Origin of the sequence: Alcanivorax sp. REN37 (genome assembly GCF_041102775.1) — a bacterium.
GTDB classification, from domain to species: domain Bacteria; phylum Pseudomonadota; class Gammaproteobacteria; order Pseudomonadales; family Alcanivoracaceae; genus Isoalcanivorax; species Isoalcanivorax beigongshangi.
Genome location: NZ_JBGCUO010000001.1, coordinates 1,891,938 through 1,947,296, shown reverse-complemented (window position 1 = coordinate 1,947,296; position 55,359 = coordinate 1,891,938). Strand labels below are relative to the sequence as shown.

Annotated in this window: 55 protein-coding genes, 1 tRNA gene and 1 other RNA gene (2 of these 57 running past the window's edge); 33 read left to right on the top strand and 24 right to left on the bottom strand. The window is 63.6% G+C overall.

Features of this window, described 5'->3' with window-relative positions; all coding sequences use genetic code 11:
- Nucleotides 1-273, bottom strand: partial view of a TetR/AcrR family transcriptional regulator gene (locus tag AB5I84_RS08840; RefSeq protein WP_369455487.1) — the 5' end (the start) only. 339 nt of this gene lie to the left of the window's left edge; only the first 273 of its 612 coding nucleotides appear in the window; the start codon lies at nt 271-273; the stop codon falls past the left edge of the window.
- 141 nt (nt 274-414) lie between these two features.
- Here AB5I84_RS08840 and AB5I84_RS08835 point away from each other — a divergent pair, with 141 nt between their 5' ends.
- From AB5I84_RS08835 to AB5I84_RS08790, 10 genes are all read left to right on the top strand, one after another.
- Complete coding sequence (locus AB5I84_RS08835; protein ID WP_369455486.1) at nt 415-1,242, top strand: SDR family NAD(P)-dependent oxidoreductase; 828 nt, start codon at nt 415-417, stop codon at nt 1,240-1,242.
- 34 nt (nt 1,243-1,276) lie between these two features.
- Nucleotides 1,277-2,206 (top strand): ferritin-like domain-containing protein, encoded by a 930-nt coding sequence (locus AB5I84_RS08830; protein ID WP_369455485.1) that lies wholly within the window; start codon nt 1,277-1,279, stop codon nt 2,204-2,206.
- Between the two features lie 8 nt (nt 2,207-2,214).
- Nucleotides 2,215-3,720 (top strand): flavin-containing monooxygenase, encoded by a 1,506-nt coding sequence (locus AB5I84_RS08825; RefSeq protein ID WP_369455484.1) that lies wholly within the window; start codon nt 2,215-2,217, stop codon nt 3,718-3,720.
- 154 nt (nt 3,721-3,874) lie between these two features.
- Nucleotides 3,875-4,354 carry a YbjN domain-containing protein gene (locus AB5I84_RS08820; RefSeq protein WP_369455483.1) on the top strand — a complete coding sequence of 160 codons (480 nt, stop codon included), beginning with the start codon at nt 3,875-3,877 and terminating at the stop codon, nt 4,352-4,354.
- 177 nt (nt 4,355-4,531) lie between these two features.
- Nucleotides 4,532-4,963: an Hsp20 family protein gene (locus AB5I84_RS08815; protein WP_439650199.1), complete on the top strand. Its 432-nt coding sequence runs from the start codon at nt 4,532-4,534 to the stop codon at nt 4,961-4,963.
- Between the two features lie 104 nt (nt 4,964-5,067).
- Nucleotides 5,068-5,164: signal recognition particle sRNA small type (ffs, locus tag AB5I84_RS08810), an RNA gene on the top strand.
- A 95-nt stretch (nt 5,165-5,259) separates the two neighbouring features.
- Nucleotides 5,260-7,725, top strand: a complete 2,466-nt coding sequence (dnaX, locus tag AB5I84_RS08805) for a DNA polymerase III subunit gamma/tau (protein ID WP_369455482.1) — start codon at nt 5,260-5,262, stop codon at nt 7,723-7,725.
- An 18-nt stretch (nt 7,726-7,743) separates the two neighbouring features.
- Nucleotides 7,744-8,064, top strand: coding sequence for a YbaB/EbfC family nucleoid-associated protein (locus tag AB5I84_RS08800; RefSeq protein WP_369455481.1), 321 nt, complete (start codon nt 7,744-7,746; stop codon nt 8,062-8,064).
- A gap of 6 nt (nt 8,065-8,070) precedes the next feature.
- Nucleotides 8,071-8,667, top strand: a complete 597-nt coding sequence (gene recR / locus AB5I84_RS08795; RefSeq protein WP_369455480.1) for a recombination mediator RecR — start codon at nt 8,071-8,073, stop codon at nt 8,665-8,667.
- A 655-nt stretch (nt 8,668-9,322) separates the two neighbouring features.
- The gene (locus AB5I84_RS08790; RefSeq protein WP_369456078.1) at nt 9,323-10,432 is read left to right on the top strand and encodes an acyl-CoA dehydrogenase family protein; all 1,110 of its coding nucleotides are present in this window, start codon (nt 9,323-9,325) and stop codon (nt 10,430-10,432) included.
- Here AB5I84_RS08790 and AB5I84_RS08785 read toward each other — a convergent pair.
- Nucleotides 10,429-11,808: an MATE family efflux transporter gene (locus tag AB5I84_RS08785; RefSeq protein WP_369455479.1), complete on the bottom strand. Its 1,380-nt coding sequence runs from the start codon at nt 11,806-11,808 to the stop codon at nt 10,429-10,431. The genes AB5I84_RS08790 and AB5I84_RS08785 overlap by 4 nt on opposite strands.
- Before the next feature lie 80 nt (nt 11,809-11,888).
- On the opposite strand from AB5I84_RS08785, the gene AB5I84_RS08780 reads away from it, so the two are divergent.
- From AB5I84_RS08780 to AB5I84_RS08770, 3 genes are read left to right on the top strand one after another with little or no spacing between them, the layout of a single operon-like run.
- Nucleotides 11,889-12,446 carry an elongation factor P hydroxylase gene (locus AB5I84_RS08780; protein WP_369455478.1) on the top strand — a complete coding sequence of 186 codons (558 nt, stop codon included), beginning with the start codon at nt 11,889-11,891 and terminating at the stop codon, nt 12,444-12,446.
- A 54-nt stretch (nt 12,447-12,500) separates the two neighbouring features.
- Nucleotides 12,501-13,121, top strand: coding sequence for a glutathione S-transferase family protein (locus AB5I84_RS08775; protein WP_369455477.1), 621 nt, complete (start codon nt 12,501-12,503; stop codon nt 13,119-13,121).
- Nucleotides 13,122-13,146: 25 nt separating this feature from the next.
- Complete coding sequence (locus AB5I84_RS08770; protein WP_369455476.1) at nt 13,147-14,301, top strand: 4-phosphoerythronate dehydrogenase; 1,155 nt, start codon at nt 13,147-13,149, stop codon at nt 14,299-14,301.
- Here the strand turns inward: AB5I84_RS08770 and AB5I84_RS08765 are convergent.
- Both AB5I84_RS08765 and htpX read right to left on the bottom strand, forming a co-directional pair.
- Nucleotides 14,276-14,452 (bottom strand): PA1571 family protein, encoded by a 177-nt coding sequence (locus AB5I84_RS08765; protein WP_369455475.1) that lies wholly within the window; start codon nt 14,450-14,452, stop codon nt 14,276-14,278. The genes AB5I84_RS08770 and AB5I84_RS08765 overlap by 26 nt on opposite strands.
- 270 nt (nt 14,453-14,722) lie before the next feature.
- Nucleotides 14,723-15,610 carry a protease HtpX gene (gene htpX / locus AB5I84_RS08760; protein WP_369455474.1) on the bottom strand — a complete coding sequence of 296 codons (888 nt, stop codon included), beginning with the start codon at nt 15,608-15,610 and terminating at the stop codon, nt 14,723-14,725.
- Between the two features lie 229 nt (nt 15,611-15,839).
- On the opposite strand from htpX, the gene AB5I84_RS08755 reads away from it, so the two are divergent.
- Complete coding sequence (locus AB5I84_RS08755) at nt 15,840-17,924, top strand: site-specific recombinase (protein WP_369455473.1); 2,085 nt, start codon at nt 15,840-15,842, stop codon at nt 17,922-17,924.
- Nucleotides 17,925-17,992: 68 nt separating this feature from the next.
- On the opposite strand, the gene AB5I84_RS08750 is transcribed toward AB5I84_RS08755, so the two are convergent.
- A complete protein-coding gene (locus AB5I84_RS08750) occupies nt 17,993-18,433 on the bottom strand; it encodes a hypothetical protein (RefSeq protein WP_369455472.1) in 441 nt (146 codons plus the stop codon).
- A 17-nt stretch (nt 18,434-18,450) separates the two neighbouring features.
- Nucleotides 18,451-19,677, bottom strand: a complete 1,227-nt coding sequence (locus AB5I84_RS08745; protein ID WP_369455471.1) for a pyridoxal phosphate-dependent aminotransferase — start codon at nt 19,675-19,677, stop codon at nt 18,451-18,453.
- A 113-nt stretch (nt 19,678-19,790) separates the two neighbouring features.
- Here AB5I84_RS08745 and msrB point away from each other — a divergent pair, with 113 nt between their 5' ends.
- From msrB to AB5I84_RS08725, 4 genes are all read left to right on the top strand, one after another.
- Nucleotides 19,791-20,186, top strand: coding sequence for a peptide-methionine (R)-S-oxide reductase MsrB (gene msrB, locus AB5I84_RS08740; RefSeq protein WP_369455470.1), 396 nt, complete (start codon nt 19,791-19,793; stop codon nt 20,184-20,186).
- Nucleotides 20,183-20,845 carry a DNA-3-methyladenine glycosylase I gene (locus AB5I84_RS08735; RefSeq protein WP_369455469.1) on the top strand — a complete coding sequence of 221 codons (663 nt, stop codon included), beginning with the start codon at nt 20,183-20,185 and terminating at the stop codon, nt 20,843-20,845. Before msrB ends, AB5I84_RS08735 begins: the two co-directional genes overlap by 4 nt.
- A gap of 301 nt (nt 20,846-21,146) precedes the next feature.
- Complete coding sequence (locus AB5I84_RS08730; RefSeq protein ID WP_369455468.1) at nt 21,147-22,214, top strand: hypothetical protein; 1,068 nt, start codon at nt 21,147-21,149, stop codon at nt 22,212-22,214.
- A gap of 61 nt (nt 22,215-22,275) precedes the next feature.
- Nucleotides 22,276-23,301, top strand: a complete 1,026-nt coding sequence (locus AB5I84_RS08725; protein ID WP_369455467.1) for a putative solute-binding protein — start codon at nt 22,276-22,278, stop codon at nt 23,299-23,301.
- Nucleotides 23,302-23,387: 86 nt separating this feature from the next.
- On the opposite strand, the gene AB5I84_RS08720 is transcribed toward AB5I84_RS08725, so the two are convergent.
- Nucleotides 23,388-24,044 (bottom strand): TetR/AcrR family transcriptional regulator, encoded by a 657-nt coding sequence (locus tag AB5I84_RS08720; RefSeq protein ID WP_369455466.1) that lies wholly within the window; start codon nt 24,042-24,044, stop codon nt 23,388-23,390.
- 72 nt (nt 24,045-24,116) lie between these two features.
- Between AB5I84_RS08720 and AB5I84_RS08715 the strand changes: the two genes are divergently transcribed.
- The 4 genes from AB5I84_RS08715 to AB5I84_RS08700 all read left to right on the top strand — a co-directional run bounded on the left by AB5I84_RS08715 (nt 24,117) and on the right by AB5I84_RS08700 (nt 27,671).
- Nucleotides 24,117-24,863, top strand: a complete 747-nt coding sequence (locus AB5I84_RS08715; protein ID WP_369455465.1) for an SDR family oxidoreductase — start codon at nt 24,117-24,119, stop codon at nt 24,861-24,863.
- Nucleotides 24,864-24,877: 14 nt separating this feature from the next.
- Nucleotides 24,878-25,489, top strand: a complete 612-nt coding sequence (locus AB5I84_RS08710; RefSeq protein ID WP_369455464.1) for a 2-hydroxychromene-2-carboxylate isomerase — start codon at nt 24,878-24,880, stop codon at nt 25,487-25,489.
- Nucleotides 25,486-26,298, top strand: coding sequence for an acyl-CoA thioesterase (locus AB5I84_RS08705; protein WP_369455463.1), 813 nt, complete (start codon nt 25,486-25,488; stop codon nt 26,296-26,298). Before AB5I84_RS08710 ends, AB5I84_RS08705 begins: the two co-directional genes overlap by 4 nt.
- A 668-nt stretch (nt 26,299-26,966) precedes the next feature.
- Entirely contained in the window at nt 26,967-27,671 is a 705-nt protein-coding gene (locus tag AB5I84_RS08700) for a pentapeptide repeat-containing protein (protein WP_369455462.1), read from the top strand.
- Between the two features lie 208 nt (nt 27,672-27,879).
- Here the strand turns inward: AB5I84_RS08700 and AB5I84_RS08695 are convergent, their stop codons facing one another.
- From AB5I84_RS08695 to AB5I84_RS08665, 7 genes are all read right to left on the bottom strand, one after another.
- Nucleotides 27,880-29,190, bottom strand: coding sequence for an arsenic transporter (locus AB5I84_RS08695; RefSeq protein WP_369455461.1), 1,311 nt, complete (start codon nt 29,188-29,190; stop codon nt 27,880-27,882).
- Nucleotides 29,191-29,202: 12 nt separating this feature from the next.
- Nucleotides 29,203-29,928 (bottom strand): arsenical resistance protein ArsH, encoded by a 726-nt coding sequence (gene arsH, locus AB5I84_RS08690; protein ID WP_369455460.1) that lies wholly within the window; start codon nt 29,926-29,928, stop codon nt 29,203-29,205.
- Complete coding sequence (gene arsC / locus AB5I84_RS08685) at nt 29,925-30,338, bottom strand: arsenate reductase (glutaredoxin) (protein WP_369455459.1); 414 nt, start codon at nt 30,336-30,338, stop codon at nt 29,925-29,927. Before arsC ends, arsH begins: the two co-directional genes overlap by 4 nt.
- Nucleotides 30,338-30,730, bottom strand: a complete 393-nt coding sequence (locus AB5I84_RS08680; RefSeq protein ID WP_439650198.1) for an ArsR/SmtB family transcription factor — start codon at nt 30,728-30,730, stop codon at nt 30,338-30,340. Before AB5I84_RS08680 ends, arsC begins: the two co-directional genes overlap by 1 nt.
- A gap of 49 nt (nt 30,731-30,779) precedes the next feature.
- Entirely contained in the window at nt 30,780-30,965 is a 186-nt protein-coding gene (locus tag AB5I84_RS08675; protein WP_369455458.1) for an aminoglycoside phosphotransferase family protein, read from the bottom strand.
- Nucleotides 30,966-31,128: 163 nt separating this feature from the next.
- Nucleotides 31,129-31,383, bottom strand: coding sequence for a helix-turn-helix domain-containing protein (locus AB5I84_RS08670; protein ID WP_369455457.1), 255 nt, complete (start codon nt 31,381-31,383; stop codon nt 31,129-31,131).
- A 211-nt stretch (nt 31,384-31,594) separates the two neighbouring features.
- Nucleotides 31,595-31,670: transfer RNA gene (locus AB5I84_RS08665), tRNA-Thr, on the bottom strand.
- 565 nt (nt 31,671-32,235) lie between these two features.
- On the opposite strand from AB5I84_RS08665, the gene AB5I84_RS08660 reads away from it, so the two are divergent.
- Nucleotides 32,236-32,928: a hypothetical protein gene (locus tag AB5I84_RS08660; RefSeq protein WP_369455456.1), complete on the top strand. Its 693-nt coding sequence runs from the start codon at nt 32,236-32,238 to the stop codon at nt 32,926-32,928.
- On the top strand, nt 32,928-33,581 hold the full coding sequence (locus AB5I84_RS08655; RefSeq protein ID WP_369455455.1) for a hypothetical protein: 654 nt from the start codon (nt 32,928-32,930) through the stop codon (nt 33,579-33,581). Before AB5I84_RS08660 ends, AB5I84_RS08655 begins: the two co-directional genes overlap by 1 nt.
- A gap of 696 nt (nt 33,582-34,277) precedes the next feature.
- On the opposite strand, the gene cydC is transcribed toward AB5I84_RS08655, so the two are convergent.
- Nucleotides 34,278-35,954, bottom strand: a complete 1,677-nt coding sequence (cydC, locus tag AB5I84_RS08650) for a thiol reductant ABC exporter subunit CydC (RefSeq protein WP_369455454.1) — start codon at nt 35,952-35,954, stop codon at nt 34,278-34,280.
- Nucleotides 35,947-37,566: a thiol reductant ABC exporter subunit CydD gene (gene cydD / locus AB5I84_RS08645; protein ID WP_369455453.1), complete on the bottom strand. Its 1,620-nt coding sequence runs from the start codon at nt 37,564-37,566 to the stop codon at nt 35,947-35,949. Before cydD ends, cydC begins: the two co-directional genes overlap by 8 nt.
- Before the next feature lie 431 nt (nt 37,567-37,997).
- Between cydD and AB5I84_RS08640 the strand changes: the two genes are divergently transcribed.
- From AB5I84_RS08640 to cydX, 3 genes are read left to right on the top strand one after another with little or no spacing between them, the layout of a single operon-like run.
- Entirely contained in the window at nt 37,998-39,563 is a 1,566-nt protein-coding gene (locus AB5I84_RS08640) for a cytochrome ubiquinol oxidase subunit I (RefSeq protein ID WP_369455452.1), read from the top strand.
- Nucleotides 39,564-39,574: 11 nt separating this feature from the next.
- Nucleotides 39,575-40,705 carry a cytochrome d ubiquinol oxidase subunit II gene (cydB, locus tag AB5I84_RS08635; protein ID WP_369455451.1) on the top strand — a complete coding sequence of 377 codons (1,131 nt, stop codon included), beginning with the start codon at nt 39,575-39,577 and terminating at the stop codon, nt 40,703-40,705.
- A gap of 13 nt (nt 40,706-40,718) precedes the next feature.
- Nucleotides 40,719-40,841 (top strand): cytochrome bd-I oxidase subunit CydX, encoded by a 123-nt coding sequence (gene cydX, locus AB5I84_RS08630; protein WP_369455450.1) that lies wholly within the window; start codon nt 40,719-40,721, stop codon nt 40,839-40,841.
- Nucleotides 40,842-40,895: 54 nt separating this feature from the next.
- Here the strand turns inward: cydX and AB5I84_RS08625 are convergent, their stop codons facing one another.
- The 3 genes from AB5I84_RS08625 to AB5I84_RS08615 form a co-directional block, all read right to left on the bottom strand.
- On the bottom strand, nt 40,896-42,038 hold the full coding sequence (locus AB5I84_RS08625) for a CaiB/BaiF CoA transferase family protein (RefSeq protein ID WP_369455449.1): 1,143 nt from the start codon (nt 42,036-42,038) through the stop codon (nt 40,896-40,898).
- A gap of 18 nt (nt 42,039-42,056) precedes the next feature.
- Nucleotides 42,057-42,635 carry a hypothetical protein gene (locus AB5I84_RS08620; protein WP_369455448.1) on the bottom strand — a complete coding sequence of 193 codons (579 nt, stop codon included), beginning with the start codon at nt 42,633-42,635 and terminating at the stop codon, nt 42,057-42,059.
- Between the two features lie 65 nt (nt 42,636-42,700).
- Nucleotides 42,701-44,734 (bottom strand): neutral/alkaline non-lysosomal ceramidase N-terminal domain-containing protein, encoded by a 2,034-nt coding sequence (locus AB5I84_RS08615; RefSeq protein WP_369455447.1) that lies wholly within the window; start codon nt 44,732-44,734, stop codon nt 42,701-42,703.
- A 179-nt stretch (nt 44,735-44,913) separates the two neighbouring features.
- Here AB5I84_RS08615 and AB5I84_RS08610 point away from each other — a divergent pair, with 179 nt between their 5' ends.
- Entirely contained in the window at nt 44,914-45,531 is a 618-nt protein-coding gene (locus AB5I84_RS08610) for a DUF924 family protein (RefSeq protein WP_369455446.1), read from the top strand.
- Between the two features lie 36 nt (nt 45,532-45,567).
- Here AB5I84_RS08610 and AB5I84_RS08605 read toward each other — a convergent pair whose 3' ends face one another.
- Complete coding sequence (locus tag AB5I84_RS08605; RefSeq protein ID WP_369455445.1) at nt 45,568-48,207, bottom strand: DUF349 domain-containing protein; 2,640 nt, start codon at nt 48,205-48,207, stop codon at nt 45,568-45,570.
- A gap of 133 nt (nt 48,208-48,340) precedes the next feature.
- Nucleotides 48,341-49,237 carry a 1-acylglycerol-3-phosphate O-acyltransferase, YihG family gene (gene yihG / locus AB5I84_RS08600; RefSeq protein WP_369455444.1) on the bottom strand — a complete coding sequence of 299 codons (897 nt, stop codon included), beginning with the start codon at nt 49,235-49,237 and terminating at the stop codon, nt 48,341-48,343.
- Between the two features lie 178 nt (nt 49,238-49,415).
- On the opposite strand from yihG, the gene AB5I84_RS08595 reads away from it, so the two are divergent.
- Nucleotides 49,416-50,594, top strand: a complete 1,179-nt coding sequence (locus AB5I84_RS08595) for a CaiB/BaiF CoA transferase family protein (protein ID WP_369455443.1) — start codon at nt 49,416-49,418, stop codon at nt 50,592-50,594.
- 149 nt (nt 50,595-50,743) lie between these two features.
- Complete coding sequence (locus AB5I84_RS08590) at nt 50,744-51,799, top strand: hypothetical protein (RefSeq protein WP_369455442.1); 1,056 nt, start codon at nt 50,744-50,746, stop codon at nt 51,797-51,799.
- Between the two features lie 3 nt (nt 51,800-51,802).
- Here AB5I84_RS08590 and AB5I84_RS08585 read toward each other — a convergent pair whose 3' ends face one another.
- The 3 genes from AB5I84_RS08585 to AB5I84_RS08575 form a co-directional block, all read right to left on the bottom strand.
- Nucleotides 51,803-52,483: a TIGR04211 family SH3 domain-containing protein gene (locus AB5I84_RS08585; RefSeq protein WP_369455441.1), complete on the bottom strand. Its 681-nt coding sequence runs from the start codon at nt 52,481-52,483 to the stop codon at nt 51,803-51,805.
- A gap of 70 nt (nt 52,484-52,553) precedes the next feature.
- Complete coding sequence (locus AB5I84_RS08580) at nt 52,554-52,853, bottom strand: YciI family protein (RefSeq protein WP_369455440.1); 300 nt, start codon at nt 52,851-52,853, stop codon at nt 52,554-52,556.
- A gap of 12 nt (nt 52,854-52,865) precedes the next feature.
- Nucleotides 52,866-53,468, bottom strand: a complete 603-nt coding sequence (locus AB5I84_RS08575) for an inner membrane-spanning protein YciB (protein ID WP_369455439.1) — start codon at nt 53,466-53,468, stop codon at nt 52,866-52,868.
- Between the two features lie 103 nt (nt 53,469-53,571).
- Between AB5I84_RS08575 and AB5I84_RS08570 the strand changes: the two genes are divergently transcribed.
- The 3 genes from AB5I84_RS08570 to AB5I84_RS08560 form a co-directional block, all read left to right on the top strand.
- Nucleotides 53,572-54,456 carry a PHP domain-containing protein gene (locus tag AB5I84_RS08570; protein ID WP_369455438.1) on the top strand — a complete coding sequence of 295 codons (885 nt, stop codon included), beginning with the start codon at nt 53,572-53,574 and terminating at the stop codon, nt 54,454-54,456.
- 58 nt (nt 54,457-54,514) lie between these two features.
- Nucleotides 54,515-55,138, top strand: coding sequence for an L-threonylcarbamoyladenylate synthase (locus AB5I84_RS08565; RefSeq protein ID WP_369455437.1), 624 nt, complete (start codon nt 54,515-54,517; stop codon nt 55,136-55,138).
- 114 nt (nt 55,139-55,252) lie between these two features.
- A protein-coding gene (locus AB5I84_RS08560) for a tryptophan--tRNA ligase (protein ID WP_369455436.1) crosses the window boundary here: on the top strand, nt 55,253-55,359 show its 5' portion. The gene runs 1,108 nt beyond the window's last position; 107 of the gene's 1,215 nt are visible here — the first part of the coding sequence; the start codon lies at nt 55,253-55,255; the stop codon falls past the right edge of the window.

Genomic DNA, 55,359 nt, shown 5'->3' with positions numbered 1-55,359 from the left:
CACCGCCTGATCAATCGGGCGCCGCGCGATGTCCTGGGTGAGCGGCTGCAGCATCTCCACCACCTCGCGCGAAAAGCGCTCGGTCATGGCCTGGAACACGGCTTCTTTATTGGTGAAATATTCGTACACCGAACCGACGCTGAGCCCGGCAGTATCAGCAATGTGGCGGGTGGTGGTGTGTTCCAGACCGCGTTCGGCGACGCAGATGAAACCGGCCTGAACGATGGCGTCCACCGTCAGTCGAGAGCGTTCTTGCTTGGGGTGACGTGCCATCGAGGGCGACTCCCTGGAATCCGAGTTGAATCCGAATAATTGCTCGGATTACCTTACCATCCGTCACTGTGACAATAAAAGAGGTGGGATTCGATCCCGTCCGTCTGCCGCCTGCGGGTGGCGTAGCCCAGGAACCCCGAAATGGCCAAGAAATCCCGCAGTCACGGCGCGCGCGCTGTGGTGACCGGCGCCGGCAGCGGCATCGGTCGTGCGTTCGCATTGGAATTGGCGCGCCGCGGCGGCGCAGTAGTCTGTGCGGACATCAATCTTGAGACCGCTGCCGACACTGTCAGCTGCATTGAAGCCGCCGGCGGCCGTGCGCTGGCCGTGCGTTGCGATGTGACAGTGTTGGAGCAGGTGGAGGCACTGGCCGATCGTGCCGAGCAGTGGTTTGGCGCGCCCACCAGTCTGCTGGTGAACAACGCCGGGGTTGGTATTGGTGGTCAGCGCATCGGTGAATTCTCGATTGAGGATTGGCGCTGGACGGTGGACATCAACCAGTGGGGCATGGTCTACGGCTGTCACGTGTTCGTGCCGCGGCTGCGCGAGTTGGGTGAGGGCGGGGTGATCAACGTTTGTTCCACCGCCAGTTTTGCCGCGGCGCCGCTGATGGGTCCCTACAACATGACCAAGGCGGCGGTGCTGGCGTTGTCGGAAACCCTCGCCGCCGAACTGTCGGAGACCCGCATCGGCGTCACCGCGCTGTGCCCGACCTTCGTCAAGACCAACATCATCAAGGACGGCCGCTTGCCGGCGGACGCTTCGAAGCTGTCCGCGCGTCTGATGGCCGCCACCGGCATGTCGCCGGAGCGGGTGGTGCGCGACACCCTCAAGGCGCTCGACCGTGGCCGTCTGTATGTGCTGCCGCAAATCGACGCTCGCATGATCTGGCGCGCCAAGCGCCTGGCGCCGCGCAGCTACCAGCGCCTCGCCGCGCTGGCACTGCGCGCTGCTGACCGTTTCCAATAATTCCCGATAACCCTCGATCCCGGAGCAGGCTGACATGGCTTCCATCGATCTCGAAAAAATGCTGGTGAAAATCAAGGAAAGCCAGTGGGCATTGGCTGATATTGACTGGGATGCTCCCGGTGCCGAACGCATCACCCCGGAGCAGTGGCCGAAGCTAAAAGCCTTTATGGCCGACCTGATGTGGATTGAGCACGTGGGTGCGCGCGGTTTTGCCGCCATGGCCAAGAAGGCGCCGGATGACACCCTGCGCGAGATCTACACCTACTTCCACGCCGAAGAGCAGCGCCATGCCAACGCCGAAATGGCGCTGATGAAGCGCTGGGGCATGCTCGAAGACGGCGAAGCCTTGCCGGAGCCGAACATCAACCTGCGGCTGGTGATTGAGTGGCTCGACCGCTACGCCGACAAGATGCCGCTGTATGTACTCGGCGCAGTGATCCCGATGTTGGAAATCGCGCTCGACGGCGCCCTGTGCAAGTTCCTGCTCGACACCGTCGATGATCCGGTGTGCCACGAGGCGTTCGAGAAGATCAACGGCGACGAGTCACGCCATCTGGGTGTCGGCTTCTCGGTGATGGAAATGACCGGCTACAACAAGTCCTTCATCAAAGTGATGCAAATGGTGCTGCCACTGGTGGACCCGCGTTTGTTGCTGGGCATCGCCGCCTACATGCCGCTGCTCAACAAGATGCGCGACAACATCGTCGAGATGGGTCTGTCCGAACAGAAGCTCTACGAAGTGATGAACAAATTCGAGCGCATCGGTGGCCGTACCGCTGACGGCCGCCGCAACCCTTGGTTCCAGATCATCAAGCACCACGCGCGGCTGGTGGTGGACCGGGGCAACAAGATCTACCACGTACCCGTGGATGCGGCGGTGAAGATCACCGGCCTAATTCCGGCGCGGCTGCTGCCCGCAGTGCCGAGTTGGGTGCATGAATTGACCTGGAAACCGACCGCCTGAGGACTGACATGAGCAAGCGTAAACCGTCACGGGTGCACGACACCCTGATCATCGGCGCCGGTTTCGGCGGCCTCGGTGCTGCGATCCGACTGCAGCAGAGCGGGCACCAAGACTTCATCATTCTGGAGCGCAGCGACCGGGTGGGTGGCACCTGGCGTGACAACCAGTACCCCGGCGCCGCCTGTGACATCCCGTCCAACCTGTATTCGTTTTCGTTCGCCCCCAATCCGGATTGGTCACGCACTTATTCCGGTGCGGGCGAAATTTTCGGCTACATCAAGGGTCTGGTGGAGCAGTTCAAACTGGGTCCGGCACTGCGTTACCAGCAGGATGTCACCGGCCTGCGCTTCGTCGAAGAGCAGGGCTACTGGGAGGCCACCACGGCTGCCGGTGATTGTTGGCGGGCGCGGGCGGTGGTGATGGCCGCCGGCGGGTTGGCCAATCCCGGCTGGCCGAATATCAACGGTCGCGAATCCTTTGCCGGCAAGGTGATGCATTCCGCCCGTTGGGATCATGATTACGACTTCAGCGGTAAGAAAGTGGCGGTGATCGGCACCGGCGCCAGTGCCATCCAGATCGTGCCGGAGCTAGTCAAACAGGCCGGCCAGGTGAAAGTGTTCCAACGCACCGCGCCGTGGGTGTTGCCGCGCATGGATTACGCCTCGCCGGACTGGGCGCGCAAGCTGTTCGCCAAGGCGCCGCGCAGCCAGCAACTGGTGCGTGATGCCCTATTCTGGACCCACGAAAGTGTGGCGCTGGCGGTGATCTGGAACTCGCCGCTGACGCGGGTCACCGAGCGCGTGGCCAGCGCTCATCTGGCGCGGCAAGTGAAGGACGGTTGGCTGCGTCGCCAGCTGACGCCGCACTACACCATCGGCTGCAAGCGGGTGCTGATTTCCAACGATTACTACCCGGCGCTGCAGCAGCCCAACTGCAAGCTGATCACCTGGCCGATTGACTGCATCAACGAACGTGGCATCCGCACTGCGGAAGGCATCGAGCACCAGTTCGACTGCATCGTGTTTGCCACCGGCTTCGATGTGCAGAAGACCGGCACCCCGTTCCCGGTACAGGGGCTGGGCGGCCGTGAGCTGGCCGAGGAGTGGCAGGGCGGGGCGCAGGCGTACAAGAGCGTCAACGTGTCCGGTTACCCCAACCTGCACATCATCTTCGGGCCGAACTCCGGGCCGGGCCACAACTCGGCGCTGGTCTATATGGAGGCGCAAATCGATTACGCGGTGCAGGGTATCGAGGCGCTGCTGCGCGGCGATCACGCCTATCTGGATGTGATCCCCGCGGTGCAAACCCAACACAACCTGGAGCTCCAGAAGCGGCTCGCCCGCACGAACTGGAATTCCGGCTGTAAAAGCTGGTACCTGACTGCGGACGGCTTCAACGCCACCATGTACCCCGGTTTTGCCACCCAGTACGCGCAGCAGTTGGCGCGCTTCGAACTGGCTGACTATCGCGCGGTGGACCGTGCCGCGCCCGCGGCCCGGCGCGCCGCCGGCTGACGCCACAGCGCTACCTCGGCTGCCGCCACCGGCGCACACTGTACCGGTGGTGGCGGCTGCGACCGGCCCGCCCAGGCGCGGCAGCCGGCGTCAGCGGCCTTTAATTTTGGGTCTGATTCCCCCATCATGCGCGCGCTGACACTAGGAGATGGGCATGGGACCTCTCGAAATTCCCGATGCCGACGGCATCCAACGTTGGTTGGGCCAAGCCGGTATCGAGTACTACATCTGCGATCAATGCCACGGTTTCCACATCACCGCGCTGCAATCCCGCGAGGGCGTTACCGATGCCCGACTGTTCATTGAAGAAGAAGGCCTGCTGCTGAGCACCGAGCTGGAATTGCGGCCGTCGTCGCTGTTCCTGGTGCAGGCGGATCTGGGCCGGCTCAACATGAGCTTCCCGACGTTGAAGATCTTCATCGACATCAACGATGAGACGCTGCCGCGCTTGGTCGGTTGCGACCTGTTGCTGACCCGCCATGGCGTCAGCTACGAGCAGTTCGAGTACTTCCTGCAGGCCAGCATCGACGCCAGTCACATGCTGCTGGACGACTGCCAGCAGAACGATTGCCTGATGGGCCCGGAGCCGGTGGCCGGCGAAGAAGAAGCACCGCTGCCGCCGCTGATCCACTGACGGTCGCGGCGTCTGCCGCGACTGCCCCGCAAAAAATCCTTTCTCCTGCGCTTGAAACTCCGGGTTGGGCACCGATATAGGGTGCTGTGACACCCGGCCGGTTCACGTCACATCCGACCTGTCAGAAATAGCGCCCCGGTGTGCCGTCAGGGCATTGGCCGCGCGTATGGAGGAATGATGATGAACGCAGATTTCGCCTTGGCTCCGCTGTTCCGTCACAGCGTGGGTTTTGATCGCATCAATGACCTGTTCGACAGCGCCCTGCGCGCCGATCAGGGCAACGGTTTTCCGCCCTATGACATCGTGCGCGAGGCCGATGACCAGTATCGCATTGTCATGGCGGTGGCCGGTTTCGGTCGCGACGCACTGACCATCGTGGCGCGCGATAACCAACTGACCGTGACCGGCAAACAGCCTGCGACCGGGCCGGAAGACGGTCGCGTCTGGCTGCATCGCGGCATCGCCCGCCGCAACTTCGAGCGCAGCTTCCGGCTGGCCGATCATGTGCAAGTGGAAGGCGCCGCGCTCAACGATGGCCTGCTGGAAATCCAGTTGCGCCGGGTAGTGCCGGACGCTCAACGTCCGCGTGAGATCGAGATCGCTCAATAAGCCATCACCGCGCGGGTGCGCGGTTGCAATGAACAGTGGCTTTCGCCACAATGCGCGCCTCGCCCGACGGCCAAACGCTGCCGGGCGAGTGTTTATGGTGGCCCTGTCGGTCCCCCCGCAATGATTAGCCGTGAACCCGGTCAGGCCCGGAAGGGAGCAGCCGCAGCGGTGACATCGTGTGCCGGGGTGTGGCTGGCAGGGCCACCTCCATTTGCGCGCCCGACAGCGGCTGCGTCAGTGGCGATTCCACAGGTGGCGCGGTAGCATTGGCCTCTTCTTTTGGACTCGGCACACCCATGAGCTACCAGGTTCTCGCACGCAAATACCGGCCCCGCAGCTTTACCGAGCTGGTCGGCCAGGAGCACGTTTCCCGCGCGCTGACCCATGCTCTGGACCAGGATCGTCTGCACCACGCCTACTTGTTTACCGGCACCCGTGGCTGCGGCAAAACCACCATCGCGCGTATTCTCGCTAAATGCCTGAACTGTGAGCAGGGCGTCAGTTCCCATCCGTGTGGAACCTGTTCGGCGTGTCGCGAGATCAACGAAGGCCGCTTTGTCGACCTGATCGAAGTGGATGCCGCCAGCCGCACCAAGGTGGAAGACACCCGCGAGCTGCTCGACAACGTTCAGTACGCGCCCACCCGGGGCCGCTACAAGGTGTACCTCATTGACGAGGTGCACATGCTCTCCACCCACAGCTTCAACGCGCTGCTCAAGACGCTTGAGGAGCCGCCGCCGCACGTCAAATTCCTGCTCGCTACCACCGATCCGCAGAAGCTGCCGATCACGGTGCTGTCGCGCTGTCTGCAGTTCAGCCTCAAGGCGTTGCCGGCCGACCGCATCGCTAGCCATCTGGCGGTGCTGCTGGAGCAAGAGATGATCCGCTTCGAGCCGGACAGCTTGCAGGCCCTCGGTCGCACAGCGCGCGGCTCGATGCGTGATGCGCTCAGTCTGACCGACCAGGCGATTGCGTTTAGCAACGAACACCTGACCCAGTCAGCAGTCAGCCAGATGCTGGGTACCGTGGACCGCGACCACGTGATCCAACTGCTGCATGCGCTGGCTACCGCGGAACCGGCGGGTGTGTTGAACACGCTCGATCAGATTGCCGAGCACAGCCCCGACGAAACCGCGTTGCTGGATGAGCTGATCCAAGCCTTGCACCGGCTGGCGGTGGCACAAGTGGTGCCAGAGCGCGAACGTGATCCGGCCATGGCCGCCTTGGCTGCGGCATTTCAGGCCGAGCAGGTGCAACTGTTCTATGACGTGGCGGTCCGTGGTCGCCGCGATTTGCCGGACGTGCCCGATCCCCGTGCCGGGCTGGAAATGGTGCTGCTGCGGATGCTGGTGTTCCGCCCCGACGGCGTTTATAGCCAGGGTGGCGACGCACCGCCAAAAAAGCCTTCTGAGCCGGCGCCGCAGTCGGGCGCTGGTGGCGTTCCGGACCTGCAAGCATTGTTGTCCACTGCGCCGTCCCCGGCGCCGCTGCCCACCGCTACGGCGGTGGTTGAGCCACGCCAGAAGGCGGTGGCCGACGCGGGTGAGGCAGCGCCGCCTGCTGCGCTAAACCTATCCAACACTCCGCAGCGCTCCGCGGCCTCGGAGACGGTCACGGTCGTTGAGGAAAACCAGGCGTTCGGTGAGACAGATGCGGCGCAAGTCGCACCTTCGGCATCAGTGCCCGCGCCGCCGCCGGTTTCGCCAAGCCAAGGTCAGGACCCGTCCGCGTCTACGGCTGGGCCGTTGGGCGCGTCCGGTGCCGGTGCCTCGACCGAGAAAGTTCCGCCGGCTCCTGCGGCGGATGACTCGTTACCGCAGCAGCGGGCGGCCGCGCCGTTGCAGAGTGCGCCGGTAGCTGTGGCTACAGAGTCTTCGACGCCGGCAGCTACGACGGAGTCGGGAATGCCCGCAGCGGTTGAGCGCAGTGCTGCGCCGGTCACTCCGATGGCCCCGAACAGTGGGTACCAGGAGGCGCCGCCTCCCGATTGGGATGACGTGCCGCCTTGGGAAGACGCGCCGGCTGCGTGGGTGGATGATCCTGCGCCGGCTGCCCTGCCGACTCCGGAGCCGGCCGCGTCCGCTGCGCCGGTGGCTACCGCTCAGGTTGGGCCAGTCGCTGCTGTGGTGCAGTCCGAACCCAGCCACGCCGCACCGGCAGTGGTGTCATCGCCGATGCCGCAAGCGCCTCTGCCAGAGCCAGGCGGAGCGCCGGCTGCGGCAGAGGCGCCGGATTCCGCTCGCGCCGCGTTGGAGCGCGCGCTGCGCGGCGACATCACGCCGCTGCCGCTGTCAGATGCGCCGCAGGCGCCTGCCGAACTGCCGGAGCCACCGCCCCGTGATGGGCGCGCGCGCCTGCCCAGCGATCTGCCGGATGATCACCCGGCTTCGGAATGGGCGCGCTTGGTGGTGCAGCTCGACCTTGAAGGCGTGACCCTCAATTTGGCCTGCAACTGCGCGCTAGCAGGGCAGCAGGGCGAGCATTGGCAGCTGCTGATCGCACGCGGACACCAGGTGCTGGCCAGTCGGGAACGAGTGCAAGAATTAGAAGATGCTCTCGCGCGGCATTTGCAACGGCCGGCGCGGGTAGACATCGAGATCCGCGAGACGGTCGGCGATACCCCCGACGACCTGACGCGCCGTTATCGCGCCGAGCGCCTCGACGCTGCTCGCACGGCGATTCTGGCCGATACCACCATCCAGACCCTGGTACAGCAGTTTGACGGCCGCCTGGATCTGGAAAGCATTGACCCTCTGGACTGACCGCCACGGAGACGCCCGATGGATTTCGATATGAACAGCCTGATGCAGCAAGCCCAGGCGATGCAGGAAAAAATGCAGAAAATGCAGGACGAAATCGCCAATGCGGAAGTGCAGGGCGAGGCCGGTGCCGGCTTGGTGAAAGTGGTGATGACCGGGCGGCACGATGTGCGCCGGGTGGACATCGACCCGAGCCTGATGAGTGAAGATAAGGAAATGCTGGAAGATCTGCTCGCCGCCGCGGTCAACGACGCGGTGCGCCGGGTGGAACAGCAGCAGAAAAGCCGCATGTCCTCGCTCACCGACGGCATGCCGCTGCCGCCGGGCTTCAAGCTGTTCTGAGCTGCCATGAAGCACAGCCCCCGCGTACAGCGCCTGATTGATACTCTGACCTGCTTGCCGGGCGTGGGGCCGCGCTCGGCTCAGCGCATGGCCTACCACCTGCTGGAACGTAATCGCGATGGCGGCCGGCTGCTGGCAGCGGCGATGGCAGATGCCATGGATGGGGTGCAGCAGTGCCAACGCTGTCGCAACTTTGCCGAAGAAGCACTGTGCAGTGTCTGTGCTGACCCGCGTCGTCAAGCGCGCCAAGTCTGTGTGGTGGCGTCGCCGGCGGATGTGTTGGCGATTGAGCAGTCCGGCGAATACCACGGTCATTACTTCGTGCTGATGGGGCAGCTGTCGCCGCTGGACGGCCTCGGCCCGCGTCAACTCGGACTCGATGTGCTGGAACAGCGTCTGGGCGAGGGTGAGATCGATGAATTGATCCTCGCCACCAGCACCACGGTGGAAGGTGAGGCCACCGCCCACTACATCCACGACATGGTGGAAGGCACCACAGTGTCGCTCAGCCGCATTGCCCAAGGTGTGCCGATGGGCGGTGATCTGGAATACGTCGATGGCGCCACGCTGGCTCATGCTTTCCGGGGCCGGCGGCCACTCTGAGGTCTGGCTGTGTGGCGTCGGGGCCGACTTCGCCGCGGCGCTCAAGGGCAGTGCTGGCTTGCTTTCGGTAGCGGGACAACCGGGACGTGCCACACTTGCATGACGGGGGCTGAGTCGTCGGTAGGGCTCGACACGGACTTCGCCACCGGTGTGCACTGAGCCGCCTGCCTGATCCAATCCCACCGACCTAACCCGACCCGACCCGACCCGACCCGCCCTGTGCTGGCCCAGCCCGACCGATTCAGTCCAATCCAACCCGATCCGATTCCACCCGCTTCGATCTGATCGGGCCTCGCTTAGTAGCGCAGGCTCCTTTTACCTGGATCAAATAGTGGACCCCCATTCACGCTGAGGTCGGACCGAAAGCAGGTTGACTAGGTGGGACGGGTGCTCACTGGTTCAAGCCAAGCGCACCCGGAACTGGATCAACGTTGCACTGCCTCTTTCCGCTCGCCGCTTTTCCGTATTTGGAGCGCAGCAGCGGACATCCCCACACTGCCGTCATTGACCCATCCGCTCAAGCTGATGGTTTCGGTCTGCTTGGCGCGCCGTCCTGTGTTGCGGACCGAGCGCTTGCTTGGTAGCGTTTTTGACCATTGGAGACGGAGGATTTTCGGTGACCCAAGGGCTCAGCTATTTCAATGACACCCACGCCATGGTGCGGGACAGCGTACGCACCTTTGTGGCGCGCGAGATCCTGCCGTACATCGATGAGTGGGAGGAGGCCGGCCACTTCCCCCGCGAGTTGTATCGTAAAGCAGCGGCGGCCGGTTTCCTCGGTGTCGGCCACCCGGAAGCCTACGGCGGTCAGGGCGAGCACGATGTGTTCATGAAGGTGGCCGTGTCGGAAGAGCTGATGCGTTCCACCTCTGGCGGCTTGGTGGCCAGCCTCGGCTCGCTCGACATCGGCTTGCCGCCGGTGTGGAAGTGGGGCAGTGATGCGCTGCGGGAGCGGGTGGTGCCGGCAGTGCTGGCGGGCGAGAAGATTTCGGCACTGGCGGTTACCGAGCCGGGCGGTGGCTCGGATGTGGCCAATCTGCGGACCCGCGCGGTGCGTGATGGCGATCATTATGTGGTTAACGGCAGCAAGACGTTCATCACCTCCGGCGTGCGTGCTGATTACTACACCGTGGCGGTGCGCACCGGCGATCCCGGGTTCGGCGGCGTCAGCTTGCTGCTGGTAGAAAAAGACACGCCAGGGTTTAGCGTGGGTCGCAACCTGCGCAAGACCGGTTGGTGGGCCAGCGATACGGCGGAGCTGTTCTTCGAGGACTGCCGGGTGCCGGTGGCAAACTTGATCGGCCCGGAAAATGGCGGCTTTTTCTGCATCATGACCAACTTTCAAATGGAACGCTTGATGCTGTGCATCATGGCCAACATGACCGCCCAACTGGCACTGGAGCAGTCATTGGCGTACGTGCGTGAACGGCAGGCATTTGGCCGCCCGCTCAGTGGCTTCCAAGTGACGCGCCACAAGCTGGCCGAGATGGCAACCCAGGTGGAAGCGAGCCGAGAGTTCACCTACCGGGTGGCGGCGCGCATCCAAGCCGGCGAGCAGGTGATCAAAGAGATTTCCATGGCTAAGAATCTGGCCACCACCGTCTCCGACCGCGTCACCTACGACGCGGTGCAGCTGTTCGGCGGCATGGGTTTCATGCGCGAATCGGTGGTGGAGCGCTTGGCGCGGGACAACCGCATCCTGTCCATTGGCGGCGGTACCTACGAAATCATGAATGAAGTGATCGCCAAGCAATTAGGGCTTTAAGCGTTGCCGGTCGCCAGCAGCACCAATTCCTGCTGGCGACGGCGGTGCAGACGGATGCCGAGCAGCACTGCCGAGCAGGTCAGTCCTACTAAGAGCCCGATCCAGAACCCGGCCGGCCCCATCGGTGTCCCGAGCCAATCGGTCTGTGCTAGCACGATGCCGGTGGGCAGGCCGATACCCCAGTAGGAAAACAGCGTGTACAGCATCGGGCGGGCAGTGTCCTCGAAGCCGCGCAGTGCACCGGCGGCGATGATCTGTAGCGCGTCGGAGATCTGGTACAAGCCAGCAAACAGCAACAGACCGGTGGCCAGCTGGCGCACTTCGGGGTTGTCGGTATAGAGCGGCGGGATCAACCCACGGGTCAGCAGCAGCAAGCTGGCGGTCAGGCAGCCGGAGCCGATGGCGAGCAGATAACCGGTGCGTACCGCCAGATTGATGCCGCTGCCATCGCCACGGCCGCGGGCATGGGACACACGCACCGTCACCGCAATGCCGAGACTCAGCGGCACAATGAACAGCAGTGAGGACACGTTCAGCGCCACCTGGTGTCCAGCGACCACTACCGCGCCGAGATGGCCGATCAACAGCGCGATCACCGCGAAGATGCTCGACTCGAAGAAAATCGCCAGCCCGATCGGCAGCCCTAGTTTGAGCATCCGGCCCAACAGCGCCGGCGACAGTTGGGGCTGGCGCAGGCTCAGTCGTGCGCGAGCGTAGGCGCGGTGCAGACGGATATAGCCGAACATCATCAGCGCCATCAGCCAAAAGGTAATGCCGGAGGCCCAGCCGCAACCGACGCCGCCCATCGCCGGCATGCCGAACTTGCCGTAGATCAGGATGTAGTTGATCGGGATGTTGATCAGCAACCCGAGAATACTGATGATCAGCACCGGCCGCGTGTGCGCCATGGCTTCGGTATAGCTGCGCATCGACAGGAACAGCGCAGCGCCGGGAATGCCCCAACTGAGCCCTTCTAGGTAACCTTGTACTAGCGGTCGCAGCGCGGGTTCCACGTCCATGGCGACCACCACCGGCTCAAGTTGCCGCAGCAGCACCGCGCCGACGCAGCCGAGTAGTAGCGCCAGCCACAGACTCTGCTGGGCGAGCGGATTGACGCGCTCCCAACTGCCACGGCCGAGGTGGCGCGAAATCAGCGGGGTGGCGCTCATCAGCACGCCGGTCATGAATAAATAGAAGGGCACCCAGAAACTGGCGCCCATCGCTACCGCCGCCAGATCGTGCTCGCTGACGCGGCCGGCCATCATGGTGTCGACCACGCCGTTGCCGGTCTGCGCCAATTGGCCGCCGAGAATCGGCAGCGCCAAGCTCAGCTGGCTGAGCATTTCGCGGCGCGGGGAGTTAACGGTTTCAGTCATCGTGGGTCTCTGGCAGGGGCGGCTACTCTACCGCAGCGCTACCGGCCTTGCGAACCATGTTCAGCTTGTTAGGGAACACTGTGATACAGCTTTTTTCGAGTGCCGATCTGGAACATCTGTTCAATCGTCAGCTGGGGCCGGCGTACGCCACCGTACTGCGCGGCGGTGCGGCTGAGCCGTTCTATCAGGCCGGGCGAGCAGGGCAGGCGCACACCATTTGGTACACCCGCGATTACTTCCGCAGCGCACTGCACGAGATTGCCCACTGGTGTGTGGCCGGGCCGGCGCGCCGAGAGCAGGACGATTACGGCTACTGGTACGCGCCGGATGGCCGCACGCCGACGCAGCAGGCGCAGTTCGAGCAGGTAGAGGTGGCGCCGCAGGCGTTGGAGCTGCTGGCCTGCGCTGCCACTGGTCATCGCTTTCGGGTGTCACTGGATAACCTCAACGGCGCTGGCGGCGTTGATGAGACACGCTTTGCTGCGGCCGTCGGCCAAGCCGCCGAGGCGCGACTACGACAGCGCCACGGCCAGCGCTGGGACCAGTGGCTACAGCTGCTAGAACAGCATTACCGCAACGGCGTACCGCTGGATGCGGCGGCAGTGACCGCGGTGCAACAACTGCCGGCATACGGCTGATGCTCGCCGCCAAGGCGCGTACACTGCCGACTTTGCCATTTGCGGAGAGCCGCCATGCTGACTGTTTGGGGTCGCACCAATTCAAATAACGTTAAGAAAGTGCTCTGGTGCCTGGAAGAACTGGGGCTGCACTACCAGCGCCATGATGTGGGCGGCCAGTTCGGCGGTGTCGACACCCCGCAATACCGAGCCCTCAATCCCAATGGCTTGATCCCGACGTTGCAGGACGGTGACCTGACGCTGTGGGAATCCAACGCCATCGTCCGTTATTTGCTGGCCGAGTACGGCGGCGACAGCTGGTGGCCGCAGCAGGCCCGCGCCCGCGCAGAAGCCGATAAGTGGCTGGACTGGGCCAGCACCACCTTTGTGGCGCCGTTCCGCATTGCCTTTGTCGGCTGGATCCGCACCGCGCCGGAGCAACGGGACGAGGCGCTGTTGGCCACGGCCGCCGCCGAGGCCGCGGCGTTATTAGCGCGTGTTGAGCCGGTGCTGGCGGCTCAGCCATACCTGTCCGGTGAGCGTATTGGACACGGTGATATCGCGCTCGGCACCCTGATCTATCCGTGGCTGCAATTGCCGATTGAACGGCCATCACTGCCGGCGCTGGAAGATTGGGCGGCACGGCTGGCGCAGCGGCCAGCCTACCAGCGCAGCATCATGACGGTACTCAGTTGACCTCTTCGGCTTGCAGGATCCTCACGTGAACATCATTGCTGACGAAAACATGCCGGCGCTGTCGCTGTTTGACGGTATCGGCACTGTGGTGCGTACCCCGGGCCGACCTTTGGACCGCACGTTGCTGGCCGATGCCGATGTGCTGCTGGTGCGTTCGGTGACCCGCGTTGATGCCGAGCTGCTGGCCGGTTCTGCGGTGCGCTTTGTCGGCTCCGCCACCATTGGCACTGACCATATCGATCAGGCGGCACTGGCCGCCGCTGGCATCACCTTTGCCCATGCGCCGGGCTGCAACGCGGTGGCGGTGGCCGAGTATGTGCTGCAGGCGGTGGTCGCGTTCGCGGTACAGCGGCGCACACCGTTGTCGGCGCTGTCACTGGGCGTGGTGGGCGTTGGCAACGTCGGACGCAAGGTGGTGCAGTGGGCGGCAGCGTTCGGACTACGGGTGTTGGCCAGCGATCCGCCGCGCGAAGCAGCCGGTGAGGCGTGCGAGGAGGGGGCCGAGTGGGCGCCGCTGGCGGAGGTGTTGGCGTGCTCGGTGATCACCTTGCACGTGCCGTTGTCGGTAACCGGCATGGCACCGACCCGCCATCTTATCGCTGCCGATCAGTTAGCGCTGCTGAGCGCCGGACAGTTGCTGATCAACACCAGTCGCGGGCCGGTGATTGCCGAGCAGGCGCTGCGGGAGCGGCTGGACCAGCCGCAGCCGCCACAGTGCATCCTCGATGTGTGGGAACACGAGCCGTGGGTCACGCCGCAGTTGTTGGCGCAAGTGCAAATCGGCACCCCGCACATCGCCGGTTACAGTGTGGAAGGCAAAGTGCGCGGTACCTACATGCTCTACCAGGCGCTGCGCCAGTGGCGTGGCCTGACCGACGCGGCCAAGCCGATGCCGCTCGATGCGCCGCCGCGCCATTGGGAGGCGCCGCTGGAAACCGAAGCGCAATTGTTGGCTCTGCTGCAGTGGGTGTATCCGATGGCGCGTGATCACCAAGCACTAGTGAGTGCCTGCGGCGCCGGCCCAAATGAAACACCGCCGTCACGGGAGGTGGCGGCGGTGCGGTTTGACCAGCTGCGCAAGCGTTATCCGCTGCGTTATGAACTGGGCGGTTTGCGCGTATCCGGTGCGGTGGCACCGGCCTGGGCGCAGGCCCTCAGTTTGCTGGGTGTGCAGTGCTAAGCGGGTAGGACCAAGCCTGTTCCAGGCGGTCACAGGCGCGTTGCACCATTTCTTCGGTGATGGGGATCTCGCGGCCCTGGGCATCAATCAGGGCAGCACCGTGGAAATCCTGGTTCCCAGCGGAATTTTGGGTACGGATTGAGGTGTTCATCTGCTCTGCCTCGGTAGTGGGTTCAGGTGGAGGGACCGGGTCAGCGGTCAAAATTTCCTCACCGTTCAACGGTAATGTTGGCAGCTTTGTGCGCCAAGCCCAGTATTGTTTCCAGATATGACGCCTCCATGAAAACTTCGCCCGGCCACGCGCGGTAACGCGCATTCCGACCGGCGACACTGTTGCCAGATGTGTCAGCAGTTGGTGGCGGGGTACTACCGCATCAAAAAGGGCCCCAAGTGGGGCCCTTTCTTTGCAGCGGCGATGCGCTCAGCGCAGGTTGCGCAGCGCTTCGATGCGGGCATCCAGCGGCGGGTGAGAGCGGAACATATTGCGCAGCCCTTCCTTCACGCCTTCGTTGATGGCCAGCGCCGTCATACTTTCCGGCATCTGGTCAGGCAGTGCGGTTTCCGCTTTCAGGCGTTGCAGCGCGCCGATCATGTTGTCGCGACCGGCCAGCTGGGCGCCGACGGCGTCGGCGCGGTACTCACGCCAGCGCGAGAACGCCATGACGATGGCGGTGGCGAGGAAGCCAAGCGCGATCTGGGCGATGAACGAGGTGATGTAGAAGCCGGGGCCGTAGCCGCGTTCGGTCTTGAACACTACTCGATCCACCACGTGGCCGATGATGCGTGAGAAGAAGATGACGAAGGTGTTCACCACCCCTTGGATCAGCGTCAGCGTCACCATGTCGCCGTTGGCGACGTGGCCGATTTCGTGGGCCAGCACGGCACGCACTTCTTGTTTGTCCATGCGCGCCAGCAGGCCCTCAGACACCGCCACCAGCGCGGCATTCTTGTTCCAGCCGGTGGCAAAGGCGTTCGACTGGCTGGCGGGGAAGATCCCCACTTCCGGCATGCCGATGCCGGCGCGGTCAGACAGTTCGCGCACCGTGGTCAGCAGCCATTGTTCGGTGGCGTTGGCTGGTTGCGTGATCACGCGGGTGCGGGTGCTGGTCTTGGCGATCCACTTGGACATGAACAGCGACAGCAGCGAGCCGGCGAAGCCGAACACCGCGCTGAAGATCAGCAATGACTGCAGATCAAGGTCGACACCGTTCTGTTGCAGGGTGGTGGTGACGCCGAGCAGGCTCAGCACAACGCTGGCCACTGCCAGCACGGCAATGTTGGTCAGCAGGAACAGGGCGATTCGCATCATGGGCGAAGGGTCTCCAGATTCTCGGGGAAGCAGGGCTCGCGGGCGGCGGGCAGGCCGGTCCGCGCGCATAGTATGACCGGGAAATGGGGTTTTTGATCCTGTTTTCAACTACCTGCGGCACAGTTATTTTACCTGTTGGAGCGCCGGCGGCGCGGGTGCCGGTGGCGCCTCTGTTATCATTCCGGGTCGTTTGGACGGCCGTGTCGTCCCCCGTTACAGGAAGCCTGACGTGTCATTGGAAAGACTGCTGCCGCGCCTTGCGGACCCGGACACCAGCGCGGTCACCACGCTGCGCCATATTGTTGATTGGTTGCGCCCGCGCCGCTGGGAGAGCGCCGAAGCGGCGGAAAGCCGCATCACCGGCCTGGCCGTAGTATTGGAGGGGCGCCCAGAGTTGCACGCCGCGCTGGCCGGTAAACTCGGTGCTTGGCTGCGTGATGGGCGTTTCTTTCACCTATTCACCAGCGCCGGCATTTACTCCCGTCGTGGCTTCCTTAAAGAAATGGGGGAGCGGGTTTATGAGCGATTGAACCCGTCGCCGGCGGACCCGGAAAACGTCAAAGACGTGATGTTCATGGTGTTCACTCGCAAGGTGGATGCCGAGTGGGTGCCGCAGGTGTCTGATGCCGCGTGGCTCAAATTGCTGGCCACGCTGTTCTCGTTTTCCGATGACGACCGGGTGCAGATGCGCGATGAGATGCAGGAGGAACTGCTGGCATCGCTGGAGTTGCTGGGCATCTGGGTGGCGGCGGAAGAGCTGGAGCCTGCCATTCTGCGACTTGACCACAAGATGCTGGATCGTGACTCCGCGCTGGTGGCGTTGCAGCGCGAGTTGGCAATCTATGTGCGCCAGTATCCGCTGTGGGTCTCCGGCCAGATCGATGATCTGCATGACGATGCCCACGCCCGCGTGCTGTTGGAGCAATGCGTGGTGGAGGTAGCGCGCCTGCGTCGGCGTACCGTCAACATGGGCACCACAGTGGCGTTGACCCACATGCTGGAGCGGTTGGTGCAGACCTTGAACCGCATTGAGCAACTGCTCGACCTGCTGCATCCGGCCGACCGCGACACACTCAAAGAAAAGTCGGTGGCGCTGTTCAAGCAGTGCGTCGGTTACACCGCGGCGCGCCACAGCGTACGTGCGCTGTGGCAGCAGAACAGCCGGCTGCTGGCGCGCAGCATGACCGAGAATGCCAGCCACACCGGCGACCACTATATCGCCGGCAGCCGCCGCGCTTACTTCGCCATGCTGGCGTCCGGTGCTGGCGGCGGTTTCATCATCGCGTTCATGGCGCTGCTGAAGATCCAGATTCTCGAACGTGGCTTCGAGCCGTTCCTGCAGACAGTACTGGTAAGCCTGAACTACGGATTAGGCTTTGTACTGATCCACATGATGCACGGCACCGTGGCCACTAAGCAGCCGGCGATGACCGCAGCGCGTATTGCCGAGCGGGTAGAGCAGGGCGAGCGCGGCCGTGCGGACCCGCGGCCGCTGGCAGAGTTGCTGGTGAAGGTGGGGCGCACCCAGCTGGTTGCGATCCTCGGCAACGTCACCGTCGCAGTGACGGTGGCGATGCTGGTGGCGGCGGCGTACTTCCACTTCCAAGGCGAGGCATTGATCTCGCCGGAGCGGCAGCAGTACATGCTTGGCGGTATTCATCCATGGCTGAGCCCGGCGCTGTTCTACGCGGCGGTGGCTGGCGTGTGGCTGTTCCTGTCCGGGCTGATTGCCGGCTTCTTCGACAACCGCGCGGCGTACCTGAATCTGGAAGAGCGACTGCTGCACCATCCGCTGCTCAAGCGCCTGCTGCCGCGCAGTGGGCGTGAAGCGGTGGCGCAATACCTGAGCCACAACTACGGCGCGTTGGCGAGCAACTTCATCTTCGGTGTCATGCTTGGCAGCACCGGTGCCATTGGCCATGCGCTGGGACTGCCGATCGACATCCGTCACGTGGCGTTCTCGTCAGCGGATGTGGGCTATGCCATGGGCAGTGCGCAGGCTGGCGTCGGTGCTATTGCGCTGGGCGTTGGCTGTGCGTTGCTAATCGGTCTGGTGAACTTGGCGGTGAGTTTCTCGCTGGCGCTCAGTATGGCGCTGCGGGCGCGCGGCACGCGGATCTCGTCGCCGGGGAAACTGCTGAGAGCCTACTTCAGTGCCATCCGAGCCCATCCGCTGGCGCTGGTGTTTCCGCCGCCGACAGCGCCGGCGGACGACGAACAGCAGCCGGCTGCCGACGGCGCCAATGCTGGCAATCCCCAGAACGTGAATAAGCCGACCGAAGCCGACAGTGGGTCAGCCGGGCCTTCTGCCTGAAAGGGGGGCGCTCTGGCGACGGTCAGGCGCGAAGTTTGTGCTAGCGGGTGCTAGGGCGTGGCGAGAGTTCAGTGCGTGTCGCGACGGGGTGTAGGCCGTGAGGCTGGCGCTGGCACCGCGCCCGGCAGCGCGATGAACTGGTGCACCAGCAGTGACAGTGCCTCGGAGTGACCGCCGCGCCAGGTCTCGCGCAGTTGGTCCACCCACCGCCGGTCGGCTGTGACAGCCAAACTGCTGAGCTGCACGAAAGCCTTGCTGGTCAGTACCGATTGCTCGATCCCTTCCTGGTAAATCAGGCCTTCGTGGCGCAGGTAGCCTTCTTCTGCCAGCCACAACATGGTGGCGAGGCAGGCCATGTGGCGCTTGGAGTGCAGGCCGACCTCGTCCACTGACTGCGGGCCGCAGATGTCCTCGACATACAGGCTCAGCGGACGGGGAAAGCTGCTGTAAAGATGCAGGAGCACCAACGCGGCATCACGGCAGAAATCGTCGATATGCAGGTCGGCCACGTGGGGACTCCCGATGGTCAGCGACGGATGCTGGCGAGGTAGCGACCGATGCGGCTGATCGCTTCTACCAAGTCATCCGCCGACGGCAGCAGCACAATGCGGAAGTGATCGGTGCCCGGCCAGTTGAACGCTGAACCTTGCACAATCAGCACTTTTTCCTTGCGCAGCAGATCCAGCGCGAACTGTTCGTCGTCCTCGATCGGGTACATTTCCGGGTCGAGGCGGGGGAACAGATAAAGCGCGGACTTCGGTTTTACGCAGGACACGCCGGGAATTTCGTTGAGCAGCTTCCAAGCGAGATCACGCTGGCGGTAGAGGCGGCCGCCGGGTTTCACCAAGTCGTCGATGCTCTGATAGCCACCCAGCGCGGTCTGGATTGCGTGCTGTGACGGCACGTTGGCGCACAGGCGCATCGAGGCCAGCATTTCCAGCCCTTCGATGTAACCCGTGGCGCGTTTTTTGGCGCCAGAGATGATCATCCAACCCGAGCGGAAGCCGGCGGCGCGGTAGTTCTTGCTGAGTCCGCCGAACGACACGCACAGCACATCCTCGGCCAGCGATGCCATGGCGATGTGTTCTTCGCCGTCGTACAGGATCTTGTCGTAGATCTCGTCGGCAAACACGATCAGGTCGTGCTCGCGCGCTACCTGTAGCATCTCCAGCAGCAGTTCGCGGCTGTAGTTGGCACCGGTGGGGTTGTTCGGGTTGATGATCACCAGCGCGCGGGTGCGCGGGGTGATGCGCATGCGGATATCTTCGATCGACGGCTGCCAATCGTTGTCCTCATCGCACAGGTAATGCACCGGCATGCCCCCGGCGAGGCGTACAGCTGCAGTCCACAACGGGTAATCCGGCGCCGGCAGCAGCACTTCATCGTCGTCGTTGAGCAGCGCCTGCATTGCCATCACGATCAGCTCGGACACGCCGTTGCCGAGGATGATGTCGTCCACCGTGACGTTGGCGATGCCCTTTTCTTGGCAGTACTGCATGATCGCCTTACGCGCCGGGAACAGCCCCTTGGAGTGGCTGTAACCACTGGAGTCGGGCAGGTTGCGGATCACGTCGTGCAGGATCTCGTCCGGCGCTTCAAAGCCGAATGGCGCCGGGTTACCGATGTTCAGCTTGATGATGCGCTGACCATCTTCTTCCATGCGGTTCGCTTCGCGCAGCACCGGACCACGAATGTCGTAACAGACACCTTTCAGCTTCTCCGATTTCTGGATCGCTGGTTTTACCGTGCTCATGGGAACTGGGCCTAGTCAGAGTGGAGTGGGGCGGGCATTCTACCTTGCCGGTCCGGCCCCTGTATATCGAGCCCCCGGTGCCCACCGCCCGCTGATCCGCCGAGGAGGAAACGATGGAGAAAGTACGCAAGTCGCTGCAGCAATGGCAGCAGGAACTGGACCCCGACACGTTTCGCATTACCCGTCAGCACGGTACCGAGCCGCCGTTCACCGGCCGCTACTACCACACCACCGATCCCGGCACTTATTGCTGCACTTGTTGCGGTGCGCCGCTGTTCGATGCCGACACTAAATATGACTCCGGCAGCGGCTGGCCGAGCTTCTACGCGCCGTTGGCGGAGGAGGGCATTGAAGAGCGCGTCGACCACAGCCATGGCATGCGTCGCGTGGAGGTGCTGTGCGCGCGCTGCGAAGCCCATTTGGGCCATGTGTTCCCGGACGGCCCGGCGCCCACCGGCCAACGCTACTGCATCAACTCTGCCAGCCTGCAATTGAAGCCCGACGCATGACGCCCTGGGACGACATCATGGCGCTGGCGGAGCGCCGCCACGGCGCCGCCGCGGTGCGCGCTCGCTGGGTGACGGTGGTCGACGCCGCCACGCTGGCGTCGCGCAGTGACGCGCACTACCTGTCTGCACTGACACGCCGGGTGTTCCGGGCCGGCATGACCCACGCGGTGGTGGATCGCCGCTGGCCCGCGTTTGAGCAGGCGTTCTTTGATTTCGAGCCGCAAAAGCTGGTGTTGATGCCGGATGCCATGCTCGATGAACGACTGCGCGACCCGGCTCTGATCCGCCATGGCCGCAAGATGGCCAGTATCCGCCCCAACGCCCAATTTATGCTCGACATCGCCCGTGAGTACGGCAGCATGGGCCAGTTGTTGGCACAGTGGCCGGCGGATGACACCGTCGGTCTGTGGCACTTACTGAGCCGCCGGGCGCGCAGCCTCGGCGGTCGCTCGGCACCGGCATTTTTGCGCATGGTCGGCAAGGACAGCTGGATGCCCACCGACGATGTGCTCGCGGCGCTCACCGCCCGTGGACTGGTCACTGGCCTCAGCAGCCAACGTGACCGGCGTGCGGCGCAGGACGCTATCAACCACTGGCAACAGCAAAGTGGTCTGGCCCAGGCCCATATTTCGCAGACGCTGGCGATGACGGTGGGCTAAAACGCCCATTTCATGCCTTTTTGCGCCATTACCGGGCAATCCTGAATGCCAGCTTTTCCGCACAAGCGCGCCGGGCGGGGCAATGATGCCAAGCCCGGTGCTCAGTCCTGTCCGATCCCCGGCCAAGTCGCCTGAAACGAAAAGCTGCTTTTCACCAAATTGCGTTCCCGTTTCGGGTTTGGCGCACTAGCCTGCATTGTTGATCCAGTTCGCAGTTGCTGCCTGCTGTGACGTGACGGGCGGGATCCCGCATCACACCCAAAAATAATAGAAACGAATAAGAACGAAGGAGAGTTCTGGCATGACGCTACATTCTATGTTCCGTAAACAGGAGGTGGCCGGTGCGAGCTCCGACCGCAAGCCGCGCCTGCGCGGATGGCGCGTCTGGGGAGTGGCTGCTGCCCTGATGGCGATGCAAGGTTGTACCGCGGTTTACAAGACCACCGGTGACATCCTCGTCAACTTCGGTCGCGCCGAAATGACGCCCTACCTGCTGCAATACGACGATATTGGCATGGCCTGCGCCACCGGCGAAGGCTTCACGCCGTTCCTCAGCTCGTTCGAGTCGGTGGGTGCCAAGCCGGGCCGGCTGGCGGTGCTGGTGAACACGCTGGCGGCCACCTGTTCCGACGGCAAGGCCTGGGAGCAAGAACTGCGTTACCTGCGTGAGATGCGCGCCGGCGATGTGGTGTCTGCCCAGGATGCCCGTGCCCTGCAGAAACGCTACGCCGCCGTGTCGGCCCAGCGCCAATATGCGGCTTACCAACGCATGGTCGACTACTACGGTGAGGTGGACGGGCCCAAGGACTGCCCGCGCCTGCGCTCCGACTTCGATGAAGTGGTGTTCATGACCGGTTTGCTCAGTGGTGTGCAGGCGGTGCTTAACGACGCCGTCGCCGACGGTTCGCTGGGCGTGCCACGTGACATCGCCGCTAAGGTGGAACGGGCTGCGGGTTGCCTCGACAACGAGAAATGGTGGGGTGTACCGATGGGCGTGCGTGCGGCGCTCTGGAATACGCTGCCGATGATTGCGCCGGATGGCGTCGACGCCAAGGCCGAGTTGCGCCAAGCGGCGGCACAGGGCTATCAGAGCGGTGTGCGGCTAGCCAGCGTGCTGTATGTGGTGTCCACCTACGGCACCGGCGACATGGATGATGTGCGCGCCGGTATTCGCGGCTTCGCCGCCCACGGTAAGGACCTGAACGCCGACTACCGCATGATGGACAGCATCGCCGAGTTCATGATCACCGGCATTTCTGACCGTCTGTGGACCGAAGCCACCGGCAAGCGCACGCCGTTCGACGGTCTTGGTACGTTCTGGGATGACCAGGGCCCGCAAAACGATATCAACATCGACGACCTGCTCTGAACCCCGCCTCACGCGCCGCCGGGAGGGTCCGGCGGCGCCTTGCCCACATCCGGAGAAAATCATGCGATTTAGCAAGGGATTGATGGCCATGGCAGCAGCCGTAATGCTGCCGTTTTCCAGCGCTGCTCAAGCGGCGGAAGAGCGTCTGCTGTGCGTGTTCGACATCCTTGGTAGCAGCGGTGACGTCTACAACGTGATGAAGGACTACGCGGCGGCGGCGCAGGCGCAGGGCTATGCGCTCAAGCTCAAGGCTTACACCGATGAAAACATCGCGGCGGAAGACCTGAAGGCCAACCAATGCGACATGGCGGCGATCACCGGCATCCGTGGTAAACACTTCAACACCTTCACCGGATCGATGGACTCGATCGGTTCGATGCCGAACTATGACGTCACCCGCATGGTGATGCAGGTGCTCGGCAGCAATAACCCCAAGATCAAGGAGAGCTTGCGCGGCAGCAGCTACGAGATCATGGGGGTGATGCCGGCCGGCGCCACTTACCTGTTCGTGAAAGATCACAACATGAACACCGTGAACCATCTGGCCGGCAAATCGATCTCGGTGTTGGAATACGATGTGACCCAGGCGCGCATGGCGGCCAGCGTCGGCATGACACCGGTGATGTCTGACATTTCCAACTTCGCTGGGCGTTTCAACAACCACTCGGTGGACATCTGCTTCGCGCCCGCCATGGCCTACGCAGGGCTTGAGCTCTACAAGGGCATGGAGCCGAATGGTGGGGTGGTGGACTATGTGTTGGGTCAGCTGTCGATGCAGCTGATTGCGCGTAACGGCCGCTTTGGTGATGAGTTCGGTGACTGGTCACGCAGCTACTTCGGCCAGACCGTGTTGCCGCGAGCCATGCGCCTGATCGAGCAGTTCGATGCTGGCATCCCGGAAAAATGGTGGATCCGCATTTCCGATCCGGACCGCGAGCGTTATGACGAAATGATGCGCGATGCGCGCGTAGAGATGACCAAGGAAGGTCTGTTCAACAAAGAGATGATGACTCTGCTGCGTAACATCCGCTGCCGTGTTGACGGTGGCCGGGCAGAATGCTCTGACCGCCGCGAGATCGACTGGTGATCCCGGTCTGATCTCGGCAAGCAAAGAAAAAGCCGCATCATGCGGCTTTTTCTTTTTCTGCCCGAGCCACGGTTTCGGTACGCCGCTCAGACGGGCTCCGGTAGCCGCCCCGGCGCTAGGAACATATCGGTCAGTTTTTGTTTGCTGGCATTGAGAATTTCTCGCTGACGTTCTGGGTCGTTACTCATGCGTGCCAACAACACTGATCCGACCAATTGGGTGATCAGGAATTGGGCGTCGGTACGGCTGCCAAGGCGCGGCGCCCAATGGGCGACAAACAGCTCATTGGCACGGTCCAGCAACGCCTGGACGTCCTGCGGTGCACGCGACAATTCCGCCGCCAACGCTGGCAGCAGGCAGCCCAGCTCCGGGTGTTGGACATGAGACAGGCTGAGGTACTGGCGCAACAGGTGTCGGAGGGACTCCGTCACCGAACCCCGCTCCGGTGTTAGTCGTGAGTGGCCGCTCAACACTTCGTTTTCTACTACCGCCGCCAGTAACGCGTTTTTGGATGGGTAATAGGCATAGAGTGCGCCGCCGGACAGGCCGGCCGCCTGCATTAACCGATCCACGCCGGTGGCACTGAAACCCTGTGCCTTGAGTACCGCCGCGCTTGCCTGCAGTAGGCGTTGGCGGGTGTGCTGCTTGTGGGTGTCGTCGTAGCGCATGGGATCAGGCTCTGCTCCGTGCTCCAAGTCGAACGAGAATGAGCCTTGGCGCGGGTTTTGTAAACGAACGTTCATGAAAGCCTTGACAAGGTGTTCGAGGGTGCACAGTGTAGCGTCCTAAACGATCGTTTAGTCATGGAGCGTGAGATGCCCGAATCAACGTCCAAACAGCCCGGTGTAGTGCTGGTGATCGGCGCCGGCGATGCCACCGGCGGTGCTATTGCCCAGCGTTTCGCTCGGGAGGGCTATACCGCCTGCGTAGTGCGTCGCGATGCCGAGAAGCTGCAGCCGCTGGTGGCGGCGATCGAGGCTGAAGGCGGTCGCGCCTACGCCTTTGGGGTGGATGCCCGCCGTGAGGAACAGGTGGTGGAGTTGATCGAAACCATCGAGCGTGACCAAGGCCCGATCGAAGTGATGGTGTTCAACATCGGTGCCAACGTACCGTCATCGATTCTCGATGAAACCGCGCGCAAGTATTTCAAGATTTGGGAAATGGCATGTTTTTCCGCTTTCCTGTGCGGCCGCGAAGTGGCTCGACGCATGGTCACCCGTGAGCGCGGCACCTTGCTGTTTACCGGCGCCACCGCCTCACTGCGTGGCGGCGCCTACTTTGGCGCTTTCGCGGGTGCTAAACATGCGCTGCGAGCGCTGGCACAGAGTATGGCCCGCGAGCTTGGTCCGCGCGGTGTGCACGTGGCCCACGTGGTGGTAGACGGCTCCATCGATACCGCCTTCATCCGTGACAATTTCCCAGACGATTACGCGCGCAAGAAGCCCCTCGACGGCGTGCTCAAGCCCGAGCACATCGCCGACAACTATTGGCATTTGCATTGCCAGCCCCGGGATGCCTGGACCCACGAGCTGGACCTGCGCCCTTACATGGAAAAATGGTGACTGGAGAGCCCGTCATGTCGCAAACACTTGAATTCATCTTTGATTTCGCCAGCCCCAACGCCTACCTGAGCCACAAGGTGCTGCCGGCGCTGGCGCAGCGTACCGGCGCCGAGCTGGTGTACACCCCGTGCCTACTGGGTGGCATTTTCAAGGCCACCGGTAACCAGGCGCCGATGCTGGCGTTCGCCGGTGTGCCAAGCAAACTGCAGTACGGGCTGTTGGAAATGCGCCGCTTTGTTGCTCGCCACCAGTTGCCGTTCCAGATGAACCCGCACTTTCCGCTCAACACTCTGCTGCTGATGCGTGGCGCGGTGGCAGCGCAGGAACTGGGTTGTTTCGAGGACTATGTCGACACCATGTTCCACTTCATGTGGGAGGCGCCGCGCAAAATGGATGATCCGCAGGTGTGGCAGCAGAGCCTGGCCGAGCGCGGGCTGCCGGCGGAGCAGCTGGCGGCGGCGGTGCAGACCGACAGCGTCAAACAAACCCTGGTTACCAATACCAGCAGTGCGGTTGAGCGCGGCGCCTTCGGTATCCCGACTTTCTTCGTCGGCAATGAAATGTGGTTTGGCAAGGAATACCTGAATGATGTCGAAGCTTACCTCACACAAGGAGCCCGCCAGTGACTCGCGACGCAGTACACCCGTTTGACCAAGCCATCACTCTCGCCGGTGACCCGGCTGGTGCTCGCGACGGCGACCTCGGCAAGGGTTACGCCAACATGGTCGGCCCGTTCGGTGGCACCATCGCTGCCGCATTGCTGCAAGCGGTGATGGAGCACCCGCAGCGGCTTGGCAATCCGATTGCCAGTACCGTCAACTTTGCCGGTCCGATCGCGGATGCACCCTTTACCGTGCGCGCTGAACCGGTACGCACCAACCGCTCCACACAGCATTGGAACCTGCTGCTGGAGCAGGGCGGACAGATTGCGGTCACCGGCAGTGTGGTGTGTGCTACCCGCCACGACAGCTGGAGTGACAACGAACGCAGTATGCCGCAGGTGGCGGCGCCAGAAACGCTGCCGATGTTCGCCAACCCGGCGTCGCCGGTGTGGACCCGTCGCTACGACCTGCGCTTTGCCAGCGGCCAGTGGGGGCTCGATCCGGTACCGCCGAGTGACTCGCAGACCCATGTGTGGGTGCGTGACGCCGAGCCGCGCCCGTTGGACTTTCTGTCGCTGATGGCGATGAGCGATGTGTTCTTCCCGCGCGTGTTTCTGCGCAAGCAGACGTTCTGCCCGGCGGGCACTATCACGTTGTCCACCTACTTCCACGCGACGCCGGACAGCCTGGCCAAGGCGGGCACTGACTATCTGCTCGGTATCGCTCAGGCGCGGCGCTTCCACCAGGGTTATTTTGATCAAGGCGCGGAGCTTTGGTCGCGTGATGGTGAACTGCTGGTGACCAGTAGTCAGATGGTCTATTTCAAGGTCTGATGAGTACCGCTTTGCAACGGCCCGGCTTTGCCGGGCTTTTTTTTGCCTGATGGAGCGCTCTGGATTGGGGCTGATTGCTTGTTCGCAGATATTGCCTCGCGCGCTAAAAGCGGTAGCATGCGTGCCGATTCAATAAAGACTAATTTGAACCTTTATTGACTCATTGGCGGTGGTTTGGATGCCAGGTGTTCATGTTGGTTGAGCGACCGGGCCATACAATCGGGATAGACGTACCGGTATTGCCACGGTGCCCTGGCCGGAGCGGCTGTGATGGGCCAAGTGGGCACCTGCACCCGCAGGCAAGGGGCAGGGTAGGACCAGAGTCTTGTTGCTTACTGCGCTAGCTCGCAGGCAGGTCCCTTCGGCGTGGCTGGGGTTAAGCGTGGTGCCGGAGCGCCGGCCGTTTTTGTCTTGCTGTGAGGCGGGGATTAGGGCCGCCTGGATTGCGAGCGCGGCGGGCGGGTCGACGCCATGTGCAGGGCCGAAAAACCGTCGGCGGTGTGCGGGGTGGAGCGACTGACTCTGTCGCTCATCAAGCCACCCATATCGCCCATGCCGCCCAGAGCGACATCCGCTCGCCACGGCACCCCGCGTTAGGGCGGAATCCGACCACATATTTTTTGCGGCGTGCAGGATCGGCTGCCTGCCGCCGCTGCAAGGTGACACTGATGACATTGGATACGGCGGATTTCCCACCGGCGCGTAGCCAGCGCAAGCTCACGTTGACGCGCAGCCAGTTGGCCGCTTGTCTGGCCGAAGATGACGGGCCTTGGCTGCTGGAAGACTGCGTGCTGGACGGTGACTTTTCCAAGCTGGTGCTGCGGGGCTGGGTGTTCCGACGTTGTCAGTTGGCCGGTTCACGCTGGACCGGTGCCGATCTGGAGCAGAGCCAGTGGCTGCAATGCCGTGGCGGTGGCAGTGATTTTCAGCGCACGGTGATGACGGAGAGCCTGCTGGTGGGGTGCGACTTCAATAATAGTCGTTGGCTGCATGCGAAGTTGCCGGCGGCGCGTTTCCATGGCTGCAAGCTGACCGGCGCTAACTTCAAAGGCATCAGTGCACTCGGTCTGGATTTTTCCGAAACGCTGCTGGTGGGTGCCGTGCTGTCCGGCCTGTCGTTCCGCAAGCAGCGGCTTGAACAACTGGACTTTTCCGACGCCGATCTGTCCGGTTGCGACTTTCGCGACGCAGTATTTGTCGGCGGCAGCCTGCGCAATGCCTACATTCCGCAGGCCGACTTCACCGGCGCTGATTTGCGTGAGGTGGCGTTGGACGGCCTGAAGATTATTGGCTCCAACGCATTTTCAAAAGCGTTGATCTCCTCATCCCAAGCGGCCACCTTGCTGGCCGAGTTCGGGTTGCGGGTCGGCTGACCCGGAGCCCGGGGCTCGGTGTTCAAAGGGCAAAGCTAAGAGCCCAGAGCCAAGAGGTCCAAAGCCCTGGGCCCTCGAAACCTCGAAACCCCGGACTCCCGGACTCCCGGACTCCCGAAACCCGAAACCCGAAACCCGAAACCCGAAACCCGAAACCCCGAAACCCCGAAACCCCGAAACCCCGAAACCCCGGAGTTCTGGGCCGGTATCATGTCCCCTGCAGCAGCGGTAGCCACCAGGCCAGTGCTGCGAGAGTGGCCAGCAGCACTGGCGGTGTGATCAGCAGGCCGATTTTCATGTATTGACCCCAGCTGATGCGGACGCCCTTGTCAGCCAGCACATGCAGCCATAGCAGCGTCGCCAGGCTGCCGATCGGTGTCAGTTTTGGACCGAGGTCGTTGCCGATTACGTTGGCGTAGATCATTAGTTCGCGCACCGCTGCGGGCACCTCGGCCTGTTCGATGGCGAGTGCGCCGAGCAGCGTGGAGGGCAAGTTATTGACCACTGATGCCAGCAGCGCGGACAGCACCCCGGTGCCGAGCGTCGCCAGCAGCGCGCCTTGCCCGGCCAGCCACTCCAGCGCCAGCGCTCCGATATGAGTCAGTCCCGCGTTACCGAGTCCGTACACCACCAGATACATGCCCACCGAGAACAGCACGATCTGCCATGGCGCTTGGGCAAGCACGCGGATCAATGGAATGCGCGCGTCGCGGCCACGCTTCCAGCCGCGCCCGGCGATGAACAGCAGCGCCAACGCGGCAGCACCGGTAATCAATGAGATCGGTACGCCATGGGGCGCGCTGACAAAATAGGCCACCAGTAACACGGCCAGCAGTGGGAACGCGGCCTTGAACACCAGCGGGTCCTTGATTGCCGTGGCCGGTGGCTCCAGCGCGCGGACCTCATAGTAGTGCGGCACCCGGCGACGGAAGGCCAACCACAGCACCACCAGCGTGGCGAGCACCGAGACCAGATTCACCGGCACCATCACCAGCGCGTAGCGATCGAAGCCGATGCCGAAGTAATTGGCACTGACGATGTTTACTAGATTGGAAATCACCAGCGGCAAGCTGGCGGTGTCGGCAATAAAGCCGGTAGCAATGATGAACGCGAACGCCGCTGCGGGAGAAAAACGCAGGCGCAGCAGGATCGCCATCACGATGGGGGTCAGTAGGAGCGCCGCGCCATCATTGGCAAACAGGGCTGAAATCAGTGCGCCAAGCAGAATCACCAGCGCGAACAAACGCCCGCCGCGGCCGCCGCCCCAGCGGCCGATGTGCAGTGCGGCCCAGGCAAAGAATCCGGCCTCATCGAGAATCAGTGAAATGATGATCAGCGCGATAAAGGTGAAGGTGGCATCCCAGACGATCTGCCAGACCAGCCCTACATCGCTCCACTGCACCACGCCGACTAGCAGTGCGACCAGTGCGCCGCCCAAGGCGCTCCAGCCAATGCCCAGCTCTCTTGGTTGCCAGATCACCAGTGTCAGGGTGACCACAAAAATCGCTATCGCCAGCATGGCTATATCCGTTTAAAGCTGAGGTTGGTTGACGCGGCGCGAGACGGCCTCGGCCGTTTCGACCCGTTCTGAGTAGCGATCGCTGAGGTAGGCGGTGCGGCTGCGAGTGAGCCAGGTGAACTTCACTAACTCTTCACACACGTCCACCACGCGCAGGTAAAGCGGTGACGGCTTCAAGCGGTCATGGTCATCGAACTCGGTGAAGGCCTTGGGAATCGATGACTGGTTGGGGAGGGTCAGCATGCGCATCCAACGACCGAGGATGCGCATCTGGTTCACCGCATTGAAGCTTTGGCTGCCGCCGGACACCTCCATCACCGCTAAGGTCTTGCCTTGGGTGGGGCGTACGCCGCCGAGCGCCAACGGGATCCAATCGATCTGCGCTTTCATGATGGCGGTCATGGCGCCGTGACGTTCCGGGCTGACCCACAACATCCCCTCCGCCCATTGCGTCAGTTCGCGCAGCGTTTGCACCTTCGGGTGCGCAGCGTCCGCGTCATCTGGCAGTGGTAATCCAGAGGGGTCGAAGGTGCGCACTTCCGCGCCGTACCAGCGCAGCAGGCGCGCGGCTTCCTCTGACAACAAGCGTGAAAATGAGCGCGGCCGCACGGAACCGTACAGCACCAACAAACGTGGCGGATGGCGCGGGTCGCCCGGTGCCACCAACGCATCCACGTTGATCGGGTGCAGTTGTACCGGGTCGATGTTGGGCAGGTCTGGCAGCCTATTCGTGCTCACAGAGGCGGCTCCGGCCAGTGCACCACCTCGCCGTCTTCCTTGGTAAAAATCGCCACCGGAGTGGCCAGCAATGCCAACACCGCTTCCGAAGGGCGGCACAGGCGAGCGCCCCGGGCGGTCACCACGATCGGGCGGTTGATCAAGATCGGGTGCGCGATCATGGCATCAATCAACTGGTCGTCGCTGAGCTCGGGATTGTCCAATTTGAGAGCGTCGTAGGGCGTGCCCTTCTGCCGTAGCAAGGCGCGCGGGGTGATGTCCATCAATGACAACAGTTGTTGCAGGCGGGCGCGATCAGGAGGGTTGATCAGGTATTCGATCACGTCCGGTTGTTCGCCGGATGCTTGCATCATTGCCAAGGTGTTGCGCGACGTGGCGCAAGCCGGGTTGTGGTAGATCAGGGGGCGCATCAGCGGTGGTCCTCTTTTAGGGAGAGCTCGGCATCGCACTGGGTGGGTGCTAGTGATGTGCAGAGCTCGGGGTGACCGGCGCAGCAATCGCGTACCAAAAATTGCAGCAGCGCCTGCATCTGCGCCAGGTTGGCGCGGTAAATAATCGAGCGGCTGTGCCGCTGAGAGCTGACTAATCCGGCGCGGTGCAGCACCGCCAAATGTGCTGACATGGTGTTGTGCGGCACCCCCAGCCGGCGCGCAATGTCACCGGCGGGCAGCCCGACCGGTTCTTCGCGTACCAGCAACTGAAAGGCGTCGAGGCGCGTCTCCTGAGACAGCGCAGCAAAACTGGCGAGAGCCTGTGTATTGTCCATTTGTCGAATATTATAGACATGATGTTGAGGCGTCAACGTGATGCCGATCGGAAGCCGATGGGCTCATATCTTGGAGGGCGGCTGATTAGGGTGCGAACTGGGGAAGGGCGATTACCTCGATCCGGCGTGCGAAACAGCCGGGTGCCAAAGCGCTGTCGCGGTCAGGGTTGCAGAAAATATTGGCGTAGTCGAAGCCGTGCTCGCCGCGTAGTTCTTTCGGATCGATGGCGAGCCACCCAGCTGGCCCAAAATCGAGAACGCTCACCCCCATGCAGTACGACCGCATCCTGGGGAGTGGCCAGCAGTTGTGGCACTGTCATCTAGCAAGCCGCCCTGTGCTGCGAGCTCCAAGCCAGAGCATCGAAAACCACTATTCCAGCGATGTTAGTTGTGGCCTGGAGTTGACGCGTGGTGAGTGAGGCAAGATCTCATGACTATCTGGGCGGGTAAGCGGGCGTGCCGTCGCCATCCTGCTTCGGTGCGCCATCTTCCGTAACCGGCTGCAGACCGTGCTCAAGTGCGGCGGCGGCGAGTAGCGCGACAAGAGGTGCGGACACCGGTTTGCCGGTCTTCCATGACTTTCCGGATTCCCACTGCTGATATGTATTGAGCGCTACGCCTAATGCAGTGGCCGCTTCACGCTGCGTCATACACAGGCGGGCGCGCCAGATAGATAATGCTTTATTCATGTGTTGTCCCACAGAGCAGGCGTCCAGGTCTTTTGACCGACATGCTAACGCCTTGTCACTAGCTTGGCTGGTCGGCGGGAGCGAAGTACAAAGCTGAAAGCCAGAAACAAGAAAACCGACGTAAAGTCGGGCTGATTGCTGGCTTATATACCCCAGTTCCCGATCTGTACCCCAAGGGTTGGCGGGCGCTTACGCAGAGAACTACTAGAAATGGTGCCGTTGAGAGGAATCGAACCTCCGACCTACTGATTACGAATCAGTTGCTCTACCAACTGAGCTACAACGGCCCGGACCGTACCGATAGGCGGTGGCGGCGAGGTCGGCAAGTGTAGACGCCGGGGCGGTGCGCTTCAAGAGCAGGGTGGCGGCGGGCGAGATTGGCGGTGACTGGGGGGCGCGGTTGAGCGGTGAAACAAGGGCAGTCTGTGAGTGGTGTGGGTTTAACGGCAGCATGGTTTAAGGGCAGCATGCGGCCGCTCTACTAGCGCGGAGGGCAGAGCAGAGAGTGGGGGCGAGATGATCAGCTGGCTTTGCAGATGATCCTAACTGGTAAGCGTTTTATTCGAGTTTCAATGGCGCAAGCTAACGAAGTCTGGTGAGCCAGTAAGAGTTCCTCTTATTGGGCGCTTGCGCCACCTTTTGTGCGAATGAGCACTGGACTCCGACTCCGACTCGGTTCAAGCGGGCGACACCCAACCTAGTGGCCGTTGTCATCTCGCTGACACCAAGCAGCCATAGCGTAAATGTGTTGCCGCAGGCGCGGGCGTCAGTCGAGGGGCCCGGTGAGCCAGTACCGCGTCGGCTTCCGAGACGCGGAAGTCGGTGGCATCGCACCGGAGGCTGCGTAAACGGATGACATTGCTTGCCGCTGTACTCTATTTCCTCAATAACCACTCCCTGCTTTCATTGGCGCTGTTGGCCGCGATCGCCTTCGTCATCGGCGGGTTGCTGCGTCTCCGCTCCGGCAACACCCGCTGGTGGTCACTGGGGGTGGTTGGTCTCGTTCTTGGCTCGATCAATGTGTTCGCCGGGTCAGCCGTGAACGCTTTGTTCCTGAATGCTGCGGGCACAGTTGGCAGTGCGGTGATCACGGCCTCGGAACAGACCGGATCCCAGCGCAATGAACGCTTCATCAATGCCTACCGAGGGGTGCTGACCACCGCCTCGGGGGATGATGTGCTGTTCAGTTTCGACTCCACCAGTGCCAGCGTTTATCCGCTCAGCAGCTCTGTGGCCATTCCGCCACTGGGTGAGCGATTCGTGGTGAAGTACGTGCCGGGGTTCGAGCGCAACGTGGTGATCATGGCGGAGCAGTCTGAGTTCGGCCGGCGTTACGCCATGACCCAGGCCCAGCAACCGGTGGAACAAGCTAGGCGTCAGTGGCAAGCCAGCCCTGCGAATCCTGAATTTCGTGAAGGCTACCGGCAGGCGCTGCGCGTGTTCCTCTTGCACCACGGCGAGCAGGCCCCGAATGCCCTGGTGGCCAGTTATCGCCGCGCGCTCAGTGAGCTGGAGTCATCCGCGCATAGCAGAGAGGACGACTGATGGCGCCTGACCATGGCCTGCACCTAAACCGAGAACAACAGGCCGCGCGCCGCGTCTACCACCGAGAGCTGGTCAAGGCTTTACGTCGCGTCGCCAAGGGCAGTGAGTGGCGGGTGGTGCAGGATAGCCTGTTCAAGGAGCAAGACGGCTGGCTAGTGTGTTGCCGCCCGGAAGTGGGCATCGTCGAGGCGGTTACGCGCTTGGTGGTGACGCTAAAGCCGATGGCTCTTGATCCACTGTTCTGGGATGTGATGGGTCTGGCGGACAACCACCAGCAACCGCTGTCCTTCCGTGTCACCGGCGCTTGGGTTTGCCCGGCCTTGGAGCAAAGCAGCCCAGTGCTGCCAGAGCTTGCTGATCCGCAGCAGATGGCAGCGGCCTGCTTGCAGCAGGCACAGCAGTGCGGAGCGGCGATTGTGAGCGGCGCTAATCTGGAAGATTTCGCCGCGGGATGCTTGCAACAAAGTGCCGATCAGTCAGGCCTGATCGCCAGCGCTGTGATGGCGCTGGTGTTGCTGGACCAACGCGATGCGGCTTTGGCGGTGTGCCGGGAAGCCGCCGAGCGTTTTGAGAGTGGTGGATTTGTGCTGCAGCAGCGTCCCTTCGTTGATGTCGCCGGCGAGTGGCTGGCGGCGGGGCGAACGCAGGCCTAGGCGTCGATTGCGAGGCAATCAGCTTGGGTTACCGGTGGAAATCAGGGGCGGCGAATCATTGAGCGGACCTCTTCGCGCCGAAGCCACGGGCTCTATCCTGAGAATGGGCGTGCTGTTCGCAGGTATCTCTCTGTCACTGGTAGTTCGACAGGTCTAGGGATGGAGTCACCTGGGTGTGAGCGAGCAAACTGTCGCACTGATTGAGCAACCTATTTGCTCGCAGAAGGAGGGGGTGGTTTACCTGTCCACCACAGAACCACAGAACCACAGAACCACAGAATCACGGAACTACGGAACTACGGAACTACGGAACCACGGAACTAGAGGACTACAGGATCACAGAACCAGAGGATTGGAGAGCTTGAGGACTAGAAAACCAGCGGCAGCACGCTTTGGCGCCTCTTGTTTCTAGATGCTTAGATTTTGAGCGAAGGCCACAACCGGCAGAGCGCATCAAAAAAATGCCGTTGGCCGTTGGCCGATGACGCGGCGCGTACTATTGGCCACTGTTACCCGCCACACTGTCGAATCGCCGGAGGCGATGAGGCGTGCGCAATCCGTTGACTCCACCGTCTGTGGCTGCGACTTCGCAGCAGCAGGATAGGTCAGCTGCTGCAGCCTCCTGCGCGATCCGCACTCTGGCGCTGTAAACGGCATTGACCGCACTCCAGGCACCAACCTCAGCAGATGGCTCGCTCAAGCTAGCGAGCCATCGCCCGCCAGCACCACATTGTTTTCAAACAGCGCCTGATGGCGGGGATCGTGGGTGACTACGATCAGGATGCGGTCAGCAAAGGCGGCCAGCAGTCGTTCCATCAGCAGCGCCGCAGTGCGTTGGTCAAGGCCGGTCAACGGCTCATCCAGCAGTACCACGGGCGCATCGCGTAGTAGCAAACGCGCCAGCGCCAAGCGGCGCCCCTGGCCGCCGGACAGGTGCAGGCCCTCCGGGCCGATCCACAAATCCAGCCCGCCACGCTCACGTACCAGCTCGGCCAGTTCTACCTGCTCCAATACCGACCACAGTTGTTCGTCGCTGGCATCGGCGCGCGCCAGCCGCAAGTTTTCGGCCAGCGTGCCGGTGAATACATGCTGGCCCTGTAGCATCAGGGAAAATGCATTTCGCCACGCGTGCGGGTCAGCATCGTGCTGCGCCAGATCATCCAGCTGAATGACGCCGTGGCCGGCTTGCAGTCCCATCAGCTGGTGCAGCAGCGTGGATTTGCCGCTGCCACTGGCACCGATCAGTGCCAGCGGCGTACCGCGCCGTACGCTGAAGTCGAGCGGGCCGTAGAGCGGAGCACTGTTCGGCCAGGCAAACTGCAAACCGCTGACGGATAAGCGGTCCGGGTGTTGCGGTACGCCGCTGCCGAGGCAGGGTGACGGTGTCACCGGGCTCTGCTCGATCTCACGCAAGCGGCGTACCGCCTGGCCGGTGGCTGGCATGCGTTGCGCGCTGGCGGCGAGCGGTTGCAAAATTTCTGCGGCACCCAGCACCAGCAGAGTGGCCGCCAAGGCCATTGGGGCGGCCAGCTCGCCGGCCAGCACCTGGCGGGCCAGCACTGCCATCAGCAGCACTGCGGTGCCTTGCACCATGAATTGAATCCACACCGTGGTGCCGGCCTGACGCGCGGCGAGGCGGGTTTCGATCTGCGCCAGTGCATCAAAATGACCGTGCCACTGACGTAGCAGCGGCGCCCGTTGGCGTAAGCTGATCAGCTCTGGCAGGCCGCGTAGCGCTTGGATCAGTTGGCTGCGCACGCGGTCGCGGTGGCGTGCCTCGGCCGCCAGTGCCGGCGCCGCGGCGCGTTTCAGCCGCCACAGCAGTAGCGTGGTGAGTGCAATCAGCGTCAGCATCAACGCTGCCATGGCGGGACCGACCATCAGGCTGCCCACGGCCAACAGTACCACCGCCATCGCCAGTGCCACGCGCAGCGGTTGCTGCTGGCCCAGCCAGGCCTGTTCCAAGCGTTCAACGTCGCCCAGCAGACGTTCCAACAGCTCACCGCTACTCAGTCGCGACAGCGGTCCCGGGATGCGTTCCAACAGCGCCGCGAACAGTCGTGTGCGCAAGCTCTGCATCACCGTAAAGGTGGCGTTGTGGCTGATCAGACGCTCGAAATAGCGCGACACGGTGCGGGTAATGGCCAACGCACGGATGCCGCTGCTTGGTTGCAGCAGATTGAAACTCACCGCCGCTGACACCGAAGTGAGTCCGGCTAGGGCGGCGGCGGCAATGAACCAGCCCGACAGGGCCAACAAGGTGGTGCCGGCAAGGGCGGTGACCAATGCCAGCAGCGCGCCACCGGTCAGGGGCCAACGGGCTTCACGGTACAGTTCCCGCAACCAGCGGCGGTCTTGGCGGGCTTCAGACATGGCGCACGTCCTCCTCGCTGAGCGGGAGCCACAGCGTGCGGTCGGCAATGCTGCCGCACAGCTCGGAATGGGTGGCGATCACCAGCGTACGCTGACCCTTGAGGCGCGCGAGGTGGGCGACGATCTGTTGTTCCAACTGCGGGTCCAGCTCAGCGGTGGGTTCGTCCAGCAGGAGCACTGGCGCTGGGCTGAGCAGGGCACGTGCCAGCGCCAAACGGCGCAACTGGCCGCCAGACAACCCGCCGCCGAACTCGCTGACCGGCGTCGACAGTCCCAGCGGCAGCCGGTCCAGCGCCACCGCAGCGAGGACGGTGTGCAGTGCCGCGTCATCGGCCTCGGGAGCGGCCAGCCGCAGATTGTCGGCCAACGAACCGGGCACGACCCATGGGTGCTGGCCGGCCCAGCCGAGGCTGCCCTGATCGAGCAGGGCGGCGCTGGCAGGGAGGTCATCCCAGCGGATGTCGCCGCGGTCGGCCGGCAGCAGTCCCGCTAGCAGCCGCAATAAAGTGGTCTTGCCGGCACCGCTGTCGCCGCGCAGCACCAAGCATTCGCCGGCAGACAGTTGCAGCGACAGTCGCTCAAATAACGGTTTTGCGGCCCCGGACGGAGTAAACGCCAGTTGTTCCAGCGTCAGCCCCGGAGCAGCCGATAGCGCCTGGCTCGGGGCGTCAGTGGCGTGTTGCTGCAAGCGCGGGGCAAGGGCGTCCGCAGCAGCGATGCCGGCGGCCCGCTCATGGTAGCCGGCTGCCAGCTGGCGCAGCGGCTGGTAGAACTCCGGCGCCAACGCCAGCAGGAACATGCCGGTGCCAAAGGTCAGCGACGGGCCGGGGCCGAAGGCCACCAAGTCCAGCAGGTGCAGGCCGACATACACGGCCACCAGCGCCACGGCCAGGGCCGAGAACAACTCCAGCACCGCCGAACTGAGGAAGGCAATGCGCAGCACTTTCATGGTGTGGTCGCGGAACGCGCCGCTGGCTTTGTGGACGCTTTCGACTTCCGCTTTTTCGCGACCGAACACACGTAGGGTGAGGGCGCCGCGCACGCGGTCGATGAAATAGCCGCCGAGAAATTCAAGGCTGCGTAGCTGTTGGTCAGCAGCCCGTTGGGCGCCGGTGCCCACCAAGATCATGAACAGCGGGATCAGCGGCGCGGTGATCAGGAACACTAGCCCGACGACCCAATCGACGCTGAAGGCCACCGCCAGGAACAAGATGGTGGCAACGCCGCCCACCGACTGCTGCACCGCGTAGCCGCCGTGATAAGCGCCCACGGCGCGGGTGTGTTCCAGCAGTAATGTGCTCAGTGTGCCGGGCGCGTCATCACGTGCCGGCCGGTACAACAGCGCCTCCGCCACCTCGCTGCGCACGCCACGGGTGACGCGCGCCGCCACGGTGGCGCTAGCGAGCGAGCGTGCCGAACCGGCCGCCACCCGTACCAGCAGCAGCGCCGCCAAAGCCAGCGCCGGCTGCAGGATGGCGCCATCGCCGGTGACCACGGTGGCAGCCAGCCACGCCAGCAGTGCCGCCTGCAGCACCGCGAACACTGCATCGAGGCACGCCAGCCATCGCAAGCGGTGACGGGCGTTGCCAGCCAGCAGGGCTTGTTGGCGCAACCACTGTTTCGCGGTTGCCGGGGGCGTGTCGGGTGCAGGTGAAGAATGTGCGTGCATCGAGTTGGCGGTCGTCCTGGTAAGCGGCGTTACTGCGGCCTCATGGCCCCAGGCAGGGAGGCCCATGGTAGCCGCACCAGCGCCGCGACTCATCTTTCCTTTGCTGCCGGCTGGTTGCCGCAGGTGGTGAAAGCGTCAGCAGCGGCGTTTTGCCGCACCCTAGCGGTGATGGCTGCGGCTAAGGTGGCGCGGCCTGTGCCATGGGGACGAACATCCAAAGTGCAAGTGAAACCCGATCGGCACGGTGCTATTCTCGCCGACAGTTGATCCACGGCATGGCGTGGCGCCGCAGCGGACGGTACAACTCTCCTCCGGCTGCATCCGTGTCCGGATCAGCGGGTGCACCGTCGCGTCTCACTGTGGGAGAAAACGGCATGATCGACGCCACACTGGTGGAGTTGTCCCGGCTTCAGTTTGCACTGACAGCCATGTACCACTTCCTCTTCGTTCCTCTAACCCTCGGCCTCTCATTCCTGCTTGCCATCATGGAAAGCGTCTATGTCATGACCGGACGCAAGATCTGGCGGGACATGACCAAGTTCTGGGGCACTCTGTTCGGTATCAACTTCGCCATGGGCGTCGCCACCGGCGTGGTGATGGAGTTCCAGTTCGGTACCAACTGGGCGTTCTACAGCCACTATGTCGGTGATATTTTCGGTGCACCGCTGGCGCTTGAAGGCCTGATGGCGTTCTTCCTCGAAGCCACATTGGTGGGCCTGTTCTTCTTCGGTTGGGACAAACTCAGCCGCTTGCAGCACTTGATGGTGACGTGGCTGGTTGCGCTGGGCTCCAACCTGTCGGCGCTGTGGATCCTGATTGCCAACGGCTGGATGCAGAACCCGGTGGGCTCTCTGTTCAATCCAGACACCATGCGCATGGAAGTGACCAACTTCGTCGAGGTGCTGTTCAACCCGGTGGCCCAGGCCAAGTTCGTGCACACGGTGGCCGCTGGCTATGTCACCGGTGCGGTGTTCGTGTTGGCGATCAGCTGCTACTACCTGCTTAAGAACCGTCACACTGACATCGCGCGCCGTTCGTTAGTAGTCGCGGCTTCCTTCGGTCTGGCGTCCGCCATGTCAGTGGTGGTGCTCGGTGACGAGTCTGGCTACGCGATTACCGACAACCAGAAAATGAAGCTGGCGATGATTGAGGGCATGTGGCACACCGAGGACGCACCGGCGTCGTTCACCATCTTCGGCGTGCCTGACCGCGAGGCGCAGACCACCCACTACGAGGTGCGCGTGCCGTGGATGATGGGCCTGATTGCCACCCGCAGTGTGGACAAAGAAATCCCCGGCATCCTCGATCTGCTGAAGCTGTCTGAGCTGCACATCCGTGACGGCTTGGTGGCCTACGACGCGCTGGAGACCTTAAAGCACTCGCCTAACGATCCGGCGGCGCGGCAGGCGTTTTTGGAAAACCAGCAGTACATGGGTTACGCGCTGATGCTCAAGCAGTATACCGCGGACCCGCGTGAGGCCACCGACGCACAAATTTCTGCGGCGGTCTCCGACATGTTGCCGAACGTGGCGGCGCTGTTCTTCGCCTTCCGTTTCATGGTGGCAATCGGTTTCTTCTTCATCCTGGTATTCGGCGCGGCGTTCTACTTCACCTCGCTGCGGCGCACCATTCCACGTTGGGCGCTCCGCGTTGGCGTGCTGCTGCTGCCGCTGCCGTGGATCGCAGCGGAGCTAGGCTGGCTGGTCGCCGAGTACGGTCGGCAGCCGTGGATCATCGAAGGGGTGCTGCCAACCTTCCTCGGTGTAAGTTCGCTCACCGTGACCGATCTGCTGATTTCGCTGGCCGGCTTCATGGTGCTGTACACGGTCTTGGCGGTGATCGAGATCCGCCTGATGATCACCTATATCCGCAAGGGACCGCAGCCTGACCACGACGATGTGGAACAGCGGCCGTCCGTTCTTGTCTCCAGCGACGCCTGAGGAGGGTTGCCATGTTGCTCGATTACGAAACCTTGCGCGTGATCTGGTGGGCCCTGATCGGCATCCTGTTGATCGGTTTTGCGCTCACTGACGGTTTTGACATGGGCGTGGCAGCACTGCTGCCCGCAGTGGCCCGCAACGACGGCCAGCGGCGGCAGGTGATCAACACTGTCGGTCCGGTTTGGGAAGGCAACCAGGTGTGGTTGATCCTCGGCGGCGGTGCCATTTTTGCCGCGTGGCCGGCGCTGTACGCAGTGACTTTTTCCGGTTTCTACTTGGCGATGATCTTGGTGCTGTCGGCGTTCATCCTGCGGCCGGTGGCGTTCAAGTTCCGCTCCAAACGACCGGACGCCGCTTGGCGGGCGCGCTGGGATGCGGTGCTGTGCTATGCCGGGGTGCTGCCGCCGTTGATCTTCGGCGTGGCGCTCGGCAACGTGCTGCAGGGCGTGCCGTTCCACTTCGACACTGACCTGCGCCCGTTCTACACCGGCTCCTTCTTCGGCCTGCTCAACCCGTTCGCACTGCTGTGCGGGTTGGTGGCGCTGTCGATGCTGGTGATGCACGGTGCCACTTATCTGCAGTTGAAAGCGGATGGTGAGCCGATGGAGCGCGCGCGCCGTTACGGTGTTGCGGCGGCGGTGGCGGTGATAGTGCTGTTCGCTGCCGGGGGCATTTGGATCGCCAACATGGACGGTTACCAGCTGTTGACCACCATGGACCCCCACGGCCCCAGCAACCCGCTGCGTAAGGAAATGACGCTGACTGCTGGCTACTGGCTGCAGAACTTCCGCGACATGCCGCTGCTGTGGCTGGCGCCGGCGGCCGGTCTGCTCGGGGCATTGCTGGCGGCGGTCGGTTTGGCCACGCGCCGTGGCGCTTGGAGCTTCATCGGCTCCAAGCTGTCGGTGACCGGCATCATTGCCACCGTCGGCGTGACCATGTTCCCGGTGATCCTGCCGAGCAGCACCCACCCGGCTCACAGTCTGATGGTGTGGGACAGTTCGTCCAGCCACACCACTCTATGGATCATGCTGATCTGCACCGCAATCTTCCTGCCGATCGTGCTGTTCTACACCGCCTGGGTTTACAAGGTGCTGTGGGGCCGCGTGAGCGAATCTGACGTCACCAAAGACATGTACTGAGGAGCTGACGACGATGTGGTATTTCACTTGGGTACTGGGCGTGGGCTTGGCCTGCACCTTTGGCATTCTGAACGCCATGTGGTTCGAGCTGCACGAAGATAGTCAGAAGCGCAAGCTGTCAGCCGAACAGGACTGATCGACTCAGCAACAAAAACGCCGGCTTAATGCCGGCGTTTTTAATGGGCGCGGTTCAGCGTTGGTGAGCGCCGCCGCTGGCCAGCAGCTGATCGATACGCTGTGCATCGAACCCCCAGTCAGCAAGAACGTCGCGGGTGTGGGTGCCCGGCGGCTGTGCCGGCTGTGGTGTGCCGGCGGGGGTCGCAGAGAAGCGCGGCGCCGGGGCCGGCTGGCGCTGGCCGCCAACCTCGACGAAAGCACTGCGGGCTCGGTGGTGCGGGTGATCGGGCATTTCTGCGAGCGACAGCACCGGCGCGAAGCACACATCCGTGCCTTCCAATAATTCGCACCATTGCTCACGGCTGCGGGTCTTAAACAACGCCGTGAGCGCCTGTTTCTGCGCCGGCCAACTGGCGACATCGTTCTGTGCCGCGAACTGGTCGGCCGGCAATTCCAGCAACTGGCACAGCAGCGCATAGAACTGCGGTTCGATGCTGCCGAGGGCAATCCAGTGGCCGTCGGCGGTTTCGTACACCTCGTAATAGGGCGCACCGGAGTCGAGCATGTGAGTGCCGCGCTGGTCGCTGAACAAGCCTTGGTGCTGCAAGTCATGGAACATCGCCATCAGCAGCGAGGTGCCATCGATCATGGCGGCATCAATGACCTGACCCGCGCCCGTGCGTTGGGCGGACAGCAGCGCACACACCATGCCGTAGGCCAGCAACATGCCGCCGCCACCGAAGTCGCCGACCAAATTGAGCGGAATCGCGGGTTTCTCGCCGGCGCGGCCCATGGCGTGCAGCGCGCCGCCGAGCGCAATGTAGTTGATGTCGTGGCCGGCCACCTGCGCCAGCGGGCCTTGCTGACCCCAGCCGGTCATGCGGCCGTAAACCAATTTTGGATTGCGTGCCAAGCAGGCGTCGGGGCCGACGCCAAGACGCTCGGTGACGCCGGGGCGGTAGCCCTCGATCAGGCCGTCGGCGCTTGCTACCAAGTCGAGCAGTGCATCGCGGCCGTCCGCATGCTTCAGGTCCAGCGCAATGCTGCGCCGGTTGCGGAATAACACTCCGTGGCCGATGGCGGCCACCGGGTTGATTTGGGCGCGATCGACGCGGATCACTTCCGCGCCCATGTCCGCCAGCATCATGCCGCAGAACGGCCCCGGGCCGATGCCGGCCAGCTCGATGATGCGGATGCCCGCTAGAGGTCCTGCCATGGTCAGTACTCCTGTGAATCAGCGCAGCAGCGCGCCGAGGGCGCGGCATTGACTGCGGGCGACGGCGGCAATTTGGTTAGCCTCGTCGGTGTAGAGGTCCCCAACCCAAGCCAACTTGCCGTCCATCACTAATTGGACTTCGGTGCGTACGGTGGTGTCGGGGCTGTTGCGCAGGGCGCGGTATTCGCGGGCGCTGGGCATCACTGCGGCGTCATCCAGGTGGCCCTGGTGATTGCCCCAGGGCTGGTCGCTGGGATGTTGTGCTGGGCCGGTGAACAGCGGCGTCACGTCCGCCACCAGCAGTTGGCTGACACCGGCGCCATCGGCCCAGTGTTGTAAGGCGTCGTTATCGTTTTCGTACCAGCCCGGCAGTTGCTGGTGCGCCATCATCACCGTGACGCCAGCGCGTTTCAGCCCCGGCGCGCAGGCTTGCTCCCATTGCCGCCGCACCGCCGGATCCGGAGAACGGGCCGCCAGCAACACAGTGCCGGGCTTGAGGCTTGGGGGCTCAGTGTTGCGGGCGCGGATCTCAGTAGTGCTGGCGCAGCCAGCCAGCAGTGAAACGAGCAGGGCAGGGAGCAGGGCACGGGACAGCATGGGCGTCTCCTTGTGGGCAGGACACGCATTGCACCATGACTGGCCCGCGCTTGCACCCGCCGCGGTCAGCGCTGGGGGAACGGCTCGCTGGCAAAGGCGGTGCGGTTACCGCGTGCCGCCACCACCAGCCGGTATTGTTCCCCAGCAGCCGCCACCGGCGGGTTAAACCATTGCAGCCGGTAGTCGCCGTGGTCGTTGCGTTGTGCCAACAGCGTGATAGCGAGGTCGCCGCTGTCGTCGCCGACACAGCGCTGCCAGGACGCATCGGCGCTGCGACACTCGATGCTGAGTAGTGGCTGGTGCAGAGCCAGCTGGTCCGCGGTTTCGGCGCGCAGTTGCAACGACCAGAACGGCTCCGGCTCAGTGCTGCGATCGTGGAAGTGGGGCGCTTGCAGCCACTGGCGCGTGGCGCTGGTGTCGCGGGTGGCGGGCCAGTAACTGCGGCTGCGCAGGGTGAATGGGCGCTCGAGGTCCAGCTCGGCGACCTCGCCGTGCTGCCACAGGTCTGCTGCTAGGGCTGCGCTGTGACGGGCAATGAAGGGCACCGTGCCGGGCCCATAAAGCGTGTGGCCGCCCTCGTAGTGCTGGATGCTGTATTCCTCCGGTGTGGTGGCGTAGCCGAAATAGCCGGTGGCGAGGCTGGAGATCAACAGCGTCCAATGGCCTTCAGGCAGGACCTCGCTGATTGCCGCTTCCATGCGCCGGCCGGCTTCCAGCGTCACTTCCCAGGGCAGGTTGATCAGCACCAGATCATCGATGCGCGCCACTTGGAACACCGGCCGGAACGGCAGCCGGTCGGCGGGCAAGAGGGTTTGCAGTCGCGACAGCATCCAATGCTTCACGCCTTGGCAGTGGTCGTTAGCCGCGGCGGGTTGTCCCGGGCGGATGAACGGCAGCGAGGAGATCGGGAACACCTCATCGCCGCTGGCAGAGCCGACCACGGCGGCGCCGACAATGCCCCGTTCGCACAGGCCGCCGCGTTGCGACTCACCCAGTGCCAGCAGGTCCAATTCACGGCTGGCCACGGCGGTGTGCTGCGGCACCGCCAATTGGGCACCGAGCGATTCGTACAAGGCGATGGCGGTGTCAGCCAAGCCGTGCCCGATGCGCTCGGCTTCCGGATGGCCGCGGCGCGGGGTGTGCCAGTCCGGCGAGTTGTCGGCATGAGTGCCTTGGAACACCCCGTGTACCGGCGTGAACGGCCCCGGGTGGCGGCTGGCAATGTGCTCGCTGACGCTGCGTGACAGCGCGTGCCAGACGTCGGCATGCCAAGGGCCAGTGAACGGCGGGATGGCAGTGCCGTGGATCGAATAAGAGCTGAACGCGCCGGCGGGGTGGAACTGGCCATCATCGCCTTGCAGATCAACCCGTAGCATGGTCAGCGTCGGGTTCACCGCTTGGTAAGCAAGATCATCGGTGAGCGCCGATTCGGGCATGTCATGGTTGCGCGCCCAAGCGGCCAGCGACCGGTTGCGGGTCCAGCCGCGCACCGTGCTGGTACCTACCGCCAGTTGCACCGGTCGCCGTTCGGCCTGGGCTTGCTGCACCGCCGCGGCAATCCGTTCGGCAAGGAACGCGGTCAGTTCCGCATCAAAACCGGGCAGGTTACTGCCAAAAGTGTTGTAGAAGTCGCTATCCAAATACTGGCCGGGGCCCGCGTGGGTGTGGGTGACCTGCAGCAGCAGCGCATGGGCGGCGACGCCGGTGTCGGCAATGCGGGCCGCTACCTGTCGATGCAGCACCTGCGAGCCGGCGCCCAGATCCAGGGTCACCAGCGCGAGCGGGGTTTGCCCGGGCAGGTGCAGGTAGAGCGCGCGGGCCTTGAGCCGGGTGCGGAAGCCATCCGCCGGCCGTGACCAAGCCGAGAAACCAAACTTGGGGATGCCGATCGGCGGTGTGATATCCACTTCTGCCACGCCCGCCACCGGCACGCTGATGGCCTCCGCCGGCGCCACGTTAACGTGGGGCATCGCCAGAGTTTGGGCCGGGTAGACCACGAATGGCCAGGCGGTGTGCACCAGCCCGGCCAGCGCCGCGACTGTGGTCAGCAACAGCGTCATCAACAAGCCGCGACGCAGGCGGCGGAAACGGACAGGCATCGGTACTCTCATTTATATGGAACGAAGGTGCCGCATTGTGCGCGTCTGGGTGCCGGCACGCTATGGGGCGCCGGCTCCCGCGACGTCGGCGCTGGAGACAATGGCGGCGGTCGGCACTGCAATCAATACGGCGTCCGGCGCGAGTACACTGTCGCTCTGTGCAACCGGGAGGACACAGCATGCAGGGCTATGGTACGCCGCCGTGGCAGGTGGTTCTGGATTTCTGGTTTGCCGATGGGCTGGCCCATCACTGGCCGGCTGACGCAGTGGCTCAGCGCTGGTTCAACGGCGGCGCCGCCTTTGATGATGACATCGAGCGTGAATTCGGCGCGCTGGTGGACGCGGCGCTGATGCAGGAACTGGTGGAGTGGGAAGAGCGCCCGGAAGGCCGCTTGGCGCTGGTGCTGGTGCTCGATCAGTTCACCCGCAATATCCATCGCGGCAGTGCGCAGGCGTTTGCCGGCGATCACCGCGCGCTGACGCTGGTGATGGAAGGGCTAGCCCGTGGCATGGATCTGCAGCTGCCGCCACTGGGGCGGGCGTTTTTCTATATGCCGCTCATGCACGCCGAAGATGCCGATATTCAAGCCATCAGCGTGGCTCGTTTTGCTGCGTTGGAGCCGGAGGTGCCGGCGGCGGTGGCGGAGCATTATGCGGTGTTCAGCCACTTTGCTCGGGATCATGCGGAAGTGATCGCCAAATTTGGTCGTTTCCCGCACCGCAATGAGGTGTTTGGGCGTGAGACCAGCGCAGCAGAACAGGCGTATTTGGAAACTGCCAACCGCTACGGGCAATGACTGACAGCGGCCGCCATGGGGTGGCCGCTACCGAACTCAGACTAGCGCTGCCACCGCCTGCAACAGGCGCTGGCGCAGCGCCGGCGTCAGGCCAGCGGCCAACAACGGCTGCTGTGCCGCCAACAGCGCCTCGCAGCGCTCCAGTGCCGGTTGGTTGCTGCCCCCGGTCATGGCCCGTGACAGCTCACCCAACTGCCACTGCATGCGTTCCGCGCGTGCCTCCTCCGGTGACGGCACCTCTGCGGTCACCTCAATGGCAATCACCAATTCACGCAATGCGGCGCTGTCATCGTCCCGGTCAGGTAGAGCCTCCAACTGGGTGCGCAACGCCTCGCGCCGGGCCAGCTGCGGCAGTGCGGCCAGCAATGTCTGGGCGGCGCGGCGGCCGCGCTCGCGGCGCCCATGCAGCGGACCTTCGCGACGCGGTGCAGGCAACGCGTCCACTGCGGTGAGCGCGGCGCGCACGTTGGCTTCGGTGGGCGCGGCAAGGCAGCTGTCGAGGTGATCCAGGGCGGCACGTAGGGCGTGTTGCTGACTGTCTTGGGTGGCGCGCAGCGCTTGGCGCTGTTCATCCCGGCGCTGGAACAGCTGGTCACAGGCGCTGCGGAAACGTTTGTGGAGGCCACGGTACTGGCGTGGGTGCACCCAGCCGGCCTGCTTCCACTGCCGTTGGAGTGGCTTCACCTGCTCGGCGGCGTCGCGCACATCGGCATTGGCCAGCAGCGCTTCTACGGCGGCGCACTGTTGTTCCAGCAGCGCGGCGTGGGTGTTGCTGGCCTGCTCCAGACGCTGGTCGAGCGCTTTGAGCAGTTGGCTGAAGCGGCGGTTGACGGGGCGTGCGTCGTTGAAACGCACCGGTTCCAGCGCGCGAAACTCGGCTGGCGCCTGGCGGCGGATCAGGAACAATGCCGGCCAATCCGTCTCGCTGTGCTCAGCTTGCGCCGCCAGCAGTGCCTCCAATTGATCGCACAGCGCTGCACGGGCCGCCAATTGGTGGCTGCGCAGTGCGTCAAGCTCATCGAAATGTACTTGGCAGGGCGCGTAAGCGCGGTCGGAAGCGGTTTTGAAACGTTCCCACAGCGCCTGGTCGGCGTCTTGGTCGGAAGACATCAGTGCGCGCCACTGTTCGTGCAGGGCCTGGATTGCGGAGGCTTGTTCCTCGGCATCCAGCGGTGCATCGGCCAGTTGCTCCATGGTGTCGCACAGCTCGATTTTCTTCGGCTCAGCAGCAAACGCATGCCAGTCGCGTAGCTCGTCGCGTTCCGGCTGCAGGCGCTCCAAGCGGGCTTGGCGGCTCGCATCGGGCTGTTCCGCCAGCAGTGCCTCCAGACGCTGCCAGAGGCGGTTGGCCTGGCGCAGGTTGCGTTGCTGCAACGCCCGCTGCAATTGGCCGAGGGCCTGATCGATCTGCTGTTGGTGGGCGCTGCGGGTCGGTCGGTCGGCGGCCATCGAGGCTGAGGTGTCGACCACCGCCACTGCCGGCGGTTGCACCCGCTTTGCCAATTGCTGCAGCAGCGTTGGCTGTGGCAGGTGCTGCGGCCAGCGGGTGAGCCAGGCCTCCACTGTGGCGCGAGACTGCTCTGGCAGTTCCGCCGTGTCATCCAGCAGCGCTTGCAGTGCCGGGGCGTCCGCTTGCAGGTCAGACAGCAGTGCCAAGCGCTCGCCGAGAGCGGCGATCAGTGTGGTGAAGCGCTCGGCATCGGCGGTCGCAACCGGATGCAAGGCGGCGAGCGCGTCCCAATGGCGCTGTTGCAGTGTTTGTGCCGCATAGAAGCTGCCCAGTGCTTGGGTGAGTGGCGCCTCATCCAAACTGCGGCAGAGCGTGACCAGCTCGGCGAGCACGGTCTGCTGCTCCTGCGCGGCGCGCAGAGCGGCCTGTTCGGCCGCCAGCGCGGCTTCGGCTGCCGCCATCACCGCATCGCAAGCCTCCACGGCACTGCGGAAGGCACTGTATTCGGCTTCCTCGGCGCCGTCGGCGGCGTCAATCCACTGTTGCTGCAACTGCGTCAGACGCGGGCGGTACAGGCTGTCGAGCGGCCGATGGCGGTGTTGCTGCAGTTCGCGGGTGACGGCGCTGCGCACCGCGCTGCGTTCTTCGGCAGCCTGCTGGGCTTGGTTAAGCCGGCGGCTTTGTTCCCGCGCCCATTGCTGCACGCGCTTGTCGCGGCTGTCTTTGATCAGGCGGCGCAGCAGGTTGCTGTCACTGAGGCGTTGGGCGGCGGCCAGTCGCAGAGCCGCATCCGGTGCCTGTAACGCCAGTTCCAGCAGGCTGTCGCCGTGCTCGATGCGGCTCAGCGCTAGCAGACGCAGTTCGCTGTCAGGGCTGTGCTGCACCACGCCCAGCAGAGTGGGCAGGTGGTCGGTGTGGGTGACGAGGTGTTTGCGTACTTCCAACGCTGGACTGCCGGCGGCGGTGCCGGCAAGCAGTGACTGCAGTTGCTGTCGGGCGGCGTCAGCGATGCTGTGGTCGGGGTCGGCGGTGAGGGTGTCGAGGGTGCCGAGCTCGGTGACGGCGGCAATGGCCGCTAGACGTACTTCCACGGCAGGGTCGCTGCTAGCCAGCTGGCTGAGGATGCGTTGGTGCTCAGCATCGCTGGGCGCGAGTTCGGCCACCGCGCGCAGTCGTTGCGCAGCCTGTTTGTGTTGCCAGCGGGGTTTGAAAAAGTGACCAAGCATGGGGACATCCTCTCCAGCCCTTGAGGGCCATGGGTGGCACAACGCGACGCGTCGGAAATGTGCGCAGCCAGCGCCGCGCCTGCCGGTAGGGGCAGGCGCTCATGATAGCGCTTGGGAGAGGGGGGGGAAGGGGTCAGGCGGAACGGTTTTGTCGCGCTTCGATGAGTGCGTCTTTTTCCGCCCACATGTCACTGATCCAAGCTTGGAAACGGGCACGGAATTCGGCATCGCCGTCGTAGTCGCCCTGCGCGGCCCACGCGGGGATCGGCCGCTGCACCACAATCACTTCCACCTTGCTCATGGCGCCGCCAAGGAAGGCGGTCAGGGTGCGCGGGCGGTTACGTGGATAGAGGATGGTCACATCCAGCAGCGTGCCCAGTTTGCCGCCCATGGCATGCAGTGCGAACGCGGTGCCGCCGGCTTTGGGTTTGAGCAGGTGGCGATAGGGCGATTGCTGCTGGTCATGTTTGGCTTGATCGAAGCGCGTGCCCTCGAAGAAGTTCATCACCGAGGTCGGGAAATGAGCGAACTTGGCGCAGGCACGGCGGGTGGCTTCCAGATCCTGATGGCGCAACTCCGGGTTCTTTTCCAATTCCGCGCGGCTGTGGCGCTGCATGAACGGGAAGTCCAGCGCCCACCAAGCGTGCCCCAACACCGGCACCTTGATCAGGTCTTGCTTGAGAAAAAATTTCAGCATTGGGATGCGGCGGTTGAACACCCGCTGCAGTACCAAGATATCGGCCCAGGATTGGTGGTTGGCGGTGACCAGGTACCAGTCCTTTTTCGACAGACCTTCCGCACCTTCCAGTGTCACCGGGGTTAGGCTGATTACCGTGATGATGGCGTTGTTGATGCTCATCCAAGTTTCAGCAATCGCCACCAGCGCACGCGACAGCGTGACTTGTGCGCGCGGTGAGCGCAGCGCCAGTTTCACCAGCGTCAGCAGGTAAAGGGGGATGCACAGCAACACCGTGTTGATGGCGATAAGCGTCAGCGCGAGGCCGGCCCGGATAGCGTGAAGTACATTCATAGACAGTTGTATATAAATGGCAGGGAGGGCAATCCTAGCCCAATCAAGGGGCACCTGTCGTGCCCAATCGCCGCCCCGGTTGGTCAGCGCTGCCAGTGATTGAGCAATGCTGTCATTGGCCACCTGCGGGGGGCTGCCTATGCTGGCGGTCCGCTGATGGGGACGGAGAAGCCGCCAAATGAAAGGACCACTTGAGAGCCTGAAAGTACTGGATTTCACCAGCCTACTGCCGGGGCCATTCGGCACCCTGATACTGGCCGATCTTGGCGCCGAAGTGGTGCGGGTGGAGTCGCCCACGCGGCCGGATTTGGTGCGGGCGCTGCCGCCGTTCACTGACGGTGTGTCGGCGGTACATGCCCACCTCAATCGCTCCAAGCGCTCGCTGGCGCTGGACCTGAAGCAGCCGGATGCGGTGGCGGTGATCCAGCGCATGGTGCAGGACTACGACATCGTGGTGGAGCAATTCCGCCCCGGGGTGATGGACCGGCTCGGGGTCGGTTACCAGGCGCTGCGTGAGCACAACCCACGGCTGATCTATTGCGCGATCACCGGCTATGGTCAGACCGGCCCGTACCGCGACCGTGCTGGCCACGACCTCAACTATCTGGCGCTGTCCGGCATCACGTCCTACAACGGCCGTGCCGAGCAAGGGCCGGCGCCGATGGCCTGCCAGGTGGCAGATGTGGCCGGCGGTTCCTGCCATGCGGTGATGGCGATCCTGGCGGCGGTGATCCACCGCGACCGGACCGGCGAGGGGCAATTCATTGATATTTCGATGACGGATGCGGCGTTTAGCCTGCATGCCCTGACTGCCGCCTCGGCGTTGGTGGGCGGCAGCGACCCAGCGCTGGAGGGTACTCAGCTCAACGGCGGCTCGTTCTACGATTGCTATGCCACCGCCGATGGCCGCTGGCTGTCGGTGGCGGGTTTGGAGCCCCAGTTCTTTGCCCGTTTCTGTCAGGTGATCGAGCGCCCGGAGCTGGCCGGGCGCGGCTTGGCGATGGCGCCGGACATGGTCGCCGAGGTGAAGGCAGAGATCAGCGCCGCGTTGAAGCAGCGCACGTTGGCGCAATGGCTGGACCGGTTTGCCGAGGTCGACGCCTGCGTGGAGCCGGTACTGACGGTCAGCGAGGCTGCCGCTCATCCGCAGCTGGTGGCGCGGGAAATGGTGGTGGATGTGCCGCAGGGCGCTGGCCATCAGGCGCAGGTGGCGTCGCCGTTCCGCTTCTCTGCCACCGCGCCGCAGTACCGTTTTGCCGGGGGCGCACTGGGTGCAGACACGACGGCGGTGTTGGCGGAACTGGGCTACAGCGAGGACCAGATCACATCCCTGCGCAACACCGGTGCCGCGCAATAAAATTTTGCGCGATGCCACAGCCGAGCGGCTATGCTGTGGCGTTTCGGCATCTGGGAATCTGAGTGGCGGCAGCATTGCGGGGGACAACGGGTGGGGCAACTGGCACCGCGGGCACGGTTGGCAGCCGGCGCTGGCGCCGGGGGCTGTGGGTGTTGCTGTGCATGCTGTCGGCACCGGTGCTGGCCGCGCATGACTGCCCGGACTGTGCCACCGACCCGTTGCCGGACCCGGAAGGCTGGGTGCGCGACACCGACGGCGCCATGGTGGTGGAGATCGAGGACGACGGTGGCCTGTACCGCGTGCCGTTGGACTGTGATCCCTGGACCGGCAACCAACGCCTGAAGTGGATTGACCGCACCCACTACAAGTTTTCCCGCGGCCTGTGCTGGCCAACCCAATGGCTGGACGGCGTGTTCGGCGACGCCGACGATCAGGCGCGCAAGACCGGCGGCACCACGGTGCGGGTAGTGGTGCAGGAACACGCTCGCGAAGCCGAAGGCGTGGAAGGCGACGTACGCTTCCGGGTCCGCGCCCACCTGCCGGCGCTAGAGCACCGGCTCAGTTTGGTGTTTTCCAGCGACCGCGACTTCAGCGATGACAACGCCGGTCTCAATACCATCGAAGACATCACGCCCACCGGTGATCGCAACCGCGCCCGCGCTGGGCTGCGCTGGGTAGCGCGCCAAGCCAGCAACATGGATTTGGATTTCGATGTGGGCCTGCAAAGCCGGCTCAAGCTGTATAGCCGAGTGCGTTATCGCTTCTTCGCGCCGATCAGCGAAAACTGGTCTTGGCGTGTCACCGAAACCGTGGACTGGCGTGACGAGCGCGGTTTCCGCTCTCGTTCCGTAGTGGATTTCGACCGACCGATGGGCCGCCACCAGTTGCTGCGCTTCTCGTCGTTCGCCGAAACCAGCCGCGAGCGCGACCGTGATGGCATTGGCTGGGCGTGGCAACAGAGTGCTGCCTTGGCGCGTGAGCTGAATCAGCGCGCGGCCATCCGCTACCTGGTCAGCGCGGATGGTCACACCGAGCCGACCACGCGAGTGGACAATTATCGGGTGGGGGCCACTTACCGGCGCAATATCTGGCGGCCGTGGGTGTTCTTCGAGCTGGAGCCGTATGTGGCGTGGCCGCGCGAGCGCCGCTACGACACCACTTTTGGTGGTGTCGTGCGGGTGGAGACGTTGTTCGGGATCCGCTGAGGCTTACACCCAGCTGTTGCGCTGGCGGCTGGCGCGAGACTTGAAGTACCAGCCCAATGCCACGCCGCTGAACACCGTCAGCAGGGCGAACAGCCAACCGCGGTAGGTGCGGTCGTTACGCAGCAGAGAATTCTCGGCACGCACTTGATCCAGCTCGGTGCGCAGCAGGCTCAGCTCTTCATTCAACTTGCGGTTGGCTTGGTCTAGGCGCAGCGGATCAGCGGCTACTTGCTGCAACTGCTCCATGGCTTGGTTGCGCTCGCTCAGTGAATCGTTGAGTGAGCGCTTGTCGGTGGCCAGCGCATCGCGTTCGCGGGTCATGTCGGTGAGTTGCTGGCGCAGGGTTTGGTGGCTGGCTTCCAGTTCCTTCGCGCGTTGTTGGGCTTTTTCCAGCAGTTGGCGGGCGATCGGCTCGCGGCTCATGTACTGCGCCTCGACCCAGCCGTCCACACCACTGCCCCGGATATGTACCCAATCGGCGCCACTATCCCATTGCAGGATTTCCACCTGGGCACCGGAGCGCAGACCGCGATGGACGATGCGGAAGCCGTTGCCGGCGCCGGCCCGCACCGGCACATAAATAGTGTCGCCGATCCAGCCGGTGGCGGCCTGGGCCGGAGCCGGGCTGGCGAAGGTCAGCGCCAAGGCCGCAGCGGCGCCGCAGGCAAGCAAAGGAAAGCGCATGGTCGGAACTCCTAGAAACGGTGGCGCAGTGTAGGAAATCGAACGACGGGGTGACATGACCGTCATCACATCAGGGCAGCGTCTTGCGGAACGGTTTCACCGTCACCCGCGCATAGACCCCGGCAGCCAGATAGGGATCGGCGTCGGCCCAGGCTTGGGCGGCCGCCAAATGGTCGAACTCGGCGATGATAATCGAGCCGGTGAAACCAGCCGGGCCGGGATCTTCACTGTCGATCGCCGGGCAGGGGCCGGCTACCAGCAGCCGGCCGGCCTGTTGCAGCGCTTGCAGTCGAGCCAGATGTTCAGGACGGGCGGCCAGACGGGCCGCCAGCGTATCGGGAGCGTCCTCGCAGAGGATGGCGTAGAACATGGGAAACCTCGGTCAGGATTGCGGCGGGCGCCGCTCTTCGAACAGGCGTGCGCGCTCATCCGCCGGCAGGCGTTTGTAGATCCAGGCGAACAAGCCGATATAGAAGCCGAAGTTCAGTACCGTGAAGCCGATCAATTTGAAATTGACCCAGAAGTCGGTGCTGAAGCGGTAGGCCACATAGATATTGAGGAAGGCGAGCAGCGAGAAATAGCCGATCAGCGCGCAATTGAGCCAACGCCAATCACCGCTGGTCAGCGGTACCACGCGGCCGAGGCTGCTGATCATCATGCGTTCGCTGAGCCGTTGCAGCAGCGACCGTTCGCGCAGCAGCAGACCGCCCAACAGCACCGTGGCCAGCACGCCGTAAATAACAGTTGGCCGCCACTTGATGAACACGTCGTCGTGCAGCACCAGCGTCAGGCCACCGAATACCAAGGTGATGGCAAACACCAGCAAGTGCAGTCGTTCGACCTTGCGCCACACCAGCCAGCCGGCAACGATTTGCACCGCACTGGCCACCAAGATGCCCCAAGTCGCGGGGTAAATATCCCGCCCAGTGGCGAAATACACCACGAAGAACACCACCACGGGGAGGTAGTCGAACAGCTTTTTCATGCCGGCTCCGAAACGATTCGGTGTTCGATGGTAATGGAAGGCCCCGGCGGAGAACAGCGTGTCCATGTTATGCTGCGCCGCCCGAACCGCTGACGTGCCGCCCATGACGCTCCGTTACGATCTCCATTGCCACAGTCTTGCCTCCGACGGTGCCTTGTCCCCGGCGGCCTTGGTGGCGCGTGCGGCAGAGCAGGGCGTGCAGCTGTTGGCGCTGACCGACCACGACACGCTGGCCGGGTTGCCGGAGGCGCGGGCCGCTGCCCAGCAGCATGGGGTTACGCTGGTGCCGGGCATTGAGCTGTCGGTGGATTGGCAGGGTCGCGAGCTGCACCTGGTGGGGCTCGATATGGACCCAGAGCACCCGGCTATGCGGGCGCTGGTGGCCAGTCAGCAACAGGCCCGTGAAACCCGTGCCCGCCAGATCGGCGCGCGGCTCGACCGCGCCGCCGGTATGGCATTGAGCTATGACAAGGCAGCGGCGCTGGCTGGCACGCCGGCGCCGGGGCGGCCGTGGTTTGCGCGCATGTTGGTGACGGAAGGGAAAGTGCGCGATGAAGCGCACGCCTTCAATCGTTTCCTCAAGCAAGGCCAGGCGGCGTTCGTGCGCACGCCCTGGGCGTCGCTCACTGAAGCGGTCACGGTGGTGCGGGAGGCCGGCGGCGTGGCGGCCATTGCTCACCCGGTGCGCTACGGGCTGACGCGGCGCAAGCTGCGCCAGTTGCTGGCTGAGTTTTGTGACGCCGGTGGCCAAGCGTTGGAAGTGGCGCTGCCGCGTATGAGCCCGCCGCAGCAACAACTGATGGTGGAGTGCCTGCGTGATTTCCCGCTACACGCCTCCGGTGGGTCTGACTTCCATACTCCGGCGCAGCTGTGGCTGGAGCTGGGCCGGGTGCCGCCGTTCCCACCCGGTGTGCAGCCGGTGTGGGAGCTGTTCCGTACCCCGCTACCGGCCGCTGCCGCTGTTCCACCGGTGACGGCAGCGCCATAATTCTGCTTATCGTCCGGCGCAGTGCGGCGGCGTTCCAACGGTCTGCGAGGAGCCGATCATGACCAAGGTACTGCACATCCATCCGGAAACCCCCCAGCCGCGCTTGGTGCGCGAAGCGGTTGAAGTGCTACGCGGCGGCGGACTGATTGCTTACCCCACCGACACCACCTATGCGCTGGGCTGCGGCATCGGCGAGAAAGCCGCATTGGATCGACTGGTGCGCTTGCGCCGGCTGGATGACAAGCACCAGTTCACGTTGTTGTGCCAGGACCTGTCGGCGCTGGCGCCCTATGCCAAGGTGGAGAACTCTGACTATCGGCTGCTGAAAGCGCACACGCCGGGGGCTTACACCTGGATCCTGCGTGGCACCAACGAAGTGCCGCGCCGGCTGATGCACCCGAAGAAGCGCACCATCGGTATTCGGGTGCCGGAACATGTCATCTGCCAAGCGCTGCTGGCGGAGATGGGCGAACCGATCATGACGTCCACGCTGCTGCTGCCGGGTGATGAGTACCCGCTCACCGATCCGGTGGACATCCGCAACGTGTTGGATGGTCATGTGGACCTGATCATTGATGGCGGCTTTGGCGGCATGACCGAAACTTCGGTGATCTCACTGGCCGATGGCACTGGCCCGGAAGTGATCCGTGCCGGCGCCGGCGCGCTCGACAGCATCCACTGACCGAGGACCCATGGGTTTCCAGCCGCCGCGTCCATGGCATCGACCGGCGGTCTGCCGCTATACTTGCGCCTTTCTTATCCTGTTGTTTCCAGACGTACGAATCGGGAGTCGGTTTTGAGCTCAGTGGTGTCTTCGCAGCGCGTGTTGTCGGGCATGCGTCCTACCGGACGTTTGCATCTTGGCCATTACCACGGCGTGCTGAAAAACTGGGTGCGGTTGCA

Coding starts and splice junctions, on each gene's coding strand:
- AB5I84_RS08745 (WP_369455471.1), bottom strand. CDS start 19,677: ATGAGCACGGTAAAACCAGCGATCCAGAAATCGGAGAAGCTGAAAGGT.
- AB5I84_RS08710 (WP_369455464.1), top strand. CDS start 24,878: ATGTCGCAAACACTTGAATTCATCTTTGATTTCGCCAGCCCCAACGCC.
- AB5I84_RS08765 (WP_369455475.1), bottom strand. CDS start 14,452: ATGAACACCTCAATCCGTACCCAAAATTCCGCTGGGAACCAGGATTTC.
- AB5I84_RS08570 (WP_369455438.1), top strand. CDS start 53,572: ATGACGCTCCGTTACGATCTCCATTGCCACAGTCTTGCCTCCGACGGT.
- AB5I84_RS08695 (WP_369455461.1), bottom strand. CDS start 29,190: ATGCTGGCGATAGCGATTTTTGTGGTCACCCTGACACTGGTGATCTGG.
- AB5I84_RS08625 (WP_369455449.1), bottom strand. CDS start 42,038: ATGGCAGGACCTCTAGCGGGCATCCGCATCATCGAGCTGGCCGGCATC.
- AB5I84_RS08730 (WP_369455468.1), top strand. CDS start 21,147: ATGACGCTACATTCTATGTTCCGTAAACAGGAGGTGGCCGGTGCGAGC.
- htpX (WP_369455474.1), bottom strand. CDS start 15,610: ATGATGCGAATCGCCCTGTTCCTGCTGACCAACATTGCCGTGCTGGCA.
- cydC (WP_369455454.1), bottom strand. CDS start 35,954: ATGTCTGAAGCCCGCCAAGACCGCCGCTGGTTGCGGGAACTGTACCGT.
- yihG (WP_369455444.1), bottom strand. CDS start 49,237: ATGAATGTACTTCACGCTATCCGGGCCGGCCTCGCGCTGACGCTTATC.
- AB5I84_RS08620 (WP_369455448.1), bottom strand. CDS start 42,635: ATGCTGTCCCGTGCCCTGCTCCCTGCCCTGCTCGTTTCACTGCTGGCT.
- AB5I84_RS08715 (WP_369455465.1), top strand. CDS start 24,117: ATGCCCGAATCAACGTCCAAACAGCCCGGTGTAGTGCTGGTGATCGGC.
- AB5I84_RS08820 (WP_369455483.1), top strand. CDS start 3,875: ATGGGACCTCTCGAAATTCCCGATGCCGACGGCATCCAACGTTGGTTG.
- AB5I84_RS08565 (WP_369455437.1), top strand. CDS start 54,515: ATGACCAAGGTACTGCACATCCATCCGGAAACCCCCCAGCCGCGCTTG.
- AB5I84_RS08595 (WP_369455443.1), top strand. CDS start 49,416: ATGAAAGGACCACTTGAGAGCCTGAAAGTACTGGATTTCACCAGCCTA.
- AB5I84_RS08785 (WP_369455479.1), bottom strand. CDS start 11,808: ATGACTGAAACCGTTAACTCCCCGCGCCGCGAAATGCTCAGCCAGCTG.
- AB5I84_RS08610 (WP_369455446.1), top strand. CDS start 44,914: ATGCAGGGCTATGGTACGCCGCCGTGGCAGGTGGTTCTGGATTTCTGG.
- AB5I84_RS08725 (WP_369455467.1), top strand. CDS start 22,276: ATGCGATTTAGCAAGGGATTGATGGCCATGGCAGCAGCCGTAATGCTG.
- cydB (WP_369455451.1), top strand. CDS start 39,575: ATGTTGCTCGATTACGAAACCTTGCGCGTGATCTGGTGGGCCCTGATC.
- AB5I84_RS08660 (WP_369455456.1), top strand. CDS start 32,236: ATGACATTGCTTGCCGCTGTACTCTATTTCCTCAATAACCACTCCCTG.
- AB5I84_RS08675 (WP_369455458.1), bottom strand. CDS start 30,965: ATGGGGGTGAGCGTTCTCGATTTTGGGCCAGCTGGGTGGCTCGCCATC.
- AB5I84_RS08735 (WP_369455469.1), top strand. CDS start 20,183: ATGACGCCCTGGGACGACATCATGGCGCTGGCGGAGCGCCGCCACGGC.
- AB5I84_RS08670 (WP_369455457.1), bottom strand. CDS start 31,383: ATGAATAAAGCATTATCTATCTGGCGCGCCCGCCTGTGTATGACGCAG.
- AB5I84_RS08585 (WP_369455441.1), bottom strand. CDS start 52,483: ATGCGCTTTCCTTTGCTTGCCTGCGGCGCCGCTGCGGCCTTGGCGCTG.
- AB5I84_RS08800 (WP_369455481.1), top strand. CDS start 7,744: ATGGATTTCGATATGAACAGCCTGATGCAGCAAGCCCAGGCGATGCAG.
- arsC (WP_369455459.1), bottom strand. CDS start 30,338: ATGCGCCCCCTGATCTACCACAACCCGGCTTGCGCCACGTCGCGCAAC.
- recR (WP_369455480.1), top strand. CDS start 8,071: ATGAAGCACAGCCCCCGCGTACAGCGCCTGATTGATACTCTGACCTGC.
- dnaX (WP_369455482.1), top strand. CDS start 5,260: ATGAGCTACCAGGTTCTCGCACGCAAATACCGGCCCCGCAGCTTTACC.
- AB5I84_RS08655 (WP_369455455.1), top strand. CDS start 32,928: ATGGCGCCTGACCATGGCCTGCACCTAAACCGAGAACAACAGGCCGCG.
- AB5I84_RS08775 (WP_369455477.1), top strand. CDS start 12,501: ATGCTGACTGTTTGGGGTCGCACCAATTCAAATAACGTTAAGAAAGTG.
- AB5I84_RS08815 (WP_439650199.1), top strand. CDS start 4,532: ATGATGAACGCAGATTTCGCCTTGGCTCCGCTGTTCCGTCACAGCGTG.
- AB5I84_RS08615 (WP_369455447.1), bottom strand. CDS start 44,734: ATGCCTGTCCGTTTCCGCCGCCTGCGTCGCGGCTTGTTGATGACGCTG.
- msrB (WP_369455470.1), top strand. CDS start 19,791: ATGGAGAAAGTACGCAAGTCGCTGCAGCAATGGCAGCAGGAACTGGAC.
- AB5I84_RS08580 (WP_369455440.1), bottom strand. CDS start 52,853: ATGTTCTACGCCATCCTCTGCGAGGACGCTCCCGATACGCTGGCGGCC.
- AB5I84_RS08605 (WP_369455445.1), bottom strand. CDS start 48,207: ATGCTTGGTCACTTTTTCAAACCCCGCTGGCAACACAAACAGGCTGCG.
- AB5I84_RS08825 (WP_369455484.1), top strand. CDS start 2,215: ATGAGCAAGCGTAAACCGTCACGGGTGCACGACACCCTGATCATCGGC.
- cydX (WP_369455450.1), top strand. CDS start 40,719: ATGTGGTATTTCACTTGGGTACTGGGCGTGGGCTTGGCCTGCACCTTT.
- AB5I84_RS08790 (WP_369456078.1), top strand. CDS start 9,323: ATGGTGCGGGACAGCGTACGCACCTTTGTGGCGCGCGAGATCCTGCCG.
- AB5I84_RS08700 (WP_369455462.1), top strand. CDS start 26,967: ATGACATTGGATACGGCGGATTTCCCACCGGCGCGTAGCCAGCGCAAG.
- AB5I84_RS08575 (WP_369455439.1), bottom strand. CDS start 53,468: ATGAAAAAGCTGTTCGACTACCTCCCCGTGGTGGTGTTCTTCGTGGTG.
- AB5I84_RS08720 (WP_369455466.1), bottom strand. CDS start 24,044: ATGAACGTTCGTTTACAAAACCCGCGCCAAGGCTCATTCTCGTTCGAC.
- AB5I84_RS08830 (WP_369455485.1), top strand. CDS start 1,277: ATGGCTTCCATCGATCTCGAAAAAATGCTGGTGAAAATCAAGGAAAGC.
- AB5I84_RS08640 (WP_369455452.1), top strand. CDS start 37,998: ATGATCGACGCCACACTGGTGGAGTTGTCCCGGCTTCAGTTTGCACTG.
- AB5I84_RS08835 (WP_369455486.1), top strand. CDS start 415: ATGGCCAAGAAATCCCGCAGTCACGGCGCGCGCGCTGTGGTGACCGGC.